General features: G+C 65.1%; 31 protein-coding genes and 1 pseudogene (1 of these 32 running past the window's edge). 26 read left to right on the plus strand and 6 right to left on the minus strand.

Annotated elements, in window-relative coordinates; translation table 11 throughout:
• Positions 1-119 precede the first annotated feature (119 nt).
• Positions 120-1,292: an acyl-CoA dehydrogenase family protein gene (locus tag ACIGGF_RS18890; protein WP_397522695.1), complete on the minus strand. Its 1,173-nt coding sequence runs from the start codon at positions 1,290-1,292 to the stop codon at positions 120-122.
• Between the two features lie 81 nt (positions 1,293-1,373).
• On the opposite strand from ACIGGF_RS18890, the gene ACIGGF_RS18895 reads away from it, so the two are divergent.
• The 9 genes from ACIGGF_RS18895 (at position 1,374) to ACIGGF_RS18935 (ending at position 12,119) form a co-directional block, all read left to right on the plus strand.
• Complete coding sequence (locus tag ACIGGF_RS18895) at positions 1,374-2,546, plus strand: cystathionine gamma-synthase (RefSeq protein ID WP_397522696.1); 1,173 nt, start codon at positions 1,374-1,376, stop codon at positions 2,544-2,546.
• Positions 2,543-3,319 carry a glutamate racemase gene (locus tag ACIGGF_RS18900; RefSeq protein ID WP_397522697.1) on the plus strand — a complete coding sequence of 259 codons (777 nt, stop codon included), beginning with the start codon at positions 2,543-2,545 and terminating at the stop codon, positions 3,317-3,319. The genes ACIGGF_RS18895 and ACIGGF_RS18900 overlap by 4 nt, the downstream gene beginning before the upstream one ends.
• Before the next feature lie 197 nt (positions 3,320-3,516).
• A complete protein-coding gene (locus tag ACIGGF_RS18905; protein WP_397522698.1) occupies positions 3,517-4,614 on the plus strand; it encodes an MFS transporter in 1,098 nt (365 codons plus the stop codon).
• A 198-nt stretch (positions 4,615-4,812) separates the two neighbouring features.
• Positions 4,813-6,084 (plus strand): NDMA-dependent methanol dehydrogenase, encoded by a 1,272-nt coding sequence (mdo, locus tag ACIGGF_RS18910; RefSeq protein WP_397522726.1) that lies wholly within the window; start codon positions 4,813-4,815, stop codon positions 6,082-6,084.
• Between the two features lie 82 nt (positions 6,085-6,166).
• On the plus strand, positions 6,167-7,204 hold the full coding sequence (locus tag ACIGGF_RS18915) for an AAA family ATPase (RefSeq protein ID WP_397522699.1): 1,038 nt from the start codon (positions 6,167-6,169) through the stop codon (positions 7,202-7,204).
• A complete protein-coding gene (locus ACIGGF_RS18920; RefSeq protein WP_397522700.1) occupies positions 7,201-8,718 on the plus strand; it encodes a VWA domain-containing protein in 1,518 nt (505 codons plus the stop codon). Before ACIGGF_RS18915 ends, ACIGGF_RS18920 begins: the two co-directional genes overlap by 4 nt.
• A 253-nt stretch (positions 8,719-8,971) precedes the next feature.
• Positions 8,972-10,090 (plus strand): iron-containing alcohol dehydrogenase, encoded by a 1,119-nt coding sequence (locus ACIGGF_RS18925; RefSeq protein WP_397522727.1) that lies wholly within the window; start codon positions 8,972-8,974, stop codon positions 10,088-10,090.
• A complete protein-coding gene (locus ACIGGF_RS18930; protein ID WP_397522701.1) occupies positions 10,087-11,442 on the plus strand; it encodes a histidine kinase in 1,356 nt (451 codons plus the stop codon). Before ACIGGF_RS18925 ends, ACIGGF_RS18930 begins: the two co-directional genes overlap by 4 nt.
• Entirely contained in the window at positions 11,439-12,119 is a 681-nt protein-coding gene (locus tag ACIGGF_RS18935) for a LuxR C-terminal-related transcriptional regulator (protein ID WP_397522702.1), read from the plus strand. Before ACIGGF_RS18930 ends, ACIGGF_RS18935 begins: the two co-directional genes overlap by 4 nt.
• A gap of 67 nt (positions 12,120-12,186) precedes the next feature.
• Here ACIGGF_RS18935 and mftM read toward each other — a convergent pair whose 3' ends face one another.
• From mftM to ACIGGF_RS18955, 4 genes are all read right to left on the minus strand, one after another.
• Complete coding sequence (mftM, locus tag ACIGGF_RS18940; RefSeq protein ID WP_397522703.1) at positions 12,187-13,014, minus strand: mycofactocin oligosaccharide methyltransferase MftM; 828 nt, start codon at positions 13,012-13,014, stop codon at positions 12,187-12,189.
• 296 nt (positions 13,015-13,310) lie between these two features.
• Positions 13,311-14,042 carry an aspartate/glutamate racemase family protein gene (locus ACIGGF_RS18945; protein ID WP_397522704.1) on the minus strand — a complete coding sequence of 244 codons (732 nt, stop codon included), beginning with the start codon at positions 14,040-14,042 and terminating at the stop codon, positions 13,311-13,313.
• 10 nt (positions 14,043-14,052) lie between these two features.
• Positions 14,053-15,606, minus strand: a complete 1,554-nt coding sequence (locus tag ACIGGF_RS18950) for an NCS1 family nucleobase:cation symporter-1 (RefSeq protein WP_397522705.1) — start codon at positions 15,604-15,606, stop codon at positions 14,053-14,055.
• A 119-nt stretch (positions 15,607-15,725) separates the two neighbouring features.
• Positions 15,726-16,451 (minus strand): GntR family transcriptional regulator, encoded by a 726-nt coding sequence (locus ACIGGF_RS18955; RefSeq protein ID WP_397522706.1) that lies wholly within the window; start codon positions 16,449-16,451, stop codon positions 15,726-15,728.
• A gap of 70 nt (positions 16,452-16,521) precedes the next feature.
• On the opposite strand from ACIGGF_RS18955, the gene mftE reads away from it, so the two are divergent.
• The 13 genes and pseudogenes from mftE to ACIGGF_RS19020 all read left to right on the plus strand — a co-directional run bounded on the left by mftE (position 16,522) and on the right by ACIGGF_RS19020 (position 32,245).
• Entirely contained in the window at positions 16,522-17,208 is a 687-nt protein-coding gene (gene mftE / locus ACIGGF_RS18960) for a mycofactocin biosynthesis peptidyl-dipeptidase MftE (RefSeq protein WP_397522707.1), read from the plus strand.
• A 125-nt stretch (positions 17,209-17,333) separates the two neighbouring features.
• Positions 17,334-18,731, plus strand: coding sequence for a mycofactocin biosynthesis glycosyltransferase MftF (mftF, locus tag ACIGGF_RS18965; RefSeq protein ID WP_397522728.1), 1,398 nt, complete (start codon positions 17,334-17,336; stop codon positions 18,729-18,731).
• A gap of 33 nt (positions 18,732-18,764) precedes the next feature.
• The gene (gene mftG, locus ACIGGF_RS18970) at positions 18,765-20,258 is read left to right on the plus strand and encodes a mycofactocin system GMC family oxidoreductase MftG (RefSeq protein ID WP_397522708.1); all 1,494 of its coding nucleotides are present in this window, start codon (positions 18,765-18,767) and stop codon (positions 20,256-20,258) included.
• 50 nt (positions 20,259-20,308) lie between these two features.
• On the plus strand, positions 20,309-20,446 hold the full coding sequence (locus ACIGGF_RS18975; RefSeq protein WP_165712752.1) for a hypothetical protein: 138 nt from the start codon (positions 20,309-20,311) through the stop codon (positions 20,444-20,446).
• A 108-nt stretch (positions 20,447-20,554) separates the two neighbouring features.
• A complete protein-coding gene (locus tag ACIGGF_RS18980; RefSeq protein ID WP_397522709.1) occupies positions 20,555-21,850 on the plus strand; it encodes a transcriptional regulator in 1,296 nt (431 codons plus the stop codon).
• A 122-nt stretch (positions 21,851-21,972) separates the two neighbouring features.
• Complete coding sequence (gene adh, locus ACIGGF_RS18985; protein ID WP_397522710.1) at positions 21,973-23,496, plus strand: aldehyde dehydrogenase; 1,524 nt, start codon at positions 21,973-21,975, stop codon at positions 23,494-23,496.
• Positions 23,496-24,035 (plus strand): DUF779 domain-containing protein, encoded by a 540-nt coding sequence (locus ACIGGF_RS18990; RefSeq protein WP_397522711.1) that lies wholly within the window; start codon positions 23,496-23,498, stop codon positions 24,033-24,035. Before adh ends, ACIGGF_RS18990 begins: the two co-directional genes overlap by 1 nt.
• Before the next feature lie 25 nt (positions 24,036-24,060).
• A pseudogene (locus ACIGGF_RS18995) lies at positions 24,061-24,798 on the plus strand (cation diffusion facilitator family transporter).
• A 136-nt stretch (positions 24,799-24,934) separates the two neighbouring features.
• The gene (gene eat, locus ACIGGF_RS19000) at positions 24,935-26,389 is read left to right on the plus strand and encodes an ethanolamine permease (RefSeq protein WP_397522712.1); all 1,455 of its coding nucleotides are present in this window, start codon (positions 24,935-24,937) and stop codon (positions 26,387-26,389) included.
• Positions 26,386-27,798, plus strand: a complete 1,413-nt coding sequence (locus ACIGGF_RS19005; protein WP_397522713.1) for an ethanolamine ammonia-lyase subunit EutB — start codon at positions 26,386-26,388, stop codon at positions 27,796-27,798. Before eat ends, ACIGGF_RS19005 begins: the two co-directional genes overlap by 4 nt.
• On the plus strand, positions 27,795-28,592 hold the full coding sequence (eutC, locus tag ACIGGF_RS19010) for an ethanolamine ammonia-lyase subunit EutC (RefSeq protein ID WP_397522714.1): 798 nt from the start codon (positions 27,795-27,797) through the stop codon (positions 28,590-28,592). The genes ACIGGF_RS19005 and eutC overlap by 4 nt, the downstream gene beginning before the upstream one ends.
• A 55-nt stretch (positions 28,593-28,647) precedes the next feature.
• Positions 28,648-30,264: an AMP-binding protein gene (locus ACIGGF_RS19015; RefSeq protein ID WP_397522715.1), complete on the plus strand. Its 1,617-nt coding sequence runs from the start codon at positions 28,648-28,650 to the stop codon at positions 30,262-30,264.
• 31 nt (positions 30,265-30,295) lie between these two features.
• Positions 30,296-32,245, plus strand: coding sequence for an acetoacetate--CoA ligase (locus ACIGGF_RS19020; RefSeq protein ID WP_397522716.1), 1,950 nt, complete (start codon positions 30,296-30,298; stop codon positions 32,243-32,245).
• Here the strand turns inward: ACIGGF_RS19020 and ACIGGF_RS19025 are convergent.
• Positions 32,221-32,655, minus strand: coding sequence for an acyl-CoA thioesterase (locus ACIGGF_RS19025; protein ID WP_397522717.1), 435 nt, complete (start codon positions 32,653-32,655; stop codon positions 32,221-32,223). The genes ACIGGF_RS19020 and ACIGGF_RS19025 overlap by 25 nt on opposite strands.
• 82 nt (positions 32,656-32,737) lie before the next feature.
• Between ACIGGF_RS19025 and ACIGGF_RS19030 the strand changes: the two genes are divergently transcribed.
• The 4 genes from ACIGGF_RS19030 to ACIGGF_RS19045 form a co-directional block, all read left to right on the plus strand.
• Positions 32,738-34,192 carry an amidohydrolase family protein gene (locus ACIGGF_RS19030; RefSeq protein ID WP_397522718.1) on the plus strand — a complete coding sequence of 485 codons (1,455 nt, stop codon included), beginning with the start codon at positions 32,738-32,740 and terminating at the stop codon, positions 34,190-34,192.
• Between the two features lie 82 nt (positions 34,193-34,274).
• Positions 34,275-34,700, plus strand: a complete 426-nt coding sequence (locus ACIGGF_RS19035; protein ID WP_397522719.1) for a PPOX class F420-dependent oxidoreductase — start codon at positions 34,275-34,277, stop codon at positions 34,698-34,700.
• A gap of 285 nt (positions 34,701-34,985) precedes the next feature.
• Positions 34,986-55,898 (plus strand): non-ribosomal peptide synthase/polyketide synthase, encoded by a 20,913-nt coding sequence (locus ACIGGF_RS19040; RefSeq protein WP_397522720.1) that lies wholly within the window; start codon positions 34,986-34,988, stop codon positions 55,896-55,898.
• A 92-nt stretch (positions 55,899-55,990) separates the two neighbouring features.
• Positions 55,991-57,671, plus strand: the 5' end (the start) of a protein-coding gene (locus ACIGGF_RS19045; protein WP_397522721.1) for a non-ribosomal peptide synthase/polyketide synthase. It continues 20,084 nt past the right edge of the window; only the first 1,681 of its 21,765 coding nucleotides appear in the window; its start codon is at positions 55,991-55,993; the stop codon falls past the right edge of the window.

Here is a 57,671-nt window from a genome sequence, read left to right on the forward strand (position 1 = left end):
GCCCCCCCCCCGGGGCCCCCCACCCCCCGCCCCTTTGGTGTGGTTACCCCCCGCGGGCCCTTGGGGGGGGGGGTGTTGCCCCCCCGGGCGCCCCCCAACCCCCCCCACGACCCGGAGCGCTAGCGGAAGGCGCTGCTGCCGGTCAGCGCTTGACCGATCACCAGCTGATGGACCTCGGACGTGCCCTCGTAGGTGAGGACGGATTCGAGGTTGTTGGCGTGACGGAGCACCGGGTACTCGAGCGTGATTCCGTTGGCCGCGAGTATGGTTCGACATTCGCGAGCGATCTTGATGGCCTCGCGCACGTTGTTGAGCTTGCCGAGTGACACCCGCTCGCCGGGCAGTTCGCCCTTGTCCTTGAGTCGCCCCAGGTGCAGGGCGAGCAGCTGGCCTTTGCCGAGCTCGAGGGCCATGTTCGCGAGCTTGGCCTGGGTGAGCTGGTAACCGGCGAGTGGCTTGTCGAACACCGCGCGGGTCGTGGAGTACTCGATCGCGGATTCGATGCAGTCCCGCGCTGCGCCCATTGCGCCGAACACGATGCCGAAGCGGGCTTCGTTGAGGCAGCTCAACGGTCCGCTCAAGCCGCGGGCCTCGGGCAACATTGCATCTGCGGGAAGCCGAACGTCGTCGAACACCAGCTCCCCGGTGATCGAGGCGCGCAGCGACAACTTCTTCTTCACCGTGTTGGCGGTGAATCCCGGGGTGTCGGTGGGAACGACGAAACCGCGGACCTTGTCGTCGGTCTGGGCCCAGACAACGGCAACGTCGGCGACCGGACCATTGGTGATCCACATCTTGCTGCCGTTGAGGATCCAGTCGTCGCCGTCGCGCTTGGCGCGGGTGAGCATCCCGCCGGGGTTGGACCCGAAATCGGCCTCGGTCAGACCGAAACAACCGATCAGCGCACCCTCGGCCATACCCGGGAGCCACTGCTGCTTCTGCTCCTCTGAGCCGTACTTCCAGATGGCGAACATCGCCAGCGAGCCCTGTACCGAGACCAGCGAGCGGATGCCGGAATCGATGGCCTCGAGCTCGAGGCAGGCCAGGCCGTACGCCGTCGCCGAGGTTCCGGCGCAGCCGTAGCCCTCGAGGTGCATCCCCAGCAGGCCGAGTGACCCCAGTCCCTTGGCCAGTTCGCGCACCGGCACAGTGCCCTCGTCGAACCAGTCGGCGATGTGCGGGCGGATCCGCTCGTTACCGAACTTGCGGACGGTGTCCCGGATCTGACGCTCCTCGTCGTCGAGGAGTGAATCGATCGCGAACAGTTCGTCGACGCTCTGGGAGTTGGCCACGGTGCCTCTTTCCGCTGGGGGTTGTCTTCGCAGGTTACCCACGACCCCGCCGGGCGACGCACGCCGATTAGTGTGGAGGGTATGAGTGAGCAGCGCAGCAAGGCAGACAACACGTCCTGGCAGGGCTTTTCCACCAAGGCAGTGCATGCCGGGTACGAGCCCGATCCGTTGACCGGCGCGGTCAATGTGCCGATCTATGCGAGTTCCACCTTCGCCCAGGACGGCGTCGGCGGCATGCGCAGTGGGTTCGAGTACGCGCGCACCGGCAACCCGACGCGTCGGCCGCTCGAGGCGAATCTCGCGGCCATCGAGTCCGGCACCTACGGGCGCGCGTTCTCCTCGGGCATGGCGGCGACCGACTGCCTCCTGCGCTCGGCACTCCGACCCGGTGACCACCTCGTCATCCCCAACGACGCCTACGGCGGCACGTATCGATTGATCGACAAGGTCTTCACCCAGTGGGGCATCGAGTACTCGGTGGCCGCAGTGTCGGACGTCGACGAGGTCCGCGCAGCGATGCGTCCGAACACCAAGCTCGTCTGGGTCGAGACGCCCACCAACCCGTTGCTCAATGTCGGTGACATCGAGGCGCTCTCGGCTGTCGCGCACGAGGGCGGGGCCAAGATCGTCGTCGACAACACGTTCGCGTCGCCCTACCTCCAGCAGCCGCTGAGCCTCGGTGCCGACGTGGTGCTGCACTCGACCACCAAGTACATCGGCGGGCACTCCGATGTGGTCGGCGGTGCGCTGGTGACCGACAGCGAAGAACTCGATGCTGCGTTCGCGTTCCTGCAGAACGGTGCGGGCGGCGTACCCGGACCGTTCGACGCATTCCTCACATTGCGCGGTATCAAGACGCTCGCGTTGCGGATGGAACGACACAGCGACAACGCCGAGAAGATCGTCGAATTCCTCAACGGACACCCCGCCATCTCGCAGGTCATCTATCCCGGACTCGAATCGCACCCGTCTCACGCGGTGGCCGCAAAGCAGATGCGACGCTTCGGCGGGATGGTCTCGGTGCGTCTGGCCGGCGGCAGGCAGGCTGCACTGGACTTCTGCGCGAAGACCGAAATCTTTACTCTCGCAGAGTCCTTGGGCGGAGTGGAGTCATTGATCGAACATCCCGGTGCGATGACGCATGCGTCGACGGCCGGCTCGCTGCTCGAGGTGCCCGACGACCTGGTGCGTCTGTCGGTCGGTATCGAGGACGGTGCCGACTTGGTCGGTGACGTCGAGCACGCGCTGGCATGATCGTCGCACTGATCGACTCGGGGTTGGGAATGCTCCCGACAGCTGCGCGGCTGCGACAAGCGCGCCCCGAGCTCGATCTGGTGCTCATGATGGATCCCGACAACGCGCCGTGGGGACCCAAGCCGGATGGGTGGGTCGTCGACCGGGTGGTCGGCACAGCGCAGCACGCCGTCGAACTCGGGGCCGAGGTGGTGGTGCTGCCCTGCAACACGGCCAGTGTGACGGCATTGAGCCATGTGCGTGCGGCGCTCGGCGACACGATTCCGGTGGTGGGTACGGTTCCGGCGATCAAGCCCGCGGCGGCGGTGAGTGATCGGATTGCGATCTGGGCGACGGCGGCCACTACGGCGAGCGCCTATCAGGGCCGTTTGATCGAACAGTTCGCGTCGCACCGCACAGTGACGAGTGTGGCGTGCCACGGTCTGGCGGACTCGATCGATCGTGGTGACGAACAGAAAATCGGTGCCGCCATAGCCGCGGCCGTCGCGGCCACCCCAACCGATGTCGAGTCGGTCGTGCTGGGCTGCACGCACTACCCGCTGGTGTTGGACGACATCGTCTCGCAGTTGCCGGGCGGCGTCACGATGTTCGACAGCGCCGAGGCGGTGGCCAATCAGACGGTGCGACGCGTCGACGAGGTCGGCTCGAGCGGTTCTGGTAGCGGCCGTGTATCGGTGTGGTTGAGCGGAATCGAGGGCGAGTTGCCCACGAGCGCGCAGCGATATGCCGAGGGGAAGCTGCTGTTCGACGGCGTACGAGCCGAGCAACACTGACCCACCGGGAATGTCGGACGCTCCGCAGCGTTGTCTTTCACTGAAGTAACGGTTACTGCGGTGAAGGGAAACACATGGTCGGCGTGGGCACTCGGAGTCCAGCGGTGCGCATTCCGCACCGATACGCATTCTGGGTTGTCGGCGTCGCCTTCACCGTCCTGATGGCGTCCTCGGCCGCGCCGTCTTAGCTGTACCCGGTGTATCAGCAGGCGTGGGGATTCAGCGCACTGACGCTCACCGTGATCTTCGCGGTCTACGCGGTGGCGCTGTTGGCGACGCTGCTCACCGTCGGAAGCCTGTCGGACCACATCGGCCGTAAGCCGATTCTCCTCGCATCGCTGATGTTGCTCGTCGTAAGTCTGGTCCTGTTCATCGTCGCCGACAGCGTTCCGCTCCTCATCGCGGCACGCGTCGTGCAGGGCATCGCCGCCGGCGCGGCGACGGGTGCCATGAGTGCGGCCGTCATCGACCTGCAGCCCGATGCCTCCACCGGACCGCTGCTCAACAGCGTCGCCCCCTCACTCGGCCTGGCAGGCGGCGCGCTCGGAGCCGGATTGCTGGTTCAACTTGCCCCAGCGCCCGAGATCTTGGTGTTCGCACTCTTGATCGCAGCGGCGCTGGTCCTCGCGGTGGCGCTGATGTTCGTGCCGGAGACCTCGGCATTGCGCGGCTTCGATTCCCGACGCCACCTCGCGTCGACCCTGCTGCCGAGGATGTCGATCCCGACGTCGGTGCGGGCACCCTTCCTCCTCATCGCCCCCGCGCTGTTCGCCACCTGGTCGCTCGGCGGCTTCCACCTCTCGCTCGGGCCGTCGATCGTCGGTGGCGTGTTCGGTATCGACAACCACATCGTCGGCGGGCTGGAGATCTTCGCACTGTTCGCCTCGGGTGCCGCGGCAGCTGCACTGGTACGCAATGGCTTTCCCCGCACCGTCATGACGATCGGGGCAACGGTGCTGGCGTCGGGCGTTGCACTGACGTTGCTGTCGGTGCAGTTGGAGTCGATAGCGATGTACTTCGTCGGGGCCGTCGTCGCCGGATCGGGCTGGGGAGCAACATTTCTCGGGGCGATGCGTACGCTTGGCGCCCTGGTTCCCGCCGCAGAGCGGGGCGGGGTGTTCGCCACGGTGTTCGTCATCAGCTATCTCGCCTTCAGTGTGCCCGCAGTGATCGCCGGACTGGCCGTCCATCGGTTGGGCCTGAGCGCGACGGTGGAGGTGTACGGCGCGTTCGTCATCGCGCTGGCGTTGTTCTCGGTTCTCGGATTCTCGCTGGCACAGCGGCGAGATCGGTAGTGCGGCAGAGTCTGTGAGTCCTCCTCTGCGGAGGGTGAGCGAGTGCTCCTGCCCGATCGGGCAGTTCGGTCGGGTCGTTGGCAGGGTTCGCTCCTCGAGGTGTTCCCATTGCGGCGCCGGGCAGTGGAGTGTGGTCCCCAGTGAGACGCCGATCACAGAAGAAGCGTCTTGTCACTCACACTCACCGAGGAGACACCGATGGTCATCGAGCTCAATCAGATCTGGGAATTCCCCATCAAGGAGTTTCACCCGCTGCCGCGCGCCAAGCTGGGAGTCGGCGCCCACGACATGATCGGCGTCGAGGCCAAGGAACTCGGGTTCACGCGTTCGTTGCTGGTCACTACCGGTCTGCGCGCTTCCGGAATCATCGAGGAAGTGATCGGCAAGATCGAGTACCAGGGCGTCGAGGTGGTCCTCTACGACAAGATCGAGTCCAATCCCAAGGACTACAACGTCATGGACGGTGCCGCGCTGTACCAGAAGGAGAAGTGCGACAGCGTCATCTCCGTCGGTGGTGGCTCGAGCCATGACGCGGCCAAAGGCATCCGTGTCGTCGTCGCCCACGACGGACGCAACATCAACGAGTTCGAGGGCTTCTCCAAGTCCACGAACAAGCAGAACCCACCTCATATCGCCGTATCGACCACTGCTGGAACGGGTTCGGAGACGTCCTGGGCCTACGTCATCACCGACACCTCGGACATGGAGAAGCCGCACAAGTGGCTCGCCTTCGACGAGGCGTCGACACCGACTCTGGCACTGGATGATCCGCTGCTGTACTACACCTGCCCCCAGCAGTGGACCGCGTTCTGTGGTTTCGACGTCCTCGCGCACGGTGCCGAGCCGTACGTCTCGCGTCTGGACTTCGCGCCGTCGCTGGGTAACGCCATCTACTCGATCGGGTTGGTCTCCAAGCACCTCCGTGAAGCCGTGTACGACCCGGGCAACCTGAAGGCCCGCGAGGGCATGATGAACGCCCAGTACATCGCCACTCAGGCGTTCAATTCCGGCGGACTCGGTGTCATCCACTCGATCTCGCACGCGATCAGCGCGTTCTACGACAGCGCGCACGGCCTCAACAACGCCATCGCTCTGCCGCGCGTGTGGGAGTACAACCTGCCCTCCCGCTACGAGCGCTACGCGGAGATCGCCGTGGCTATGGGTGTCGACACGAAGAACATGACCACCGTGCAGGCCGCGGACGCAGCCGTGGAAGCCGCCATCAGGCTCGCCAAGGACGTCGGAATTCCCGACAACTTCGGCTCCATCCGTTCGGCGACGTACGACAAGAACCGGATGAACACCGGCAAGTACGCGGGCAAGGGCGACGTCATCAAAGGCGACGAGAAGTCGGTTCTGAAGATCTCCGAGCACATCCAGGAGGACTGGTGCACCCCGGGCAACCCCCGTGAGGTCACCGTCGAGTCGATGATTCCCGTCGTTTCGCACGCGATCAACGAGTCGTACTGATGCTGCGCAGTGGTGCGGTTATGTGCCCCGGGCGGCGCATAACCGCACCACTGCGGCTCCGCCGCACCACGAAGGGAAACACATGACCTCGCTGTCGACAGTGCATGGCGACGACACCGATACCGTCCGATTCACCGACGCCGCCGATCTGCAGCGCGCGCTCGGCGAGCAGGACTACATCGCCGACGACGAACTCGCCACCGTGGTGCACCTGGCGACAGCGCTCGATCGCCCGCTGCTGCTCGAAGGCCCTGCGGGCGTGGGCAAGACCGAGCTCGCCAAGTCCCTTGCTGCGGCCAGTGGGCGCAAGCTGGTTCGGTTGCAGTGTTACGAGGGCCTGGACGACAACCGAGCCCTCTACGAGTGGGACTACGCCAAGCAACTGCTGCACGTGCAGATGCTGCGCGAGCACATCGGTGCACTCACCCAGCACGTGACCGATATCGACGACGCCTCGAAGATGCTCGCTGTAAAGGACTTCGGTCTCTACTCCGAGCCTTTCCTCGCCGTGCGCCCCCTGCTGGAATCGGTGCTCTCGGAGGAGCCGGTGGTACTCCTGGTCGACGAGGTCGACCGCACCGAGGAATCGATGGAGGCATTACTGCTCGAAGTACTCGCAGAGAAGCAGGTGACGATCCCCGAGGTGGGCACGTTCACCGCGCGCAGCGATCCGTGGGTGATATTGACCTCCAACGACACTCGCGAGCTGTCCTCGGCGCTCAAGCGTCGCTGCCTGCACTTCCACCTCGACTATCCCACTGCGGCGCGCGAACGCGAGATCGTCACCGCTCGTGCACCCGAGGTACCCGCACACATTGCGGCCGACATCGTCGGGATGGCAACGGAATTACGTCAGCTACCACTGCGCAAGAGCCCGTCCATCTCGGAGGTGATCGACGCGGCCCGTATCGCGTCGGTGCTCGGGTACACCGACGAGACCCGCCAGTATCTGCTCGCCGCGCTGGTGAAGTATTCGTCGGACATGAAGATCGCCATGGCCGGACCGGTAGTAGAAACGTCCTCTGCGCCAACGTCACTCGGAACGGTCGTCAACACGACCGCGACGGCGTTCCGGGGACACGGTGGACGCGACAAGGGCGGCATCGGAATCCGACGATGACCGGGCACCGGTCGTTCTCGGCATCGGTGGTGCTCGATGTGTTGGCGGCTGTCTTCGGGCGAACGCTGCGGCGCTTCGGAGTGGCGGCCTCGCCGGCCGAGGTCATCGAGGTACGACGCGTCCTCGGTCTCCTCGGAGGCCGTGACCTCACGATTCTGCGTGCGGCCCTGCGTGCGACGTGTGCCAAGTACGACCACGAACAACATGGTTTCGATCTCGCCTTCGAATCGATGTTCCAGGCCTACGTCGACAGTGCTGTGGACGAGCATCGATCGTCGTTGGGTGCGCAAGTGGCGGGCGGACTTCCGACGGACCTCGATGTGGGAGCGGACCAGGAGGCGGCGAAGTACGCCGAATACAACGAGCGCGCAGTCGAGATCGGGGATCTGCTCGATGCGCCCGAGGCGGACAAGGGCTTCAACCCGCACAAGGACGACGACGACATCAGCCTGTCCTCCGAGGATCATGATCTGTCGATCGACACCGACGGCGACATGGGCCGACGGGGTGTCACCTACACCGTCGATCTGGAACGGTCCGGATCGACGGCGGCAGGGGAGTTGGCGTCTAGCACCAGTGGAGCCGTTGCGGGGCAACTGAACTGGGAGGATCCGGCGAGTATTCTGGCGTGGTTCGACGCCTACGATCCGCGTAGCGTCTACGGCGACGGCGGAGATTCCGGCCCGCTGAGCTCGGCGATGCTGGACCGGATCACCGATGCCGTCGAGGCATTCGTCGCGGCGCTGGGGGATCTGACCGGGACGATGTCCTCCCCGGTGCCGGTCGACGGTGCGGCCCAGGCAATGGACCGGCACGCCGAGATCGAGCGCGCGAGTCACGAAGTGTTGCGGCACATGCGCGGCACCCCACGACCGCGTCCGCGCGAGCACTCGCGAGGGCCGTTGGACATGAGGCGCACCGTGCGGTCGAGTCTGCGGACCGACGGAATCCCGTTTCGTCTGGTGACGAAGACACCGGTTCCGGACAAAGTCCGACTCCTCGTACTCGCGGACGTCTCGCTGTCGGTACGGCCCATCACCGCGTTCACATTGAGGCTCGCCCAGGCCATGCATGCGAGAGCACACCGCTGCACGGTGATGGGGTTCGTCGATGCACCCGTGGACGTGACGAGCACCCTGCTCGGCAGCACCGGCGACGGCGCGCTGGCTGCCGTGCTCGCGGATGCGCGGCTCGACCTCGAAGCCAGTAGCGATTACGGCACCACGTTCACCGATCTGTTGCACTCCCACGGTGAGCTGCTGAACAAGCGCACCGCGGTGATCATCGTCGGCGACGGCCGGTGCAACGGCCGCCCTGCCGGACTCGACGCGTTGGACAGGATTCGGTCGAAAGTGCATCGCATCGCCTGGATCACGCCCGAGGCCCGCCGCTACTGGGCGCAAGCCGCGTGCTCCATGGAGGACTACGAGCAGATCTGTGACCGGGTGGTGGTGGCGCGGGATGGTGAACAGTTGTCGGCGCAGGCGGCCGAACTGGGCCACGCGTTGTCCTGACCCGATCGACGACGCCGCCCTACCTACCCGATCGGGTAGGTAGAACCCTGGCCCGCTGCTGGTGGGGCCGAACCCGTCTCCCTCGTATGGTTGTAACCTGAATCACAGGTCCGGATGGTGCAGGCCGGAGACAGCAAGGGTGTGAACGGTGGACCAGGCAGCTACTGCGAGCGTCGGCAAGGCGCTACACGACCTCGACGAGCAGCGGAGTCGAGCCGAGACGCCACGGGTTCTCAAGTTCCACGCGCCGGAGATCGTGTTCGGTCCGGATTCGCTGGGCGAGGTCGCGCACGCGACGCGTCGCCTCGGCGGCGTCCGGCCGATGCTCGTCACGGACGCAGGATTGATCGAGAGCGGCTGGGCCGGCCAGCTGGTGGACCTCCTGATCGCGCAGGGACTGGACCCACAGATCTGGAGTGCATTGACACCCAATCCCAAAGATGTCGAGATCGAGGCAGGGTACGGCTACTACGCGGACTTCGGCTGCGATGTGCTGGTGGCCATCGGTGGGGGATCGGTGATGGATGCGGCGAAGGGGATTGCGATCCTCGCCGGCAACGGCGGCAGAATCCTCGACTACGAGGGCGTCGATCAGGCCACTCGGCCGATCCCGCCTCTGGTGATGGTGCCCACCACGTCGGGGACCGGTGCCGACGTCTCGCAGTTCTGCATCGTCACCGATACGGCACGGTCGACCAAGATCACCATTCTCGGCCGGGCGCTCGTTCCCGACATCACCGTGATCGATCCGAGATTGCTCACCACGATGCCTGAATGGCTCAATGCTGCAACGGGTTTGGATGCGTTGACACACGGTATCGAAGCATTCGTCTCCCTGGGTCACAATCAGCTCACCGATCATCATGCACTTCGAGCCATCACGATGGTGATGTCGCAGTTGGCCCGCACCATCGACGAGCCCACCGACATGGCTGCACGCGGGTCGATGGCGCAGGCAAGTCTCGAAGCGGGCCTGGCATTCACGAACGCGATTCTCGGTGCCACACACGCCATGAGCCATCAGGTGGGAGGACTGCTGGACCTCCCACACGGGGTGATCAACGGTGTGCTGCTACCGCACGTCATCCGCTTCAATGCCGCAGAGGATCCGTTGCCCTACGTGGCCATCGCGACGAGCCTCGGACTACCGGAGGGCAGGGCCGGAGCACAGGAAGCCGCCATGGCCGTCGCAGACCGCGTCGACCGCCTCGCGCGTCAGGTCGGCGTCCCGTCCGGCCTGGCGCAGATCGGTGTCAGTGAGTCGGATCTGGATGTGTTGGCCACCAATGCTTTACGCGATGCCTGCATGTCCACCAACCCGCGCTCGGCCACCCACCGTGAGATAGTCGATTTGTTTCGGAGTGCGCTGTGACATCCGGACCCGATCTGTCGTTGTTGACCGGACTGCGATCGGGAAAGAACACGTTCTACCCTCAGTATCGCGGCGCGGCCGAACGGCTCGAACGCGTCGTGTATGCGCTGGAGTTGATCTCACGTGCGCTGGTGCGGACAGTCGACGGTCCGGAGACACTGGTGTGCGCGGTCGCGGAAGCCGCTCGTGCCCATCTGAGTGCGCAGTGGGTTGTGTTCGCACTCGCCGACGGTGCGTTCCCCGATGCCGGACCTCGCCGGATGGTCCTCGGGCCCGACGCCACACCGTTTCTGGTGGACAACGTGGAGGGCCCGCCGTTGCCCGACGACGTCATCGACTGCCTCGAGTCGATCAGAACGTCCACCTGTGGCGACGGGCAGACCCCGGTCATCTCGGCCCATCACGCATTCGTGCCGATTGCGTTCGACGGCGACGTTGTCGGAGCATTCGCGGCATGGACCGGGGAACAACGCGTGCTCGACGCCACCGATGCCGCGGTGTTGAGCATTCTGGCGAGCCAAACTGCTGTGGCACTGCAGAATTCGGCCTTGTTCCAGAGTCGGAGGCAGTTGCTCGAGCGCACCGAGAGCGCCTATGCGCGGGCCAACGAGACAGCGGCCGATCTTGCAGCCCGCAACGCCGAACTGGTGCTGACGCAGCGGCAACTGGGTGCTGCACATCGCCATCAGGTACTCGACGACGAACGCCATCGCATCGCTCGCGAACTGCACGACAGTGTGACCCAAGCCGTGTTGTCGGCGGGGATGCAGATCGAAGTGTGTCGCAGTGAAATCTCGGCCGAAGAACGCAGTGACAGACTGGATCTGGCCAAAGACCTGACGCGCCGAGCAGTGGACCAGTTGAGGTCCGCGATCTACGCCCTCAATCACCCGCAGGACGCCGATCGTACGTCGCTGCCCGAGATGCTCGAGCAGCTCTCCGTGGTCCACATGCCCGACGAGCTGCAGGTCTCGCTTCGCGTGGAGGGAACTCCCGTCGAGCTCAGTAGTGAGCGCGAGCATGCCCTGCTGCGCATCGCCGGTGAGGCATTGTTCAACACCGCGGTTCATGCACACGCAACGCGGGCAATTCTGCGATTGACCTACTCTTCCGATCAGGTTCAGCTGTCGATTGCCGACGACGGTGATGGTGACCCCGTCCACCTGCGCACGGTGCTGCACTTGGCCGAGTCCACCGATGTCGACGGTCGGCATCGTGGATTGGCGAACATGGCGGCCCGCACTCGCGAACACGGTGGGGTGTTCGAGATCCGGCGTGCCCGAACCGGGGGAGTGCGGATAACGGTGCGCATCCCACTCCAGGAACAACCCGAGAAGGGCGAAACACAGTGAGCGTTCCGACGGTCCGCGCAGGAGCAGGGCACGTGGCGGCACAGACGGTCCGGATCGTGTTGGTCGACGATCACGCAATTCTGCGCGACGGACTGCGTTCGGTGCTCGAGCGCGAGTCGGATCTGACGATCGTGGGGGAGGCGTCCACCCGAGAGGAAGGCTTGGCCGTCGTCGCACGGGTCGAGCCCGACATCGTGTTGATGGATCTCAAGCTCTCGGCCAGCTCGGACTACGAGGGCCTCGCGCTGTGTGCGCAGCTGGCCAAGGCGCACAACGGAATCGGCCTGCTGATTCTCACGACGTTTCTCGACGACCGGTTGGTGGTGGAGGCCGTGCACGCCGGGGCGAGGGGGTATGTCGTGAAGGACGTCGACACCACCGAGTTGGTTCGAGCGATTCGCGCCGTGTCGCGCGGGGAGAGCGCGTTCGATTCGCGCAGCGCCTCGGCCGTCGTCCGATCGCTCAACGGCACACCGAGCAGTATCGAGCGGTTGACCGAGCGAGAGCTGGAAGTGCTCCGGCTACTGGCGACGGGATTGTCCAACAACATGATCGGGACGAGGCTGTTCATCTCGGCGACGACCGTCAAGTTCCACGTCAGCAACATCATGCGCAAGCTCGCGGTGTCCAGACGCGCCGAGGCCGTGTATGCCGCGAGCAAGCAGGGGTTGATCTGACGCCGATCCAGACCCATCCGGCTTCGAATAGTGCAGCGGATCAGGCAGCCCTGGGTTCGAGACCGGTTCACGCGAACTGTGGTGCGGGTGCCTTGTCGATGACGAGCCATCCGCCGTGGTGCTCCGAGGTTCGGAAGGGCTGTCCCGTCGACCGACCCAGCTCGACCAACGACGACTCGTCGAACGTGCGGACGTGTCCGTGGCAGGCGGTGGTCTCGGTCTCGAAGGGCACGGCGACAACAACGCGAGTGCGGGCGATGCGGAGCGCCTCTTCCACTATGCGGGAGCCGATCTCGACGTCCACGTGTTCGAGCAGATGCAGTGCGGTCACGGTGTCGACGCTGCCGTCTGCAACGGGAACATCCGCTGCGTCGCACACCACCGTGTCGAGCGTGATCCCGAGCTGCGGGGCAACGACGGCGAGCAGCCGCATGGTGCCGGCCGACAGGTCGGTTGCCGTCACCGAGCGGCCCCGCATCGCCAGTCGTAGCGGAAAGAAGCCGAAGCACGAACCCATGTCGAGTACCGATCCGACGACGAGGTTCTCCGCACGTTCGTGGACGGGCGCGAAATCGGCAGTACCCGGAAGCAGTTCGTCCAGCGAATTGCGGTAGTAGGTGGCCCACGCGTCCACCGGATCGGCGATGGTGGTGCGGACGATTCCGACCAACACCAACTCGAACTCCCGCTGAGAAAGACCCACATGACGTGCCTGGGCGGTCACGATAGGGACGAGACTCTCACCGATCTCGGCCGACGTCAGGCCATGGCACACCTGCACGGTCGACCCTTCTCGGACCGCGTCGAGCCCCAGTCCGTGGAGGTGCCGAACCACCACGTTGTCGTGAGCCCACACCCCTTCGGGGCCAGGTGCAAGTGCGTCCAACTCGGTCATCGGGGCCATCCTGTGTCTCGCGGGCCCGCAGTTCGAGGCTGTCCCTCCGGTGCTGTCGATGGTCGCATACGCAGCGGGGGTTCGGGCGGCCGTACCGCAGGTCGGCCCGCTCGGACGTCGTGGACCCACCGTTCGGACGGGACGGCACCTAACCGAACGGACGGTGGACCACGACGGGCCGGGCAGCGCATCTGGAAGGTCCGGGCTCACCGAAGCCGAGTGGGCTCGATACCTGCCCGGCGTGACATTCCGAACGTTGTGTAGCAGCTGACGAGCCAGGTCGGTCCGGCTGTCGCTCAGGGTCGACTGAATCCGTCGAGCATTCCCGTATAGAGCTTGGGCGGCGGCGCAGCGAATTCGCCGCGCTTCCCGGTACCGAGTCCCAGGGCGACCAGTGACTGCACGAACAAAGTCCCCGCGGCCACGCCGTCGACTACCGGCACCCCGATTTCGTCCGAAATGTGTTGGCACAGATCGGCCATACCCGCGCACCCGAGCACGATGGCATCGCTTCGGTCCGTCAGGGCGGCGACGCGGCACGCCTCGGTGACGATCTTGCGGGCATCGGGGTCGGTCTCGAGATCGAGGACCGGTAGGTCGCAGGCGTGGATGCCGAGGCAGTGGCGTGCGAAGCCGTAGTGATGTGCCAGATCCTGCGCGCGGCCGACTGTTCGTCCGAGGGTGGTGACGACGCTGAACCCACGGCCCAGGAAGCTCGCGGCGTGCATCGCAGCCTCGGCGATGCCGATGACCGGCCCGGCCGCCAGCTCCCGGGCGGCGTCGATGCCGGGATCTCCGAAGCAGGCGATGACGTAACCGTCGACCCCGGCGGCCTCACCACGGGCGATCTCGGCGAGAATGCCCGGGACGCTGAGGGCTTCGTCGACATGGCTCTCGATCGAGACAGGCCCCATCGAGGGGCTGACCGCATCGACGAGTGTGCCCGGGCCGACCACGGCCCGGGCACAGTCACCGATCGTTGCGGTCATCGAACTGGTGGTGTTCGGATTGATGACCTTGATGAGCACGGAAGGAATCCTAGGCCTTCGCGGGAACGTCGAAATTGGTGACGGCCAGCTTGGTTCGCGTCGCAAGGACGTAGTACGAGGCGAATCCGATGCCGCAGCCGATGAACCAGCTGTACTTGGATGCGGTGGACATGCCGGCGATCTCGAGTCCGTCGACGGCTCCGTTGAACAGCACGGTGAACATCGCCACTGCCGCGCCCGCGACGGTCGCGTACACCGCCGCCGGGTTGTATCCCTTCGAGTACCAGTACAAGCCCGTCTTGGACATCGAGAACAGTTCGTCGACCACCACCTGCTGCTTGCGGATCAGGTAGTAGTCGGCGATCAGGATGCCGAACAAGGGCCCGATGAACGCGCCCAGTGTCTCGAGCGTCAGGTGGATGACCTCGGGGTTGTTGTACAGGTTCCACGGGGTGATCAGGACCGAACCGACTGCGGCGATCATCCCACCGGCGCGCCAGCTGATGCGCTGAGGGCTGACGTTGGAGAAGTCGAATGCGGGAGCGATGAAGTTGGCGACGATGTTGATGCCGACCGTGGCGATGGCGAAGGTGAGGGCACCGAGAACGATGGCGAACGTGCTGTCGATGCGGGCGACCGTCTCGACGGGGTCGGTGATGAGTTCGCCGAACACGGGCAGAGTCAGAGATGCGGTGACGACGACGAGGATGGAGAACACCAGGAAGTTGATGGGCAGTCCGAGGAAGTTGCCCTTCTTCACCGCGGCGTAGGACTTGCCGTAGCGGGAGAAGTCGCCGAAGTTGAGCATCGGACCGGAGAAGTACGAGACGACGAGCGCAATGGCTCCCAGCATGACGGGAACGGCGCTGAAGCCGGTGTACTCGACGTCACCGAGAGTGAGATCGATTGCGCCCCAACCTGCCTTGTAGATCAGGTACCCGCACAGCATGAACATGACGACGTAGACCGCGGGACCGCAGAAGTCGATGAACTTGCGGATCGACTCCATCCCGCGCCAGAACACCGCAGCCTGGACGACCCAGAGGAACAGGAAGCTCGCCCACCCGAGCAACGAGAGCCCGGCGAAACCGTAGTCGGCAGTGACGGCGTACGGGGCAAGAGACGGGAACAGCTTGATCAGTACGATGTCGAGGGCAGCCGACGCCAGGAACGTCTGAATGCCGTACCAAGCCACCGCGATCAGACCGCGAATGATGGCCGGAATGTTGGCACCGAGCACGCCGAACACACTGCGGCAGATGACCGGGTACGGAACCCCCGATACCTGGCTCGGCTTGGCCACGAGGTTGCAGAAGAAGTACACGATCGTGATGCCGACGAGCAACGCGATCAGCACCTGCCAGCTGGCCAACCCGAGCGCGAACAGGCTGCCCGCGGTCACGTAGCCGCCGACCGAGTGCACGTCGGACATCCAGAACGCGAAGAGGTTGTACGAGGTCCAGGTCTGCTTCTTCAGCGGGGCGAGGTCTTCGTTGGTCAGCCGGGGGTCGTAGGTGTCCTTGATCAGCCCACCGCCGACGGGGTGGCCCGCGGCTTCGACGAGATCTCCCGCTCGAGCGGGACCGTGCGCTGTATCTGTCATCGATGCTCCTGACGGCATGGCATTGAGGTGAACGAAGAAGTCGAACGAGTGAATGAGGAAAAGCTAGTGGCGAAGTGTTGCGCACTCGTGACGCGAGCGATATATCTTTTCGCACTGCCTTACAGCGGGTGATCCGGCGGCGGATCGGCAAACAATCCGCGGTCGTTCGACAGCGTCGAAATGACCGAATTGAGACGGGTGTGATGATGCTGTGCGGCGCTGAGTAGTCGCGCGGAATCGCCGGCCAGGAATGCGCTGAGCATATCGGCGTGATCGCTGTGCAGTGACGCCCTGTCGGTGCCGTCGACATGCACCATGGGTTGTACGGGTTCGGTGATGTTCCAGGCGGATTCGAGCATGTGAAGCAGTCGGTGCATCCGAGACGGGCGCGTCAGGGACAGGTGGAATTCTCTCGAGAGACGGTGGTATTCACGCGAGTCGTCCCGGGTCAGTGACGCTTCGAGTTGCCGATTGATCTCGATGATGTGTTCGCGGTCGGCATCGGTGGCGAGTTCGACGGCGATCGGAAGTGCTGCCGTCTCCAGAACCTCTCGGACGATGTACATTTCGCGTAGTTCGGCCGCTGTCAATTGAGCGACCGTGTAACCCAGATTCGGCCGATGATCGACCAATCCTTCGCCGATCAGCGTCTTGAGCGACTCGCGCACCGGAATTCGGCTGACACCGAAAAGTTCCGCCACTTCGTTCAGTGGAATCGGTGTATTCGGCGGAGCGTCGCCGGCGAGAATTACTCGACGCAATTCGCGCAGAATCGACGGCTGCGGCCCGCCGGGTGCCGATATCGACAATTGCGAGAGCAATATCGACCGGCGGCGAGGTGGCACGAATCGAAGATTAACGGCGCTGTGTTTCGACAACGTGACGTCCTCGTTCCATCCGATAGCATCTGCACGCATGGCCACGGACCCCCTCGGTACGCAGTACTGGCCGGACGTCGACGGGTCGAGGACCCTCGTGGTGCCGGTCGGTTCGATCGAGCAGCACGGACCGCACCTCCCGCTCGACACCGACACGCGTATCGCCGCCGCCGTGGCGCGCACCATTCCGGACGCGGTCGTCGCCCCGTCGATCGCGTATGGGGCCAGTGGCGAGCACGAGGGTTTTGCCGGCACCATCTCGATCGGTGCCGCGGCGCTCGAAACACTCCTGGTGGAATACGGGCGCTCGGCCTGCCGGTGGGCGGAGCGGGTGCTGTTCGTCAACGGGCACGGAGGCAACGGACCCACGGTGCGTTCTGCGGTGCTGCTGCTGCGCTACGAGGGCCGCGACGTCGTCTGGTTCCCGTGTGCGGTACCCGGAGCGGATGCTCACGCCGGACGGACCGAAACGTCGTTACTGCTGCACCTTTCGCCCGAGGTGGTGGACATGAGCAAGGCGGAGGTGGGAAACGTGACCGACATCGCCGCGCTGCTGCCGACGCTTCGCATCGGTGGGTTGGCGCCGATCACTGCCAACGGGGTGCTCGGCGATCCCACCGGGGCCGATTCCGAGGAGGGCAGGCTCCTGTTCGAGGCCCTCAGCGCCCGGGCAGTCGATGCGGTGCGCAAGTGGAGTCCCTCGGAGCACGGTGTGATTGCATGACAAGGTTGGGAGAAATGCCTGCTCAGGGCGCGCCCCTCGACTGCGGAGAAACGGGCGGCAGGTATGTTCCTTTGGATTTCGCGGGTGGCCGACACGCCGGCGGCTTGTCCGCTTACGATCACCTGATGGGTGAAGGTCGGTTGCCTGACGGCTTCGGGGTGCGAGTCGATCCACGCGTACGCACATTCTCCGAGGGTCGCGTCCTGATCGGCGGTTCGCCGACCCGGATGCTGACGCTTGCGCCGACGGCCGCGGCGATGATCGGCGACGGATTCATCGAAGTGACCGACTCGCAGTCCGCTCTCGTCGCACGCAAGCTGCTCGACTCGGGTGTCGGCAACCCGCGCCCGATGTCGATCCCGTCGCCGTCCGATGTCACTGTGGTCGTGCCGCTCAAGAACAACGAGGCCGGGCTCGAGCGTCTGATCACGGCCCTGCACGGTCTGCACGTCATCATCGTCGACGATGGGTCAGATACCCCAGTGGCCGTGCCGCGGGTGGCGTCCAGTGTGGGCAGTGTGACGGTGCTCCGCCACGAGGTCTCGCGCGGACCGGCTGCGGCACGAAATACTGGTTTGCGTTGCTCTACAACCGATTTCGTTGCTTTTCTGGATTCGGATGTAGTACCGCGCAAGGGCTGGCTCGAGGTCATGCTCGGTCATTTCTCGGATCCGGCCGTCGCGCTGGTGGCCCCCCGAATCGTCGCGCTCGAGCCCGAGGGCAGTGCGCTGGCCAGATACGAACACGCTCGCTCGTCGCTCGACCTGGGCCGCAAGGAGGCGGCGGTACGGGCAGGTAGCTCGGTGTCGTACGTCCCCAGTGCTGCGATATTGATGCGCCGGTCGGTAGCGATGGACTGCGACGGATTCGACGAGTCGATGCACGTCGCCGAGGACGTGGACCTGTGCTGGCGGCTGCAGGAAGCGGGGTGGCGGTTGCGCTACGAACCCGTCGCCCACGTGGCACACGAGCATCGCGTCACCTTCGCCGAATGGTTTGCCCGCAAGCTGTTCTACGGCACCGGTGCCACACCGTTGTCGGCCCGTCATCCGGGAATGGTGCCGCCGATCGCGATGTCTCCATGGACGCTCATCGCCTGCCTGCTCGCGGCGAGCCTGACTCGGATCGGACTTGTCGGTGCCGCCGCCACACTCGGCGTGACGATCGTTCGACTCCGCAAGATGTTCGCCGGTCTGGATCAGCCCACTCGGATCGCGGCCATTCTCGCCGCCGAGGGATTCGTCGCGGGGCTGTGGCAATTGGCATCGGCGTTGTGCCGGCACTATTGGCCGATCACTCTTCTCGCCGTTCTGTTGTCCAGTCGAATCCGCAAAATTGCTTTCGGATTGGCTGTGGCAGAGGCTTTCTCGGATTGGTACAAGCATCGCGAACTCGGCGGTCTGGATCCGGTGCGCTACGCCTTCTTCAAACGGGCCGACGATATCGCCTACGGTGCGGGGTTGTGGAAAGGCGCTCTGTCCGCACAGAGCATCGATGCGCTCAAGCCCCGCTTGGACGGCTGACGCGGTGTGCGGTCGACCCGCACCGCCGTCGATGTGAACCGACCCGAACACGCGGACGTCATCGTCGTAGGCGGTGGCTCGTGCGGCAGCGTGCTTGCTTCCCGGTTGAGCGAGAATCCCGATAGATCGGTGCTGTTGCTCGAGGCCGGACCCGCATTCTCTGCCGTCTCCGACATTCCGACCGCGCTGACCGATGCATCGATGCTCCCCATCGGACCGGCCAGCGAATGGGTGGGAACCTACCCGGCCAACCTCACCTCCGGGATCGAGCGGACGGTTGCTCGGGGCAGAGTCCTCGGGGGCTCCGGCGCAGTGAACGGCGGCTACTTCGTCCGGGCCGTTCCCGGTGACTTCGACACCTGGCCGCAATCGTTGTGGTCCTTCGACCAAGTGCTGCCGTTCTACATCGGATCCGAAACCGATCTCGACGCCGGGTCGTCGCGCCGATGGCACGGATCTCGCGGACCCATGCCGGTCTCGCGCATCCCCGCGCAGGACCGCCATCCCGTGACGGCGGACTTCGTGCGGGCCGCAACGAACGCGGGCTTTCGGTATCACGAGGACCTGAACGCACCCGACGCGGCATCGGGGGTAGTGGGGGCGGTGCCGTCGAACATCCGCGATGGAATACGCGTAAGTGCCGCTCTGGCATATCTTTTGCCGGTTCTACACCGAAACAACTTGACGGTGCAGGGCAATTCGACGGCGGCGTCGCTGATGTTTCACAGAGACAGAGTGATTGGGGTGAAGATCATCGTCGGCGGAAAGAGCAGAACAGTGATGTCCGACAACGTGATCCTGTCGGCGGGCGCGGTACACACTCCGGCGCTGTTGCTCAGGTCCGGCATAGGACCATCCGAAGGTTCTGCTGCACTTGGTATTTCGGTGATCGTCGACAGCCCGGGGGTTGGCAACGGTTTCACTGACCATCCCGAGGTCGGCGTTCCCGTCGTCACGACGAAAGAAATCTCGACCGCTTCTCCCGTTCTGGAAGCGGTGCTGCATGCGGGCGACGTGGAGATCAGGCCGTACACGAGAAGGTTCGACCAACTGATCTCCGGTCTTGCACTCGGGCCGCACACGATCGGTGTCGGACTCATGCGTTCGGCGGCGCGGGGGCGTATCGCGTTGCACAGCACGGATCCGTTCGCACCCTTGGACGTGAAATACCACTATCTCGAATCCGAGGGCGACCGGCGGTCGATGCGAGAGGGCGTCCAACTCGCACGTGATCTGTTGGCATCGATGTCCCTGGCCCGCGGTGTCGATGTTCCCGCGATCGGCGATCCTCTCGCTGCACTCGGTACATCGCTGCACTTGTCGGGTAGTGCCAGGATGGGACCCGAATCCGACCCGGGTTCGGTTCTCGACGATCACTGCCGGGTGCGCGGAGTCGACGGACTCTTCGTCGTCGACACCTCGGCGTTCCCGGTAGTGCCCAGCCGCGGTCCGCATGCGACGGCCATCATGTTCGCCGAACGCGCTGCTTCGTTGCTCGCCGGCCAGAACGGGTGCAGGGGAGCGTAGCGTTCGTGGTCTGGGGACCGTTCAGGTTCCCCAATAGATGGGTTACTGCCATGTCGGACAAATCGCCCCGCAATACGATGACCAAGAAGACCGGCAAATCTCTGAAGGACAAGCGCGCAGACAAGCGGGCGAAGTCCAGTGGTGACACCAGCAACGACATCATCACCTCGGCCGTCAAGAAGAAGTAGACAAACGTGGTCGACGCGACCGGGACCCCCGCTTGCGTCGACCACGGCTGTATCCTTGCCTGTGAGCTGGGTTACAGCAATGTGGACAGGCCTCGGAGGAAGTGTCGAATGGCAAGCCGATCGGACAGTGGCGGGAACCCCTGGGTCGCAGTACGCCCCGGCGAGGACGTCGCTGTGCTTGCGCGCCAGATGTCCAGCGCCCATCAGTCTTTCGTCGACGATATCCGTACGCACGGATCGACGGTCCGGTCCGTGGTACTCGATTCGTGGATGCGCAGTCGAACGAAGGGCGTCGATCCCGATGGTGGTAACGACACTCCCACTCTGACCGGCCCCGATCTCGAGCGCTACCGCAACGGGCATCCCATGGCCATCATCCGGCCGGTCATTCGCAAGCTGCTGGTCGAGGACGCGTCGGACACCGGTTTGCTCGTGGCCATCTCCGATGCCGAGGGCCGGCTGCTGTGGGTCGAGGGTGATTCCGCGGCGAAGGACCGGGCGCTCACGATGGATTTCGCCGAAGGCGTGGACTGGAGCGAGGAGAGCAAGGGCACCAATGCTCCCGGTACTGCGCTCGCGGTCGACCACAGCGTGCAGATCTTCGCATCCGAGCACTTCTCTCGGTCGGTGCACGAATGGAGCTGCTCGGCGGCACCGGTGCACCACCCCACCAGTGGCCACATTCTGGGAGCCATCGACATCACCGGTGGCCCGCGGGTGGCGGTGCCCGAGGTGCTCTCGCTGGTGCGTGCCACCGTTGCCGCGGCCGAATCCGAGTTGCGCCTGCACCTGATGAATTCGCCGAAATCGTTGGGCGACACTGCACCTCGTCTGGAAGTTCTCGGATCCGGGCGGCCGGGAGTAGTTCGCGGATCCGGCCGGATTCCGCTCTCGCAGCGGCACGCCGAAATCTTGTTGCTGTTGGGGGAACATCCGGAAGGGCTCAGCTCGGACCATCTTGCGGTGCTCCTCGACGAGCAGGAACTCGACTCCGTCACCATTCGCGCCGAGATGTCGAGACTGCGCAAGACCTTCGGCACTGCAGGTCTGGCATCGCGGCCGTACCGTCTGGTCGGCGAGTTGACCTCCGACGTCGGCGATATCCGACGCGCCTTGGACCGCGGCGACGTAGACGCTGCTCTACGGATCTACTCCGGCCCGGTGCTCCCCGGGTCGGCCGCGCCCGGCATCGAGAGCATCCGGGAGGAACTGCGGTCTCGTATGCAGGCAGCGCTGCTCCGGCTCGGAGATCCGGTGCTGCTTGCGCAGTGGACCTCGTCCATCCACGGCCGAGCGGACGTCATCGCCTGGGAGGCCTACCGGGCCACTCTGAGCAGGGAGTCCGCGCTCTACGGTCAGGTCAGCGCCCGCATCGATCTACTCGATCGCGAACTCGGAATCTGACACATCCACCGCGCCCCGCCTGTACGGAATATCGGCAACCTACTTGCAACGTTGCACTCTCTAGTGTCCTGAGTCACACACCGCATCAACTGTGAAGCACGTGTCGATCAGGAGGATTTTCAATGTCCGTCTACGCCCGCCCAGGTACCGCAGATTCCGTCATGTCGTTCCAGTCGCGCTACGACAACTGGATCGGCGGCGAGTGGGTACCGCCGGTCAAGGGTCAGTACTTCGAGAACCCGACTCCCGTCACCGGTGAGAACTTCTGTGAGGTTGCCCGCTCCACGTCCGAGGACATCGAGCTGGCACTCGACGCCGCTCACGCCGCAGCACCGGCGTGGGGCAAGACCTCGGCCGCCGAGCGCGCCGTGATTCTCAACAAGATCGCCGACCGCATCGCCGAGAACCTCGAGTCCATCGCCCTGGCGGAGTCCTGGGACAACGGCAAGCCGATTCGCGAGACCCTCAACGCTGACATCCCGCTCGCCGTCGATCACTTCCGTTACTTCGCCGGCTGCATCCGGGCACAGGAAGGCTCACTGTCCGAGATCGACAGTGACACAGTCGCTTACCATTTCCACGAGCCGCTCGGCGTCGTCGGGCAGATCATTCCGTGGAACTTCCCGATCCTCATGGCCGTGTGGAAGCTCGCTCCCGCGCTCGCTGCCGGAAATGCCGTGGTGCTCAAGCCTGCCGAGCAGACTCCCGCGTCGATCCTGTATTTGATCTCGATCATCGGCGACTTACTTCCCCCCGGCGTCCTGAACATCGTCAACGGTTTCGGCGTCGAGGCGGGCAAGCCGTTGGCCTCGAGCCCGCGTATCGCCAAGATCGCGTTCACCGGCGAGACCACCACCGGCCGCCTCATCATGCAGTACGCGTCGCAGAACCTCATTCCGGTGACACTGGAACTCGGTGGCAAGAGCCCCAACGTCTTCTTTTCCGACGTGCTGCAGGCCAACGACGACTACCAGGACAAGGCGCTCGAGGGCTTCACGATGTTCGCCCTCAATCAGGGTGAGGTGTGCACCTGCCCGTCCCGTTCGTTGATCCAGGCGGACATCTTCGACGAGTTCCTCGCTCTGGCGGCAATCCGCACCAAGGCTGTGCGACAGGGTGATCCGCTCGACACCGAGACCATGATCGGTGCCCAGGCATCGAACGATCAGCTCGAGAAGATCCTCTCGTACATCGAGATCGGCAAGGGCGAGGGCGCACAGGTGGTCACCGGCGGCGAGCGGGCACAGCTGGGCGGCGACCTCAACGGCGGCTACTACGTGCAGCCCACGATCTTCACCGGCAAGAACAACATGCGTATCTTCCAGGAGGAGATCTTCGGACCGGTCGTTTCGGTGACGTCGTTCAAGGACTACGACGATGCCATCGACATCGCCAACGACACCCTTTACGGGCTGGGCGCAGGAGTCTGGTCGCGTGACGGCGGCGTCGCCTACCGCGCGGGCCGTGACATCAAGGCCGGGCGTGTGTGGACCAACACGTACCACCAGTACCCGGCGCACGCGGCATTCGGCGGCTACAAGCAGTCGGGAATCGGCCGGGAGAACCACAAGATGATGCTCGATCACTACCAGCAGACCAAGAACCTGCTGGTGAGCTACGCGCAGAAGGCACAGGGCTTCTTCTGATGAACGCCCCTCGGCCGCCCGCGCGGCTGAAGACAACCGCCGAGGCGATGGACCTGCTCCGTCGCCTCGGCGGTATCCACGGCGCGTTGATGATGCATCAGTCCGGCGGATGTTGTGACGGCTCGTCGCCGATGTGTTATCCCGCAGGCGAATTCATCGTCGGTGACCGCGACGTTCTGCTGGGGTACATCGACCTTCGGCTGGGAGTGGGCGAGATTGCCCAGGACCTTCCCGAGGGTGTCGACGGCGTGCCGGTGTGGATCTCGGGATCACAGTTCCAGGCTTGGAAGCACACGCAGCTCGTACTCGACGTGGTTCCAGGCCGCGGCGGTGGATTCTCGCTCGAATCGCCCGAGGGCGTTCGATTCCTGAGCCGTGGGCGCGCCTACACCGCGGAGGAGAACGACATTCTCGAGGCGCATCCACCACTGGTCGGTGTCGACTGGGAAGAAGGTCGACGACCGGAGGTTCCCGCAGACCCCTTGGTGGTGGCCGAGGCCGTCGATGCCTGCCCCGTACCCGGGATGCTTCAGGGCTGAGTGCCTGCGGCAGTGGCGCGGTTGAATGCCCCAGGCGGCACATAACCGCACCACTGCGCGCAGCGCATACAGTGCGAACGGTGAAAGCTCAACGAAGTCCGACTCGGCAGCGGGCGGCGACAGCCTCCGTACAGTAGTGATTGCGTTCGTCGCCAATCTCGGTGTCGCGATAGCCAAGACATTCGCGGCGGTGTTCACCGGATCGGCGTCGATGGTCGCCGAGGCCGCGCACTCGTGGGCCGAACCGGCAACGAGATCTTCCTGCTCGTCGCCAATCGTCGGGGGTCGCGCGGACCCGACGATCGTCGGCCGCTCGGCGCCGGCCGCGAGACGTACTTCTGGTCGACCGTCGCGGCCATTGGGCTTTTCGTTGCCGGTGCGGCCGTGTCGGTGTGGCACGGCATCGCTTCGTTGCTCGCCGGTGAATCGAGCAGCGAGCTGATAGACCGAAACCGCCGATTCCTCACCGGCGAGCCGGGTTCGAGAGCATTATGGAGCGCGGTGGTGCAGCGGATCGAGCAACTGCCCGAGGTGGCGTGGGTCAGATTCGTTCGCATCGAGTTCGTCGGTCCCAAACAGATCTATGTGGTGGCGCGTGTCGATCTCGTCGGTGATTTCGCTTCAATCACGCATCGCACACACGCTCCGGCGGCTGGAGCGTGAGTTGGAAACCAACAAAGCTGTGGTGGACGCGGTACTGACAGTCGCCGAACCGGACGAGGGAGACGTCGGTGACATCAACGCGGTAGGGCACCAGTCGTAATTCGCTCGTCATTCATCGATGACGCAGCGCTTACATCTCGGGCCTATCGTGAACCGATTCGCGCGCCACACGTGTTGTGAATCGTCCCCCTCGGGCGTGAATCCGCGCCGAGCGCAACGGCTACGAGAGGCCTGCAATGTCCGTAGTAGATCCCCAGTCGTCCGGTCCGAGAACCGGCACGCACGACAGTACGCAATCGCACGTCGAGGGCGATGACTATCTGGCGAAACGCACTCTGAAGAAGGGGACTGCCGGCTGGGTCCTGCTGGCGGGCCTCGGAGTCAGCTACGTCATCTCCGGCGATTACTCGGGCTGGAATTTCGGTCTCGCCGAGGGTGGCTTCGGTGGTCTGCTGATCGCGGCGATCATCATCGCGGGCATGTACCTCGCGATGGTGCTCGGAATGGCCGAGATGTCCTCGGCACTGCCCGCGGCAGGCGGCGGCTACACCTTCGCCCGCCGGGCCATGGGCCCATGGGGCGGGTTCGCCACCGGGACAGCCATTCTGATCGAGTACGCGATCGCGCCGGCCGCGATTGCGACATTCATCGGTGCGTACGTGGAATCGCTGGGACTGTTCGGGATCACCGACGGGTGGTGGGTCTATCTGGTGGTCTACGCGGTGTTCATCGGAATCCACCTTTCCGGCGCGGGCGAGGCCCTCAAGATCATGTTCGTCATCACCGCCATCGCCCTGGTCGGGCTCATCGTGTTCGCCGTCGCCGCCATCGGCCAGTTCGACGCGAGCAACCTGACCGACATCGCGCCCACCGATGCCGCCGGAGCCTCCGGATTCCTGCCGTTCGGCTACCTCGGCATCTGGGCTGCCGTCCCGTTCGCGATCTGGTTCTTCCTCGCGATCGAGGGCGTGCCGCTGGCCGCGGAGGAAGCCAAGGATCCGACGAAGAACGTCCCGCGAGGCATCATCGCCGCGATGGGTGTTCTGCTGGTCACCGGTGCCGTCGTGCTGTTCCTGGTGACCGGAGCGGGCGGGGCCGACGCCGTCAAGGAATCGGGAAACCCGTTGGTGGAAGCCCTCGGTGACGGAACGGCCAGCAAGATCGTCAACTACATCGGCCTGGCCGGATTGGTCGCGTCGTTCTTCTCGATCATGTACGCGTACTCCCGCCAGCTCTTTGCGCTCTCTCGCGCGGGCTACCTGCCGAAGACACTGTCCATCACCAACTCTCGCAAGGCACCGACGCTGGCACTGATCGTGCCCGGCGTCATCGGGTTCCTGCTCTCCCTGACCGGTCAGGGCGCAATGTTGCTCAACATGGCCGTGTTCGGTGCGGCGCTGAGTTACGTTCTGATGATGGTCAGCCATATCGTGCTTCGTCGCAACGAGCCGAACATGGAACGCCCGTACCGCACTCCCGGTGGCGTCGTGACCACCGGGTTCGCTCTGGTCATCGCGGCACTTGCCGTTGTCGCTACCTTCGTCGTCGATTCCACTGCGGCACTGTGGTGTTTGGCAGTGTTCGTGGCGTTCATGGCCTACTTCGGCATCTACAGCAGGCACCACCTCGTCGCGAATTCGCCGGACGAAGAGTTTGCCGCACTGGCCGAGGCCGAGGCCGAGCTGGAATGACGATCTACACCCAGCAGGTCTCGGGCACCACCTACACTTTCGAGGGGCTGGTGGACTTGATGGCCAAGGCCACGCCGCTGCGGTCGGGTGACGAGCTGGCCGGTTGTGCAGCCGAATCCGATGCCGAGCGGGCCGCGGCGCAGTGGGCGTTGTCGGAGGTGTCGCTCGACGTCTTCCTGCACGATTTGCTCGTCCCGTACGAGAGTGACGAAGTCACCCGCCTCATCATCGATTCTCACGATCGCATCGCGTTCGGGGCGATATCGCACCTGACCGTCGGAGGTCTGCGGGACTGGCTGCTCCAGGTCACCGCAAGCCCGGACGCGGCGGCGACGTTGAAGTCGGTGGCCGCTGGACTGACTCCGGAGATGGTGGCGGCGGTCAGCAAGATAATGCGCAACCAGGACTTGATCGCGGTGTCGCGAGCCGTGCAGGTGACGTCGGCGTTCCGAACCACGGTCGGACTTCCCGGAACGCTCACCACACGACTCCAGCCCAATCACCCGACGGACGACCCCCGCGGAATTGCCGCAGCCACGCTCGACGGATTGCTGCTCGGGGCGGGCGACGCGGTCATCGGAATCAACCCGGCGACCGACTCACCTCAGGCGACGGCCGACCTGCTGCATCTACTCGACGAAATCCGGCAACGCTTCGAGATCCCGACGCAATCCTGCGTGCTCTCGCATGTGACGACGACGATGGAGTTGATCGACAAGGGCGTTCCCGTCGACCTGGTGTTCCAATCGATCGCGGGTACCGAAGGGGCCAATTCGAGCTTCGGAGTGAACATTCCGCTGCTTCGGGAGGCCAACGAGGCCGGGCGTTCGTTGCACCGCGGAACCGTCGGGAACAACGTCATGTATCTCGAGACCGGTCAGGGCTCGGCGTTGTCGGCGGGCGCGCACATCGGTACCGGCGACCGCCCCGTCGATCAGCAGACCCTCGAGACCCGCGCGTACGCCGTGGCTCGCGATCTCGAGCCGCTGCTGATCAACACCGTCGTCGGATTCATCGGGCCCGAGTACCTGTACGACGGCAAGCAGATCATCAGGGCCGGCCTGGAGGATCACTTCTGCGGCAAGCTGCTGGGACTGCCGATGGGGGTCGACGTCTGCTACACCAACCACGCCGAGGCCGATCAGGACGACATGGACACGTTGCTGACGTTGCTGGGTGCGGCCGGGGTGGCGTTCGTCATCGCGGTGCCCGGCGCAGACGACGTCATGCTCGGCTACCAGTCGCTGAGCTTCCACGATGTGCTCTACGTTCGTCAGGTCCTCGGTCTACGGCCCGCACCGGAATTCGAGTCGTGGCTCTCGCGGTTGGGCATGGTGGACGCCGACGGTCGAGTCCTCGACGTGGATGCAGCGGGATCGCCGTTGCGGGCCTTGATGAGTGCTCGATGACAGAGACATCGGGAGCAGTGCCTGCGGAACGAGAAGATTCAGAAACAGACTTCTGGGGCGAGTTGCGGGCGATGACGCAGGCGCGGATAGGCCTGGGGCGCATCGGTGATTCGTTGCCCACCACGCGGGTGCTCGAGTTTCGCTCGGCGCATGCTGCGGCGCGGGACGCGGTGCACATGCCGCTCGAGGTGGACGAGTTCGCGGGCCGGGTCGAGAAGGTGGGTCTCGGTGCACCCTCGGTGGTGACGTCGTTGGCGACGAGTCGTGCGGAGTATCTCCGGCGGCCCGATTTGGGCCGGCAGCCGAAAGATCTGTCGGCGGTGTCGCATTCCGAGGACGAGATCGGCATCGTGTTGGGCGACGGGTTGTCTCCGCGTGCGCTCGCCGATCACGGTGTGGCGATGCTCGAGGCGCTCAAAGCAGAGCTTGCCGATCGATATTCGATCGCGGCTCCGGTGATCGCGACCGAGGCTCGTGTCGCGCTCGGTGATCACATCGCGGCGGCAATGGGTGTGCGGACGGTGCTGGTCCTGATCGGTGAGCGCCCGGGCTTGTCGGTGGCGGACAGTCTCGGCATCTACCTGACGCATCTGCCGATGCCCGGGTGCACCGACGCGGATCGGAATTGCATTTCCAACATCCATCCGCCGGAAGGGCAGGGGTATGCGCAGTCGGCGCGGATCGTGGCCGGTCTGCTGGCCGGGGCCAGAAAGCTCGGGCGGTCGGGTGTGGCGTTGAAGGACACCTCGCGAGCCGATGTGCTCGAGGCAAGCGAGGCCCTCACTCTCGAGTGACGTCCCCCCAATTCGGGGGTGGCTGTGCGTGATCTGGCTCACTACCGTGGGGTTCATGGACAGTTACTCTTCGGGTGCGTCGGACACAGCGGTGCTGGACGACACCATCGGCGCGAATTTGGCTCGCAATGCGGCGCTCTACTCGGATCGTGATGCGTTGATCGATGTTGCGTCCGGGCGGCGATGGACCTACTCGGAGTTCGTCGCAGACGTCGATCTGTTGGCGGCCGGCCTGCTCGTGGCCGGGGTCGAGGTGGGGGACCGCGTCGGAATGTGGGCTCCGAACTGCCCGGAATGGGTTCTGGCGCAATATGCGACGGCCAAGATCGGTGCTGTGTTGGTCAACATCAATCCTGCGTACCGCTCACACGAGCTGCAGTTCGTGCTGAAGCAGGCGGGGGTCTCGGTATTGTTGTCGGCCAAGGAGTTCAAGGGCTCGAACTATGCGGCGATGATCGACGACGTGCGCCCCGAGGTGCCGTCCCTGCGGGAGGTGCTGTTCATCGGCAGCATCCAGTGGGAGGCAATGACCGATCGTGGGCATCGAGCGTTGGCGAAGACTCCGAGCGTGATCGCCGAGGTGTCCGAGCGGCTCGGTGCCGACGATGCCATCAATATTCAATACACCTCGGGGACAACCGGTTTCCCCAAGGGCGCCACGCTCAGTCATCGCAACATTCTCAACAACGGTTTCTTCGTCGGTGAGCTCTGCCATTACACGGCGGAGGACCGCGTGTGCATACCGGTGCCGTTCTACCACTGCTTCGGCATGGTGATGGGCAACCTCGCGTGTACGTCGCACGGCGCAGCAATGGTCATTCCCGGACCCTCGTTCGATCCGGTTGCGACGTTGACGGCCGTCGCTACGGAGAAGTGCACGTCGCTCTACGGAGTCCCGACGATGTTCATCGCCGAACTGGCACTGAAGAACTTCGAGGACTTCGACCTCGGCAGTCTGCGCACCGGCATCATGGCCGGATCGCCGTGTCCCACCGAGGTGATGAAGCAGGTGATCGATCGAATGGGAATGTCAGAGGTATCGATCTGTTACGGCATGACAGAGACGTCGCCGGTGTCTTTGCAAACTCGCAGTGACGATTCGATCGAGCAGCGAGTGTCGACCGTCGGACGCGTCGGCCCGCACCTCGAGGTCAAGATCGTCGACCCCGTCCTCGGCGACCTGCTGCCGCGTGGCGAGGCGGGTGAGCTGTGCACCCGCGGCTATTCGGTGATGCTCGGCTACTGGGAGCAACCGGAGAAGACGGCCGAGGCCATCGACGAAGAGGGGTGGATGCACACCGGCGATATCGGGGTCATGGACGAAAACGGCTACGTCGCGATCACCGGGCGCATCAAGGACATGGTGATTCGCGGCGGCGAGAACATCTATCCACGCGAGGTCGAAGAGTTTCTCTACACCCATCCCGATGTCCTCGACGCGCAGGTGATCGGTGTCCCCGACCCGAAGTACGGCGAGGAGCTGATGGTGTGGATCATGATGAAAGACGGTGCTGCGCCGCTCGATTCGGCTGCGGTGCGCGAGTTCTGTGACGGACGGTTGGCGCACTACAAGATCCCGCGGTACGTGCACGTCGTCGACGAGTTCCCGATGACGGTCACCGGCAAGGTCCGCAAGGTCGAGATGCGTGAGAGGTCGCTCGGATTGATCTGACGGCGGCCGCCCTGCTGACATACTCGGATGTATGGACAGTGCGATGTGGACGCCGACCGACTCCGATCTCGCCGACGCTCGGGTCACCGAGTTCGCGCGGTTCGTCGAGCAACGCCACCAGGTGACGCTGCCGGACTACGCCGCTCTGTGGCGCTGGTCCACGATCGAGTTGGAACTGTTCTGGCGGGCCGTGTGGGACTTCTTCGAGATCCGCTCCTCCAGCGTGCCGACGACTGTGCTCGCAGAGCGCAGTATGCCGGGCGCGCAGTGGTTCCCGGGGACGCAACTCAACTACGTGGACCAGGTGATCCGGCACGCCGTACCCGGCCGCGCCGCTATCGTCCACGCCCGTGAGGACGGTTCGACGCAGACGGTGACATGGAAGGAGATGCTCGCCCGGGCAGGTGCATTGGCGGGCACCCTGTCCGACGCAGGAGTACGCCGCGGCGATCGCGTCGTCGGGTATCTCCCGAACGTGCCGGAAGCAGTGATCGCCTTCTTGGCGACCGCGAGCCTGGGGGCGGTGTGGTCCGCGTGTGGGCAGGACTACTCGGCCTCGGCGGCACTCGACCGCCTGGGTCAGCTCGAGCCCGCGGCCTTGGTCACCGCCGACGGCTACGTCTACGGAGGGAAGTTCCGAGACAAGGCCGCCGATGTCGACGCGCTCATTTCGGGGCTGCCGACGCTGCGAGCCGTGGTGATGACCGGTGAGGCGTCGAGCAAGGCAGTGAGCTGGTCCGACGCCACCGCTGCGAGCCGAGACCTGGTACCGGTAGCCGTGCCGTTCGATCACCCGCTGTGGGTCGTGTTCTCGTCCGGCACCACGGGTCTACCCAAGGGGATCGTGCACGGTCACGGCGGTGTGGTGCTCGAGCATCTCAAATCCGTTGCGCTGCAATCCGATTTGGGACCCGACGATGTCTTCTTCTGGTACACCAGCCCCAGCTGGATGATGTGGAACTTCCAGGTCGCCGGTTTGCTGGTCGGCGCCACGATCGTGTGCGCCGAGGGAAATCCAGCGTTCCCGGCGCCGGATGCATTGTGGGACATCGCTGGCCGGCTGGGGGTGACGTACCTGGGAACCAGCCCCGGGTACGTACTCTCGTGCATCAAGGCCGATGCGAATCCCGGTTCCGATCATCATGATCTTTCGGCGCTGCGGGCCGTCGGGATCACCGGGTCCGCGATGCCTGCATCGTCGTCGATCTGGTTGTCGGAGAAGCTAGGTGCCCATGTGCCGGTCTTCTCTATCTCCGGCGGTACGGACGTTGTATCCGCGTTCGCCGGGGGAGTGCGGACCGCGCCCGTCTGGGCCGGAGAGCTGTCGGTGCCGTTCCTCGGCGTCGCCCTCGACGCCTACGACGAGGATGGCCACCCCGTTCGGGGGACAGTCGGTGAACTGGTCGTCACCGAGCCGATGCCGTCGATGCCACTGTATTTCTGGAACGACGCCGACGGATCTCGTTACCGCGACGCCTACTTCGACACCTATCCGGGTATCTGGCGTCACGGCGACTGGATCACCCGGACCGATCGCGGCAGTGTGGTCGTTCACGGGCGATCGGATTCCACGCTCAATCGCAACGGGATTCGCATGGGGAGCGCCGACATCTACCAGGCCGTCGAATCGGTGGACGAGGTCACCGAGGCGCTCGTTCTGGGCATCGAGCTACCCGACGGCGGATATTGGATGCCCCTGTTCGTGGTGGCTCCGGGCGGCATGACCGACGAGTTGCGTCAACGCATCGAATCCGTTGTCCGAACGCAGGCCTCGCCCAGGCACGTTCCCGACGACGTGATGACCGCCCCCGCGATACCCCACACTCGAACCGGCAAGAAGCTCGAGGTGCCGCTCAAACGACTGTTCCAAGGTGCTACTGCTGCAGGCACTCTCGACGCCAGTGCCGTCGACGACCCGGCTGCGTTGGCGTGGTTCGTCGACCGGGCGACCGAGTTTCAGCGAGTCCAGCGCGCGAGATAGGCCTTCTCCTCCGGCGCGATACGGCGCAGGGTCTCGGCACCGACGTCGACCATCGCCATCCGAGTCGTCGCCACCACAGCGGGCGGCGACTCGGGTGCTGCGCCTGCGGCGCGGACCTCGTAGCCGATGGTGAAGTCGACGGCTCGCACCTTCTCGAACCACAGAGTGACGTCCAGGGGCCCGTCCGAGTGTCGGAGCGGTTTTTTGTATGCAATGGCAACATTGGCGATCAACGCACTCTTGATCAGAGACTCGTTGGCCTCGCCCTCGCTGAGCAGCCACTCGATACGCGCCTCCTCCAGGAGGGTCACCATCCGCGCGTGGTTGATGTGTGCGAAGGCGTCCATGTCGGACCAGCGCACCGTCACGGTCGCGTGGTATCCGACGGGACCGGTGGGCTCTGTCTGCATCGCACCAGGATGTCATGCATGCCTGCGTCGGACGCTCCGGAGTGCCGAGGCTCTGGAGTGCCAAGGCTCTAGAGTGCCAGGAGTGATTATCGCCAATGTCGCACTGGATGGTTCCGGCGTTCTCTTCGACATCGAACTCGTCGGCTCGCTCATCGCGTCGATCGCCCCCGCCGGGGATTCTCGCGGTGCCGGCCTCGAGATACTCGACGGGGGAGGCGGGGTCGCGCTGCCCGGGTTCGTGGACTCGCACGTGCACCTGACTCAATGGGCGGCTGCGCGTCGGCGTATCGATGTCGGCTCGGCGTCGTCGGCCGCAGATGCCGTCGCGCTGGTATTTCCCTATGCGCGAACGGCAGGTGATTCCGTGGTGCGGGCCAACGGCTTCCGTGATGCGCAGTGGCCCGAGGAGCCGCACAAGGATCTGCTGGAGAACGCGCTGCCCGGTGTCCGGGTGGCGATGACGAGCATGGATCTGCACACGCTGTGGCTGAGCCCCGCGCTACTCGCGGACTTGGGAATCGATCACCCCACCGGGGTGCTGCGCGATGTCGACGGCCTCGAGGCCGTCATGGCGCTCGAGGATCAGGAGGATCCGGCCGAACTCGACCGGGCCGTGCTCGATGCCACCGCCGCGCTGGCGGTACGCGGCGTCACCGGCGTCGTGGATTTCGAGTTCGCAGACAACAAGACGGTGTGGGATCGACGCCTGTCGGCGGGATCGCCGGCGGTGCGCGTCGACACGACGGTGTGGCCGCAGTGGCTCGGCGAGGCACTCGAGCGCGGGGAACGTACCGGCGACGTCTCGGCGCTCTCGGAACTGGTCAGGCGCGGCCCGCTGAAAGTGATGCTCGACGGTTCGCTCAACACCAGAACGGCGTGCTGTCACGATCGGTATCCGGGTATCGACGGGGACGACGCGTACGGTCTGTTGCTCGAGACCCAGGAGGGCTTGTTCGAGCTCGTCTCGCGGGCGTCACGCAATGGCATCGTGGCGGCGATCCACGCGATCGGCGACCGGGCCAACAGCATCGCCCTCGATGCGTTCGAGCGCGCCGGCTGTGGCGGTCGGATCGAGCATGCGCAACAAATACTGCCCGAGGACATCGCGCGCTTCGCTGCGTTGGGTGTCGTGGCGTCGGTGCAGCCGCAGCATGCGATGTCCGATCGCGATATCGCCGAGAGCCTGTGGTCCGGTCGGCGCTCGGTGGCCTACGGGTACGGAACGCTCCATCGCAGCGGGGCAGCTTTACTGTTCGGCTCCGATGCTCCGGTCAGTCCGCCCGAACCGTTGGCCGGCGTCGCCGCGGCGGTGTTCCGAACCGATGACGACCGACCGCCGTGGTACCTCGAGGAAGCAGTACCTCTCGACGCCGCCCTGCAGGCTGCGTGCGGTGGTCGTGGGGCCCTGCGAGTGGGGGACGCGGCGGACATCGTCGTTCTCGCCGAACATCCCGAGCATCGCTCGGTGCACGATCTCGCGGAGACGGAGATCAGGGCCACGATCTGCGCAGGCGCGCTCACCCACGCAGCGGTGTAGCCCCGAGCGGGTCGTGCGCGTTTTGCGTACGCAGAGGTACGCACAACGCGCACGAGGGCGAAGCCCGCGTAGCGTGACTTCGATGACGTCTTTCACCGATCCCCGCGTGCGAGAGTTTCTGTCCGCAGGTACCCGCACGGGCAAGCTCGGCTACCTCGCGTCCGATGGTCGGCCCCTGGTCGCCCCGATCTGGTTCGTCGTCGAAGACGATTCGATCGTGTTCAACACCGGAGCGGATACCGCCAAGGGACGCGCGATACGCAGGGACCCTCGCATCGTGTTGACGGTCGATCTGGAAGCGCCGCCGTACGGATTCGTCCAGGTCCAGGGCGTCGCGTCGGTCGACGAGAATCCACAGGAGCTGGTGCGAACGGCCACCGAGATCGGAGCGCGATACATGGGCCGCGACCGAGCCGACGAGTTCGGCAGGCGGAACGGAGTTCCGGGCGAATTGATCGTTCGGCTCATGCCTACCAAGGTAATTGCCGCTTTCGACATGACGGCATGACGACCGCAGAGCTTTGCGTGCCCGGGCCTGTAGATTGACCGGGTGCCGAATCGAGTCGAGAGATTGTGCGCGCCCGAAACGGGGCACTCCGGCGTGTAACGGTCCGGCCCGTCTCGACGGATATGTACTGAAAGGTAACTTCCGAGTTGTTCGTGGTGAGAAAATAGAGAACGACGTAGTCAGTTTGCTCGATGTGTTCGGTGCCCATCGTTGTCCGCCGCTTCGGCGGCCGGTGGGGGCGCGTGTGATTGTGGGAAAGAGAGGAATCGATTGGACCCGCTAGGTGTGGAAGGTGCTGGAGACGGCGACTCGGGAGTCGACAGTCGGCAGCATCCCTCGTTCCCACTGTCACCGGCCCAATTGGGGATGTGGTTCGCGCAGCACGTGGACCCCTCGGTACCCGCCAACATCGCGCAGTACGTCGAACTGCGCGGTGATCTCGACGTCGAACTTCTGCGTCGCGCATCGTCGCGAGCAGCCCTCGAACTGCAGTCCGGTTTCGTGCGTATCACCGAGATCGATGCCGAGCCGCGACAGATCGTCGACCCCTCGCTGGACGACTCGCTCGGACTGGTGGATCTGCGCGGCGAGAACGATCCGCGCGCGGCCGCCCTGGCGTGGATGCATGCCGATTACAGCGCACCCATCGACATTCTTCGCGACCGACTGATCGCGGCCACCGTCCTACGCATCGAGGACGATGTCTGGTTCTGGTACGAGCGCGTGCACCACGTCGTACTCGACGGCTTCGGTGCCGTCACGTTCATGAACCGCGCCGCGGAGCTGTACACAGCCGAGGTCGACGGTACCGAGCCGACGAAGAACCTGGCCTCGGATCTGAGCAAGGTCTACGACATCGAGATGTCCTACCGCGATTCGAGCCGTTTCCAGGCCGATCGCGAGTACTGGGCTTCCCGGATCGACGGAATCGACGGGGTGACGACCCTCGCCGGGCACACCGCGCCGCCGGCCCCGAAGAGTCAGATCGACAGCACCGCTCTCTCGGCCGCCACGATGAGCAGTCTCGATGCCCTGCGCGCCGAGACCGACACGACGATGGCGACCATCGTCATCGCCGCCTTCGCGGCGTACCTGGCCCAGATGACCGGCCGCGAGGATGTCGTGTTGTCGCTGCCGGTGACCGCACGAACCACCGCCGTGCTCCGCCGTTCCGGCGGGATGGTGTCCAACGTGGTGCCGCTCCGGCTCGACGTCTCGGGCGACACCACCGTCGAAACGATGCTGGCGCGCGTCAACGCGGAGGTCTCCGGGGCACTGCGCCACCAGCGCTACCGGCACGAGGACATTCGCCGCGACGCCGGCGGCGCGAGCGGTCAGGCCGCGTTCTTCGGTCCCTGGGTCAACATCATGCTGTTCTTCGGCGAGGTGCGTCTGGGGTCGATGGTCGGCGGAATCAACATTCTCTCGACGGGTCTCATCGAGGATTTCGGTCTCAACCTCTACACGAGCGTGGCCGGGGCCACGACCCATATCGACTTCGAGTCCAACCCCAATCTCTACGGACCCGACCAGTCCGGCCGCAATCACGAGCGGTTCGTCGACTTCCTCGGCCGCTTCGTGGCAGCAGCCCCGACGGACCTCGTCTGGAACCTGGCGCTGACCGACGGATCCGAGCGCGCGCTCGTCGTCTCCGAGTGGAACGACACCGAACACGAGACCACGCCGAGCACTCTGCTCACCGCGTTCGAGGCCGCTGCGGCAGCTCGTCCCGACGCCACCGCTCTGGTCTACGAGGGCGATGTCATCAGCTACGGGGAACTGTCTGCTCGGGTGAACGGACTCGCTCGTCATCTGATCGACATGGGCGTCGGGCCGGAGATTCTCGTCGGACTGTCCATTCGACGTTCGTTCGATCTCGTCGTCGGCATGTACGCCATCGTGGCCGCCGGCGGTGCGTGGGTACCGATCGATCCGGATCACCCCGCCGAACGCACGGCGTACATTCTCGATTCCGCGCAGCCACGCTGCGTGCTCATCTCGTCGCGTGACGACGTGTCGCTGCCCGAGGGCACCGACACGGTCGCCGTCGATCTGGTCGACTTGTCCGCTCGGTCGGCCGATCCGGTCAGCGATGCCGAACGCACTGCGCCGCTTCGGGTCTCGAACACCGCGTACGTGATCTACACCTCCGGCTCCACCGGCCGCCCGAAGGGTGTCGCGGTGGAGCACGCCGCAATCCACAATCAGATGGAGTGGATGCTGGCGGAGTATCCGATGGATACCTCCGATGTCTATCTGCAGAAGACGGCGACGACGTTCGACGTCTCGCTGTGGGGTTTCTTCCTGCCGCTTCGAGTGGGCGCGACGATGGTGCTCGCCACCCCCGACGGGCATCGCGACTCGGTCTACGTGGCGAACAGGATCGCCGAACATCGCGTCACGGTCACCGATTTCGTGCCCTCGATGCTGACGGTGTTCGTCGCCAACGCGCCGGCCAACACCTGTGCGTCGCTGCGTCATGTCTTCGTGATCGGCGAGGCGCTTCCCGTCGAGACGGCGGCAGCATTCCGATCGGTCTGCGCCGCGGGACTGCAAAACCTCTACGGTCCCACCGAGGCGGCGGTCTCGGTGACGTACCACGAGAGCAGCCCACAGGACACGCGAACCGTGCCGATCGGTGTGCCCGAATGGAACACCCGCGCCTTCGTACTGGACAGCCGGCTGCGACCTACTCCGGTGGGAGAAGCGGGCGAGCTCTACCTCGCGGGCGTCCAATTGGCTCGTGGCTACGTGGGCCGACCTGACCTGAGCTCGGATCGGTTCGTGGCCAACCCCTTCGGCGACGCCGGAGAGCGGATGTACCGCACCGGCGACCTCGTTCGGTGGCGCAGCGACGGAGTGCTCGACTACATCGGACGCACCGACTTCCAGGTGAAGTTCCGTGGCCAGCGCATCGAACTGGGCGAGATCGAGACCGTGCTGCTCGCGCACGAATCCATCTCGCAGGCAGTGACATTGGTCGTGCAGACCGTGACCGGCGATCAACTAGTCGCCTACGTCGTCGCCGGACCAGGGCGGTCCATCGACTCCGCCGCGGCCATCGAATTCGCCGGTCATGCACTGCCGTCGTACATGGTCCCCGCAGCAGTGGTCGTTCTCGATGCGCTGCCGCTCAACACCAGCGGAAAGCTCGATCGAAAAGCGTTGCCGGAGCCGGTGTTCAGCAGCGCCAAGAAATACCGAGCACCCCAGTCTCGCGCGGAATACGTCGTCGCCGGAATCTACGAGGACCTGCTCGGCGCATCCAAGGTCGGTCTGGACGAGGACTTCTTCGAGCTCGGTGGCAACTCGCTGATTGCGACCCAATTGGTGACGCGCGTCGGCGGCGCTCTCGGAGTGCGCCTCGGAGTGCGCGAGCTGTTCGAGGCACCCACGGTCGGTGCGCTTGCCGCTCGGGCCCAGTCGGCGGCCGGCCGCGGAGCCGACACCCCGATCCTCGAATCCAGGGAACGCCCCGACCGCATCCCGCTGTCGCCCGCTCAGCAACGTATGTGGTTCCTCAACCGGTTCGATCCGGCCACTGCGGTGTACAACCTGCCGTTCTCGGTCCATCTGAGCGGCCCCCTCGACGTGAGTGCACTCTCCGCAGCGTTCGCGGACGTCGTAGAGCGACACGAGACTCTGCGCACCGTGTATCCCGAGGTGGACGGATCACCCGAGCAGGTCGTGCTCGACGCAGCCAGGACACCGGCGACGATCATCCCGATTCGCATCGAGCGGCACGAGCTCGGTGGCCGATTGCACGAGTTGGTGGCCAAGGGTTTCGACGTCACGATCGACACGCCTTTCCGAATCGCGCTGTTCGAGATGTCGCCCGTCGAGCACGAATTGGCGATGGTCTTGCACCACATCGCTGCCGACGGAGCATCCTTCGGACCGTTGGCGCGCGACGTCCTGCTGGCCTATTCGAGCCGGATACAGGGCCGTGCTCCCGAGTGGACGCCGCTCGAGGTCCAGTACGCCGACTACGCCCTCTGGCAGCGTGCGGTACTCGGCCCCGAAACCGATCCACACTCCCTCGCTGCACGCGAAATCGCCTACTGGAACGCCACTCTCGAGGATCTGCCCGATCAGCTCGCGCTCCCGTCGAGCAGGCCGCGGCCGGCCGTATCCTCGAACGCAGGCAGCAAGCTGCGCATCGAGATTCCGGCCCGGCTACACGCCGCCCTGTCGGATCTCGCCCGCGCGAACAACTCGTCGCTGTTCATGGTGATGCAGTCGGCTTATGCGCTGTTGCTGGCTCGACTGAGCGGCACCACCGACATCGCCATCGGTGCACCGGTGGCCGGTCGCGGTGAGCCTGCACTCGACGACCTCGTCGGAATGTTCGTCAACACGTTGGTGCTGCGCACCGATGTCGATCCGGCGCTGTCGTTCGAGCAGCTTCTCGCTCGCGTCCGTGACACGGACCTGTCGGCGTTCGCGCATGCCGACGTTCCCTTCGAGCGCTTGGTCGAGGTTCTCAATCCGGTCCGCTCGACGTCGCGTCATCCGTTGTTCCAGGTGGCGCTCTCGCTGGAATCGGCCATGTCGCGTGAACTCACCGTCGGCGGGCTCCGCGCCGTGGCTGCCGAATTCGACGTCCCGATAGCGAAATTCGACCTCCAGCTCTGGCTCACCGAGCACCAGGTGGACGGAACTGCCGCGGGTATCGATGCAGTGTTCGAGTACGCCACCGATCTGTTCGACGCCGATCTGGTCGACAGCTTCGCGCGGCGTTTCCTGGGAATTCTGGACGCAGTCACCACCGACGCGTCGGTTCCGGTCGGCGATGTCGTCATCGTCGACGCCGCGGAATACGAGTCCGTCGTGTCCACGTGGAACGTCTCGGGACCGGACGTCTCTCGCGACGTGACGCTGATCGACCTGCTCGACGCCGCGGCCTCGGCGCGGCCGGACGGAGTGGCCGTGCGCTTCGGCGACACGTCGATGACGTACGCGGAGTTCGATGCCCGCACCAACAGCCTTGCCCGCGTACTCATCTCCAACGGAGTCGGCCCCGAAAGTCTCGTCGCGGTCGCCCTTCCGAGGTCGGCGGAACTCGTCGTCGCGTTGGTCGCGGTGGTCAAGGCCGGTGGCGGTTACCTCCCCGTCGATCCGAGCTACCCGCTGGACCGCGTCGAGTACATGCTCGACGACGCGCGCCCCACATCGATCCTGTTCTCGGGAGCAGACCCGGTCGAGCTGCCCGCAGACGTCGAATCTCGCATCGGCGCAACGTTCGTCGATATCGACACGCTCGATCTGTCGGAAATCTCGGACGCGCCGGTGACCGACGTCGATCGCATCCGTCCGCTTCGACCCAGCAATGTCGCGTACGTCATCTACACCTCTGGTTCGACCGGTCGTCCCAAGGGCGTTCTGGTTCCGCACCGCAACGTGGTTCGGCTGCTCGCGAACACCGATGCGGTCTACGGCTTCGGAGCCGACGACGTGTGGACGATGTTCCACTCCTACGCGTTCGACTTCTCGGTGTGGGAACTGTGGGGACCGTTGCTGTACGGCGGAACCCTGGTGGTCGTCGACTACTTCACCTCGCGCTCGCCCGAGGCGTTCCACCAACTGCTCGTGAACGAACGAGTGACGGTGCTCAACCAGACTCCGTCGGCGTTCTATCAACTGTCCGAGGCAGATCGCACCGCGTCCGCGACCAGCGGTGCGCTGTCGCTGCGCTACGTGATCTTCGGCGGCGAGGCACTCGAACAGCGTCGGTTGAGCGGGTGGTTCGACCGGCACGGCGATCGTGCGCCGCAATTGATCAACATGTACGGCATCACCGAGACCACCGTGCACGTGTCGTACCAGGCGCTGGGGTCCGCGTCCGTGGCAACGAGCGCGTCGGTGGTCGGCAAGCCGATCGCCGGACTGCGCGTCTACGTTCTCGACACCCGTCTGCATCCGGTGCCGGTCGGTGTTCCCGGCGAGATGTACGTCGCGGGTGGACAATTGGCGCGCGGGTACCTGGGACGAGCGCCGCTCACCGCAGTGCGGTTCGTGGCCGATCCCTTCGCGTCGGGTTCCGATACCGGGACGCTGCTGTACCGCACCGGCGACCTGGCGCAGTGGAACGCCGACGGCGAACTCGAGTACCTCGGCCGTTCGGACGACCAGGTCAAGGTGCGCGGGTTCCGAATCGAGCTGGGCGAGGTCGAGGCCGCGGTCACTGCTCACCCCGCCGTCACCCAGGCTGCCGTCGTCGTCCGCGAGGATTCGCCGGGCGCGGCTCGACTGGTTGCCTACGTGGTCTCCGCGATGGCGAACGGGCGACCGACCCTCGACCTCGAGGACCTGCGTACCGGCATCGCCGAACTGTTGCCGGAGTACATGGTCCCGTCGGCGTTCGTGGCGTTGGAGACGATTCCGTTGACGGTCAACGGCAAGCTCGACCGGCGTGCACTGCCTGCGCCGGTGTTCGAGGTCCGTGATTTCCGTGCTCCGACCACACCGATCGAGGAGATCGTCGCCGACGTCTTCGCCGAGGTCCTCGGCGTGGAGCGGGTGGGACTGGACGACGACTTCTTCGAGCTCGGCGGCAACTCGCTGATCGCCACTCAGGTGGTGTCACGGCTGGGAGTTGCCCTCGACGCCACCGTGCCGGTACGCATGCTGTTCGAGGCCTCGACGGTCGCACTGCTTGCCGTGCGCGTCGAACAAGCCGCGGGGGAGGGTGGCCGGGTTGCACTGGTCGCGACCGTCCGGCCGGAGCGCATCCCGTTGTCGCTTGCGCAGCAACGCATGTGGTTCCTCAACCGGTTCGACGTCGACTCCGCCGCATACAACATTCCGTTCGCGCTGAAGCTGACCGGCGACTTGGATGTCGCGGCACTGCAGGTCGCCATCATGGATGTGATCGACCGGCACGAGTCCTTGCGCACCGTCTATCCGGACACCGCGAACGGACCGCAGCAGTCCATCCTCGACGCCGCTCAGACGGTGCCGAACCTGATGCCGATTCCGACCTCGGCCGCCGACATTCAGCGGCAGGTGTTCGCGCTCGCGTCGACGGCGTTCGATGTGACCGTCAATGTTCCGATTCAGGCGCGGCTGTTCGAGATCGGTCCACGCGAACACGTGATCGCCATGGTGGTCCACCACATCTCGGCCGACGGTTGGTCCATGGGACCGCTGGCCCGCGACATCATGATCGCCTACGCTTCGCGCACCGCCTGGGAGAACCCGGCCTGGATGCCGCTGGAGGTGCAGTACGCCGACTACAGCCTGTGGCAGCGGTCGGTTCTGGGCTCCGAGGACGATCCGCAGTCACTGATCTCCGGTCAGGTGAACTACTGGGCCGACATCCTCGCGGGCCTACCGGATCAGCTCGATCTGCCGACCGATCGGCCACGCCCGAGCCGCCAGTCCTACCAGGGCTCCTCCATCGGCTTCGACGTGCCTGCCGATGTGCACCAAGGGCTGTCCGCTCTGGCGCACACCCACAACGCGTCGCTGTTCATGGTCGTCCACGCCGCCTTGGCCGTGCTGCTGGCCCGGCTGTCCGGTACCGAGGACATCGCCATCGGCACTCCGGTCGCCGGCCGCGGTGAAGCGGCGCTCGACGACGTGGTCGGCATGTTCGTCAACACACTCGTCCTGCGTACCGACATCGACTCCGGCCGTACGTTCTCCGAGCAGATCGGCCGCGCGCGCGAAGTAGCGCTCGGAGCTTTCGGGCACGCCGATCTACCGTTCGAGCGTCTGGTCGAGGTCCTCAACCCGTCTCGGTCTCAGGCCCGACACCCGCTGTTCCAGGTGATGCTCTCGTTCGAGAACCTCACCCGTACGCATGTCGATCTGCCGGGCCTGTCGGTGGACAGCGTCGCCCTCGACGCCGAGGTCGCCAAGTTCGACCTGCAGCTCACCGTCACCGAGTCCATCGGAGTCGACGGCCGCGGACAGGGCATGGCCGCCGAACTGACCTATGCGACAGACCTGTTCGATGCCGAGACCGTCCGCGGCTTCGCTGATCGATTCGTGCGGATGCTCACGGCCGTGGTAGCCGATTCGTCGGTGGCCGTCGGCGACATCGATCTGCTCGACGACGGCGAGCACGATCGCGTGGTGGCCGAGTGGAACGACACCCACCACGAGGTGCCCGCCGGCGTCACGCTGGTGGATCTGTTCGATCGACAGGTTGCTTCGACCCCGGACGCGCCTGCGTTGGTATTCGAGGGTGAGCGACTGACATACGCCGAGTTCGACGCACGAGTGAACCGTCTTGCACGCCACCTGGTGTCGTTGGGAGTCGGGCCCGACACGTTGGTCGGCCTCGCGATCGCCCGTAGCCTCGACTTGTTCGTCGGCATGTACGCGATCGTCAAGGCCGGGGCCGGATACGTTCCGATCGACCCTGCGCAACCGGCGGATCGCAACGACTACATCGTCGCCACCGCGGCTCCGATCCGGGTGCTGTCCACCGTGCGCGATCACGTGCAGTTCGCCGGCGTCGACACGATCGACATCGACACGCTCGATACCTCGAGTCTGTCTTCGGAACCGTTGCGCGACAACGAGCGACGCGCCCCGCTGCGTGCGCAGAACCTCGCGTACGTCATCTTCACGTCGGGTTCGACCGGTCGCCCCAAGGGCGTAGGAGTGTCTCACGGCTCGATCGTCAACCGACTGCTGTGGATGCAGGGCGAGTACGCCCTGACTTCGCGAGACGTGGTGCTGCAGAAGACGCCGTCGACGTTCGATGTGTCGGTGTGGGAATTCTTCTGGGCGCTCGAGGTGGGTGCCTCGGTGGTGATCGCCGTTCCCGATGGTCACCGAGATCCTACCTACTTGCTCGATGTCATTGCGCGCAAGCGTGTTTCGGTGGTGCACTTCGTGCCGTCCATGATGTCGGTGTTCGTGCCGGAGGTCGAGCGGCGTCGCAGCGCGGGAGCATCGCTTCGGTTGATGTTCGCTTCCGGCGAGGCATTGCCGCCCACCACCGCTCGCGCACTGCGGCGAGCGGTCAATTCGGTGGAACTACACAACCTGTACGGTCCCACCGAGGCGGCCGTGGACGTGACGTACCACGCCGTCACGGACTCGGATTCGGACGTGATGCCCATCGGTGCTCCGGTATGGAACACCGCTGTCCACGTGCTGGATTCGCGACTGCACCCCACCCCGGTCGGTGTTGCAGGTGAGCTGTATCTTGCCGGTGCCCAACTCGCGCGGGGCTACGTGGGACGCCCCGATCTGACTGCGGACCGCTTCGTCGCTCACCCGTTCGCCGCGGGCGGTGCGCGGCTGTACCGCACCGGCGACGTCGTGCGCTGGAATCGCGACGGCGAGCTCGAGTACGTCGGACGCTCCGACTTCCAGGTCAAGTTGCGCGGCCTACGGATCGAACTCGGTGAGATCGAAACCGCGCTGCTCGCACAACGGTCGATCTCTCAAGCCGTCGTCGTGGTCCGTCGCGACCAACTCGTCGGATACGTCGTCCCGTCCGGAGCGTCGGTCGACACCGGAGCCGTGCTGTCGGCGCTGCGGGGACGCCTGGCGGAGTACATGGTGCCGTCGACGCTGATCGTGCTGTCCGAGTTCCCACTCGGCGCCAGCGGAAAGCTCGATCGAAAGGCGCTGCCCGAACCCGCTTTCGAGGTCACCGAGTACCGCGAACCGACAAACGACATCGAACGCACGGTGGCCGAGGTGTATGCCCAGGTGCTGGGCGTCGAACGGGTGGGTCTCGACGACGACTTCTTCGAGCTGGGCGGAAACTCGCTCATCGCCACGCAACTGGTGTCCCGGCTCGGTGTCGCGCTGAATACCAGGATCGCCGTTCGCGAGCTGTTCGACGCGTCCTCGGTGGCCGACCTCGCAGCCAGGCTGGGGACCCTCGTCGCCACCGGAAGCAGGCCGCCGCTGGTACCGCAACAGCGCCCGCGGCACATACCGTTGTCGCTGGCGCAGCAGCGGATGTGGTTTCTCAACAAGTTCGACGTCGAGTCGGCGGCCAACAACATTCCGATCGCGGTGCGGTTGTCCGGTCTGCTCGATCGCCGGGCCATGCAGATCGCGGTCGCAGACGTCGTGGCCAGGCACGAGTCTCTACGGACGGTGTTCCCGGAGACCGACGGTACGGCTCACCAGGTGATCGTGGACGCGCACACGGCCACACCGGAATTGACGCCGATCGAAATCTCTTCGCACCAGGTGGCCGATGCGATGCGCGAGCTGGCGACCACAGGATTCGACCTGTCGAAAGACCTTCCGTTCCGCACCAGGTTGTTCGAGGTGAGCCCCACCGAGCACCTGTTGGTGTTCGTGGTCCACCACATCGCCGCCGATGGTTTCTCGCTGGGCCCGCTCACTCGCGACGTCATGAATGCGTACGCCGCGCGGTCGATGAACCAGGAGCCGTTCTGGACTCCGCTTCCGGTCGACTACGCGGATTACAGCCTGTGGCAGCGCGAGGTGCTGGGCTCCGAGGACGACCCCACGTCCGTGGTCTCGCAGCAGATCGGTTACTGGACGACGACATTGGCCGGTCTGCCCGATCAGCTCGACGTGCCGTCCGACCGTCCCCGGCCGGCGGTGGCGTCGAACAGTGGTGCGCTGGTCCGTTTCTCGATCGACGAGGATCTGCATCGCGCCCTGATCAAGGCGTCCCGACGTGAGAACGCGTCGCTGTTCATGCTGGTGCACACCGGCCTTGCGGTACTGCTGTCGCGGCTGTCCGGCGAGACCGACATCGCCATCGGCACACCTGTCGCCGGCCGTGGTGAGGCCGCACTCGACGATTTGATCGGCATGTTCGTCAACACCCTCGTGCTGCGTACGGAGATCGACTCCTCCCGCCGGTTCGATCAGGTCCTCGCCGATGCTCGCGAGACGGATCTTTCTGCACTGACGAACGTCGACGTTCCGTTCGAGCGATTGGTGGAGATCCTCAATCCCGCACGTTCCACGGCGCGTCATCCCCTCGTACAGGTGGTACTCGCGTTCCAGAACCTGGGGCAGAAGGATCTCGAGCTACCGGGACTGTCGGTCTCGGGCGTGGACTTCGAGACCCTGGTTGCACTGTTCGACCTGCAGTTCACGTTCGTCGAATCGATCGGGCCCAGCGGCGCGGCGCAGGGAATGACGTTCGACGTCACCTACGCCACCGATCTCTTCGACGAGTCGACTGTGATCACCCTGGGCGAGCGGCTGATCAAGGTCCTCGAAGCGATTGCCGAGAACCTCTCGACGGTCGTCGGTGACATCGAACTACTCGACGACACCGAGTCGAGGCGAGTGCTCCGAGACTGGAACGACACCGACCACGAGGTCGATCGCTCGCAGACGTTGGCCTCGTTGCTCGCAGCCCAGGTCGAGAAGACCCCGGCTGCAACGGCTCTGGTGTTCGAGGGTGAGTCGCTGACGTACGCGGAGTTCTCGAGTCGCGTCAACCGACTCGCTCGCGTGCTGATCGCTCGCGGAGTCGGGCCGGAGACATCGGTTGCCGTCGCCGCTCGCCGGTCGTTCGAGCTGTTGGTCGCCATCCATGCCATCGTGACCGCCGGCGGTGCCTACGTCCCCATCGATCCGGATCAGCCTGCCGAACGTACCGGCCACATTCTCGACACTGCGGCACCCGTGTGCATTCTGACGACCGGCCGCGACGGGTTCTCCTTCGACGCGAGTGTTCCCACCCTGGACATCGCCGAGAACTCCGCCGAGAACCTCGACGTGTCGGACGCTCCGATCGGCGACGCGGATCGGAGCGCCCCACTGCTGCCGTCGAATGCGGCTTACGTCATCTTCACCTCGGGCTCCACCGGAGTCCCCAAGGGTGTTGCGGTGACACACATGTCCATCGTCAACCGTCTGTCGTGGATGCGAGAGCACTTCCCTCTGACTGCCGACGACGTCATGCTGCAGAAGACGCCGGTGACGTTCGACGTCTCGGTACCGGAGCTGTTCTTCCCGTTGCAGATCGGGGCAACGTTGGTGATCGCGAAACCGGACGGTCACCGCGACCCGACGTATCTCGTCGACCTCATCGTCGAACGATCCGTCACCGCTGCTCATTTCGTGCCTGCACTGCTCGAAGTGTTCGTCGGCGAGGAGGGTGTTTCGCGCGCCGAGTCGCTGCGGATGGTGTTCGCGTCCGGTGAGGCCCTCTCCGCAGGTGTGGGCGCTCGGCTCCGGGACGTCTTGCCGAACACGACCCTGCACAATCTGTACGGTCCGACCGAGGCTGCGGTCGAGGTGACCTCGTACGACGTGACCGAGGCCGACGTCGACGTGGTTCCGATCGGTGCTCCGGTGTGGAACACCCGGACGTACGTGTTGGATTCGCGCTTGCGGCCGGTGGCTCCCGGAGTCGCAGGCGAGCTCTATCTCGCGGGCGTGCAGTTGGCGCGCGGATATCTGGACCGTGCCGACCTGACCGCCGACCGATTCGTCGCCGACCCGTACGGTGAACGCGGCGAGAGAATGTATCGCACCGGCGACCTGGTGCGTTGGCGTGACGAGCACCGTTCGGGTGCCGCCGGATCGGGTGGGGTGATCGAATACCTCGGCCGCACCGACTTCCAGGTCAAGCTCCGTGGACTTCGTATCGAACTCGGCGAGATCGAAACTGTGTTGCGGCGCCATCCCGGTGTCGGATCGGCCGTGGTGCTCGTTCATTCGAGCGAGGTGACCGGCGACCAGCTCGTCGCTTACGTCGTACCCACTCCGGGGTCGACCCTGGACCCGGCCGAGCTGACCGAGACGGCCGCACGTTCGCTCATCTCGTACATGGTCCCGGCGGCGTTCGTCGTACTCGATTCCCTGCCTCTCACACCGAGCGGCAAGCTCGACCGTCGATCGCTACCGGATCCCGAGATCGTTCAGCGCGAGTTCCGAGCACCGAGCACCGCCACAGAAATGATCGTGTCCGACGTCTTCCGCGAGATTCTCGGCGTCGACCGCGTGGGTGCGGACGACGAGTTCTTCGCACTCGGCGGAAACTCGCTCGTGGCGACGAGGGTTGCGTCGCGTATCGGCGTCGCACTCGACACCAGCGTGTCGGTTCGCGCGATCTTCGAGGCCGCCACGGTGTCTGCGCTCGCGGCCCGACTGGACGAGCAGTCCGGTTCGGGTGGACGAAAGTCTCTGGTGCGCAGCGAGTTGCCCGAGACGGTCCCGCTGTCGCTCGCTCAGCGCCGAATGTGGTTCCTGAACCAGTTCGACGTCGACGCCGCAACGAACAACCTCCCGGTGGCCATCGAGCTGACCGGCACGCTCGACGTCGATGCCCTGGCCGCAGCCGTCGCCGACGTCGTCGAGCGGCACGAGTCCTTGCGCACGGTCTATCCCGAGGTCGACGGCGTTGCGTCGCAGGTCATCGTCGACGCCGCGCAGGTGGTGCCGGAACTTCGCGCCCGTTCGGTCACCGAGGACGAGGTCGTCGGTGCGCTCACCGATCTGTTCATGGGCGGATTCGACGTCGCCACGGCACCGCCGCTGCGTGCAGCGCTGCTGCGGATCGAACAGGACCGTCATGTCCTCGCGTTCGTGACCCACCACATCGCTGCCGACGGCTACTCGATGGGACCGTTGACTCGTGATCTGATGATCGCCTACGGGGCCAGGTCTTCCGGCGTGGCACCGACCTGGGAGCCACTGCCCGTCCGCTACGTGGACTACACCCTGTGGCAGCTCGCCGAACTCGGTTCCGAGGACGATTCGCAGTCGCCGATCTCGACGCAGATTCGGCACTGGTCGCACACGCTGTCCGGACTACCCGACGAAATCACGTTCCCTGGCGATCGGCCTCGCCCGGACACCGCGTCGTATCGCGGTGGAAACGTCGTCCTCACTGTCGGTGCTGCAACCCGTTCGAGCCTGGTGGATCTGGCCCGCGATCATCAGTCGTCCCTGTTCATGGTGCTGCACACCGCACTCGCCGTACTGCTCGCGCGACTGTCGGGTGAACGGGACATTGCGATCGGTACACCGGTCGCAGGTCGAGGCGACGCGGCACTGGACGATGTGATCGGCATGTTCGTCAACACCCTGGTGTTGCGCACGGACGTTGCGTTGGATTCGTCGTTCGTCGGTGCGCTCGAGCATGTCCGGGAAACGGATCTGTCGGCGTTCGGCCACGCAGACGTTCCGTTCGAGCGGCTCGTCGAGGCTCTCGACCCGTCTCGTTCGGCCGCGCGACATCCGTTGATCCAGGTGATGCTGACCGTGCAGAACATGGAGCAGACCGAACTCGAGCTGCCCGGACTGCATGTGCGCGGACTCGATCTCGACATCGTGACGGCCAAGTTCGACCTGCAGTTCACGTTCACCGACAACGCTGACGGCAGCACGCGACTCGATGTCACCTATGCCCGCGACCTCTACGACGAGGACACCGCTCGCAGTTTCGGTACTCGGTTGCTGCGCATCCTCGACACGGTTGCCGAGAACTACGGCGTTCCGGTGGGAACCATCGAGTTGATGGACACTGCCGAGCGGGATCGCGTTCTGGCGCTTGCCCGGACGGCACCCGCCGTCGCGGATACGCCGGATACGCTGGTGGACCTGTTCGCTGCTCGCGTCGCCGAGGCACCCGAATCGATCGCCGTGGTGTTCGGCGATCACAGCTCGACCTACCGGCAGCTCGACGAGGCATCCAATGCGCTGGCCCGTCGCCTGTCGGCGGTCGGAGTGGGGCCGGAAAGCCTTGTTGCCGTGGTTCTTCGGCGGTCCACCGACCTCGTCGTCGGTTTGCTCGCGGTGCTCAAAGCAGGTGGCGGCTACGTGCCGATCGATCCGTCCTACCCGACCGATCGCATCGAGTTCGTGCTGACCGACTCGCGTCCTGCCGCGCTGTTGACCTGGTCCGGAGTCGAGGTCGATCTTCCGACGACGTTGCCGCGCGTCGAGATCGATTCGTCGAACGACGCGGTCGACACTGCGCCGCTGGAGCCGACCGAACTGCGTTCACCGCACTCCGATGCCCACGTCGCCTACGTGATCTACACGTCGGGATCCACCGGCAAGCCCAAGGGTGTGGTGATTCCGCATCGCAATGTCGTACGCCTGCTCGCGAACACACAGAGCCAGTTCGACTTCGGTCCCGGCGACGTGTGGACCCTGTTTCACTCGTACGCGTTCGACTTCTCCGTCTGGGAGCTGTGGGGCCCGCTGACCACCGGCGGGGCCGTGGTCGTCGTGGACTACTACACGTCACGGTCGCCGGAGGCTCTGCGGGAGTTGCTGGTCTCGGAACGGGTCACCGTGCTCAACCAGACACCGTCGGCGTTCTACCAGTTGGACGAGGCCGATCGAACATCAGCCACCACAGCCGATTTCGCGCTGCGGTTCGTGATCTTCGGCGGCGAGGCACTCGAGCTGCGCAGGCTGTCTGGCTGGTTCGCCAGGCACGGAGACAACCGTCCTCGACTGGTGAACATGTACGGAATCACCGAGACCACGGTGCACGTGTCGCACCGCGAGCTCGATGTGACATCGGCCGCGTCCGCCTCGGGTTCTCTCGTGGGACGGGCAATTTCAGGACTCGCGGTGTACGTGCTCGACTCCCGGCTCGGTCTTCTTCCGGTCGGAGTTCCCGGCGAGATGTACGTCTCGGGTGGGCAGGTCGCACGCGGATATCTCGGACGAGCAGGATTGAGCGCCACCCGGTTCGTGGCCGATCCGTTCGCTGCGGACGGATCGGTGCTGTACCGCACCGGCGATGTCGCGCGCTGGTCCGCTTCGGGTGAACTCGAGTTCGTCGGTCGTGCCGACGATCAGGTCAAGATTCGAGGATTCCGGATCGAGCTGGGCGAGGTCGAATCCGCTGTTGCCGTGGCGGCAGCCGTGGGTCAGGCAGCCGTGATCGCGCGCGAGGACACTCCGGGCGCGGCTCGACTGGTTGCCTATGTGGTGCCCGCGGCGGGTGCGGTCGTGGACGTCGACACCCTGCGCTCGTCGGTCGCCGAGAACCTCCCCGACTACATGGTCCCGTCCGCGTTCGTCGTACTCGACAGCATTCCGTTGACGGTCAACGGAAAGCTCGACCGGCGCGCGCTTCCCGCGCCCGCAGCTCAGCTCAGACAGTTCCGTTCGCCGTCCACTCCGATCGAGGAGATCGTTGCCGGTGTCTACGCCGGTGTGCTGGGAGTGGATCGCGTCGGACTCGACGACGACTTCTTCGAGCGCGGTGGAAACTCGCTCGTCGCAACCCAGGTGGTTTCTCGGATCGGTGCCGCCCTCGGCCGAAACGTGCCGGTGCGGATGCTGTTCGAGGCATCGACGGTCGAGTCGCTGGCGCACCGTGTCGAACGCAGCTCCGGGCCCGAGCGCCCAGCGCTGGTGGCGCGGCCGCGACCGGACTTCGTCCCGTTGTCGCTGGCGCAGCAGCGCATGTGGTTCCTCAACCGGTTCGACAACTCGTCGACGGCGTACAACATCCCGTTCGCGATGCGGTTGAGCGGCAGCCTCGACGTCGACGCGCTGGAGCAGTCCGTCCTCGACGTGATCGAACGTCACGAGACATTGCGTTCGGTGTACCCGGACTCGCCGGACGGGCCATATCAGGTGATCGTGCCGATGTCCGAGGTGCGCACAACACTGACCGTCGTGGACACCGATGCCGAATCCGTCGCTGACCGCGTCGGTGAACTGTTGGCGACGACGTTCGACGTCACCGCGTCGATCCCGTTGAAGGCGGTGCTCTTTCGGGTGTCGGACACCGAGTTCGTGCTCGGAATGGTCATCCACCACATCAGTGCCGACGGGTTGTCCACCGTTCCCCTCTCGACCGACGTGATGACGGCGTACGCCGCGCGCTCACGCCGGTCCGATCCGCAGTGGTCTCCGTTGGCCGTTCAGTACGCCGACTACGCACTGTGGCAGCGGGAGGTACTGGGCGACGACAGCGACGCCGACTCGATCGCAGCGCAGCAGATTCGGTACTGGACGGACGCGTTGGCCGACCTTCCCGAGCAACTGGATCTGCCGTTGGATCACCCACGGCCTGCCGAGCAGACCTTCCGTGGCAGCCGCATCGACTTCCACATCGATGCCGAGATCCGGGACGCACTGGTCGCACTTGCGCGTACCCACAACGCCACGGTGTTCATGGCCGTGCACGCAGCATTCGCGACACTGCTGGCCCGCATCTCCGGATCGCAGGACATCGTGGTCGGCACCCCGATCGCCGGTCGCGGCGAAGCGGAGATCGAGAACCTCGTCGGCATGTTCGTCAATACGCTGGTGTTGCGTCTCGACGCACGCGGCGATGCCAGCTTCGAGGACCTTCTGGTAGCGGCTCGCGAGACGGACCTGCAGGCGTTCGCACACGCGGACATTCCGTTCGAGCGTCTGGTCGAGGTGGTGAATCCGACCCGTTCGACGGCCCGGCATCCGCTGTTCCAGGTGGGCTTCTCCTTCCAGAACTTCGTGCGCCGCAGCTTCGAGTTGGACGGGCTCGACATCTCGGCACTCGACACCGACTCGACGACGTCTCAGTTCGATCTGCACCTGATCGTCACCGATACGTCCGGATCGAACGACCCGCAGAGCGGCGAGAACGGCGGGTTCGGGGCCATGTTGACCTACGCCACCGATCTGTTCGACGAGCGAACCGCCCGGACTCTGGTCGATCGGTTCCAACAACTGCTGGCCGCGATAGTCGCATCGCCTGCGACGGCCATCGGCGATCTGGATCTCTTGCTCGGCGACGAGCGCGAGACCATCGTCTCGCGCTGGAACGACACGGATCGCAGCATCTCCGAGAGCACGCTGACCGACCTCTTCGCTGCATCGGCGGCGCGAGATCGCAACGCCGTGGCTCTTGTCCACGACGAGGGAACACTCACCTACGGTGAGTTCTCCGATCGCGTCGCACGGCTGGCGCGTCATCTGATCTCTGTGGGGGTCGGACCCGAAGTGCGTGTGGGTCTTGCAATTCGACGTTCCGTCGATCTGCTCGTCGGCATGTACGCGATCTCGGCCGCGGGCGGTGCGTACGTTCCGCTCGACCCGGATCAGCCTTTCGAGCGCAACGCGTTCGTCCTCGAGACGGCCGAACCCCTGTGTGTGCTCGTCGCCGCGAACGGTGCAGACGAGGACGGGATTGCCTCGGTCGCGACGGCCGTCGACATCACACAGCTCGACCTGTCCGGCTATTCCGCCGAGCCGGTGACTTCGCTCGAGCGGTCGTCCGTGCTGCGCCCCGAGAACACCGCGTACGTCATCTTCACCTCGGGTTCGACCGGGCGACCCAAGGGCGTCGCGGTGAGCCATGGTGCCATCGTCAACCAACTCGGGTGGATGCGTGAGGAGTACGGCCTCGACAGTCAGGACACGTCGCTGCTGAAGACGGCGGCAACGTTCGACCTCTCGGTGTGGGAGTTCTGGTCTCAGCCGACGTCGGGCGGACGTGTAGTCATCGCGGCTCCCGACGGTCATCGCGATCCGGATTATCTCCTGGCGGCGATGCGCGAGCACGAGGTGACGACGTTGCATCTGGTGCCGTCGACGTTGACGATGCTCACAACTGTCGCCGGCGGTTCCCTTGCACCCTCCTTGCGTCGTGTGCTGGCCATCGGCGAAGCACTTCCGGCTGCGGTAGCGCAGGATTTCCGGCGTCGGAACACCGCCGAGCTGTACAACCTGTACGGGCCTACCGAAGCCGCTGTGTCGGTGACGGCTCACCCGGTGACCGATGCCGACACGGTCGTCGTTCCCATCGGTGTGCCGGAAGCGAACACTGCTGTCCACGTGCTCGATTCGCGACTGCACCCGGTTCCGGCGGGAATCACGGGCGAGCTGTACCTCGCCGGTGATCAGCTCGCACGCGGATACTTCGGCCGCGAGGATCTCACCGCGGAACGGTTCGTTGCGAACCCGTTCTCGGTGGACGGCGGGCGGATGTACCGCACCGGAGACCTGGTGCGGTGGCGTCTGGCGGGCGGCGATTCCGAGGGTGTCGAAAGTGCACGACTCGAGTACGTCGAGCGAGTCGACTTCCAGGTCAAGATCCGGGGATTCCGGATCGAGCTCGGCGAGATCGAAGCCGCAGTGCGTGCACTGCCTCAGATCGCCGAAACCGCCGTCGTGGTCCACCGGGACTCGGTGGTCGGTCAGCAGTTGGTTGCGTACCTGGTGGGTATCGACGGATCGGCTCCCGATACGGCGGCAGCCGAGAAGGATCTCGCGCGCGTCCTGCCGTCGTACATGATCCCGGCCGCGTTCGTTGTGCTCGAACGGCTTCCGCTCAACGCCAACGGAAAGCTCGATCGCGCGGCACTTCCGAACCCGGAGTTCGCGACAGCCGAGTTCCGGGCACCGGTGGGACCCGTCGAGGAGATCGTCGCGCAGACCGTCGTCGACCTGCTCGGGCTGGACCGCGTCGGACGAGACGACGATTTCTTCGCGCTCGGCGGCAACTCGCTGATTGCAACGCAGTTGGTGTCCCGTCTCGGACAGGCGCTCGATGCGCAGGTGCCGGTGCGCGCAGTGTTCACGGCCTCGACGGTCGAGGGCCTCGCAGCTCACATCGCGCCCCTCGTCGGCGGGGGAGCCCGCCGGGAGCTGACCTCGGGCGCGCGGCCCGAAATTCTGCCGCTCTCGGTGGCCCAGGACCGGATGTGGACGATCAACCGAGTCGATCCGGCGTCCGCCGCGTACAACATTCCGGTGGCGGTCCGACTGACCGGCGAGCTCGACGCAGCTGCTCTCGCGGCGGCATTCGACGACGTGGTGGCCCGACACGAGGTTCTGCGGACCCGGTATCCGGAGGGCGCGGACGGTCCGATGCAACTCATCGGATCGGTCGCCGACGTCGGGGTCGACCTCACCCCGGAGAAGGTCGCCCGAGACGCATTGCCCGCCCGCCTGATGGAGGTACTCGGGACCGGTTTCGACGTCACGACCGCAGTGCCGGTACGTGCAGCTCTGCTCGAGGTCGGTGCGGACGAGCACATTCTGGCCGTGGTCGCGCACCATATCTCCGCCGACGGATTCTCCATGGGCCCGCTCATCCGTGACGTGATGGTGGCATACACGGCACGCGTCGACGAAGGCATGCCCACGTGGGAGCCGCTCGACGTCCAGTACGCCGACTTCGCGATCTGGCAGCGGGAAGTACTCGGCAGCGAGGCCGATCCGGATAGTGCGCTCGCCCGACAGCTGTCCTACTGGACCGAACGACTGTCCGGAGCTCCGGAAGTGCTGGAACTACCGACCGATTCACCGCGTCCGGCCCGGCCGTCGATGCACGGCGCTGCCTATCGGTTCACCATCGGTCGGGATGTCGCCGGTCGCATCGAGGAGATCGCGCGGGAGCACGCGGCCACCACGTTCATGGTGGTCCACAGCGCGTTCGCCGTCCTGCTCTCGCGGCTGAGCAACTCCGCCGACATCAGCATCGGCACGCCGAGCGCCGGTCGCGGTGAGCAGAAACTGGACGACCTGGTCGGCATGTTCGTCAACACTCTGGTTCTGCGTACCCGCGTGCAGCGCGCCGATTCGTTCCTGGATCTGTTGCAGCAGGCCAAGGAGACCGATCTCGCCGCGTTCGGCAACGCGGACGTGCCGTTCGAGCGTCTCGTCGATGCGCTCGGTCGGGCCAGGTCTACTGCATACACGCCGTTGTTCCAGGTGATGCTGACGTTCCAGAACCACACCACCGGAACGTTCGAGCTGCCAGGACTGCGCATCGAGGCGCTCGACGCCGGCGACGACCAGGCGAAGTTCGACCTGCAGTTGACCGCGGTCGAGTCGTTCGACGAGGCGGGATCACTCGCTGCGATCGAGGCGACGTTCACCTATGCGACGGAGCTGTTCACCGAGACGAGTGTTGCGATCTTCGCCGAGCGCTTCGGAAAGATCCTCGAGGCGGTCACGGCCGATCCGACGGTGGCCGTGGGCTCCATCGACGTTCTCACCGACGACGAGAAGGCCGAGTTCGCACCCAAGGCCACTCCGAAGACGATCGACGACCTGCCCGAGTTGGTGGCGCAGGCCGCGGCCGTGGCACCGGACGAGATTGCGTTCGAGCACGAGTCGACACGGGTGACGTTCGCCGCCATGAACGACAAGGTGACGCAGACGTCGGCGACGATGGGCGGTGCCATGAAGCCGCAGGCACTCATGACGGTGACATTGTCCGCTCTGGTGCCCGGCATACTTCCGGCCCTCGGTGCACAAGGGCTCACCATGGCTTTGGCATCGTTGATCGAACGTGCGGAGTCGGTGATCGCGTCATCGTGAGCGGTGCCGATCCCGGCAGCACGTATCCCCGCCGACCGGGCGGGGCCAACGAGAACGACACGGCACGGTTTTCGATCAGGAGGAATGGATAGATGGCGTCAGGCGGCCTCGGCGGTAGCTCTTCGACTATCGAGGAACTGCCTCGGCTGGTTCGGAGCGTCGGTGCGCTCGAACCGGATCGGGTGGCGCTGACGCACCTCGGTGTGGAGCTGACCTACGTCGGTCTGGATGCGGAGATCACCGCCCTCGATACGGCGATGGGCGGCGCCCTCGGACCCGACGCACTGGTCCCCGTCGTGTTGTCCACGGCCGTCCCCGGTCTGATCGAGGCGACCGAGGGTGGCCTCGACGCAGTCGTTGCCGGCCTCCTCATCGATGCGGTGTCGGTGCTGGGGCACGACACGGCGGCCGTGTCGACCGCAGCGGCCGGGCCACAGATTTCGGCCGAGGCCGACACTCTCTATCGGCGTTTCGTCGAGCAGGTCGAGCGGACCCCGGAGGCTCCGGCCCTGACGTTCGCAGGCGAGACGCTGACGTACTCGCAGTTCGCGGATTCGGTGAACCGGTTGGCCCGACACCTGATCGAGCGCGGTGTCGGCCCCGACGCGCGAGTGGGCCTGTCGATTCGACGGTCGATGGACCTGTTGATCGGCATGTACGCGATCACCGCGGCCGGCGGCGCGTACGTTCCTCTGGACCCGGATCATCCGTCCGATCGGTTGGGGTACGTCCTCGATATCGCCGAGCCGGTGGTGGTGGTCACGACCTCCACCGATCACCCCGACGTGCCGGCGTCCACCGCGACCGTGTCGCTGGATACGGTCGATCTGTCCGGCTACCCCGCCGGCCCGGTGACCGACGAAGACCGCCGCGCCCCCTTGTCGTCCAGCGATCTCGCGTACGTCATCTTCACCTCCGGTTCGACCGGTCGGCCCAAGGGCGTCGCGGTGGGGCACAGCGCGATCGTGGCCAACATCGCGTGGCGACAGCGTGAATACGTCATGACTGCTGCGGACGTCGTGCTGCAGAAGACACCGTTCACCTTCGACGTGTCGGTGTGGGAGTTCTTCTGGCCGTTGCAGGTCGGTGCCCGCCTGGTGATCGCGGAGCCCGACGGCCATCGAGATCCCGCGTACCTTGCACAGATCATCGGCGAGCAGAGCGTCACGATTACCCACTTCGTGCCGTCGATGCTCTCGGTGTACGTCGCCGAACCCGCTGCAGCACAGGTGACGTCGCTGACGACCGTGTTCGCATCGGGCGAAGCACTACCGGCGCGCACCGTCAACGCGTTCCACCGGATCTCTGCCGCGGCGCTGCACAACCTCTACGGCCCCACCGAGGCCGCGGTCGACGTCACGTACTACCGCACGCAGGATGTCGAGGACGGTGCTGTCCCGATCGGTGCCGCGGTGGCCGACACCGAGCTCTACGTGCTCGACGAGTCACTGCACCGGGTGCCCAGAGGCGTCGAGGGTGAGCTGTATCTTGCGGGCGTGCAGCTCGCGCGCGGTTACCTGCAACGAGGCGACCTCACCGCGGATCGTTTCGTCGCCGACCCCTTCGGCGCACCAGGCGATCGGATGTACCGCACCGGAGACCTGGTGCGCAGGCGCTCCGACGGGCTGATCGACTACATCGGCCGCACCGACTTCCAGGTGAAGCTGCGTGGACTGCGCATCGAACTCGGCGAGATCGAATCTGCTCTGCTCGCCGAGCCGAACGTGAGTCAGGCTGCGGTGCTGGTGCATTCCGACGAGGCCCACACAGAGC

Source organism: Rhodococcus sp. NPDC078407 (assembly GCF_044542515.1).
Taxonomy (GTDB): Bacteria; Actinomycetota; Actinomycetes; order Mycobacteriales; family Mycobacteriaceae; genus Rhodococcoides.

Coding starts and splice junctions, on each gene's coding strand:
- ACIGGF_RS18895 (WP_397522696.1), top strand. CDS start 1,374: ATGAGTGAGCAGCGCAGCAAGGCAGACAACACGTCCTGGCAGGGCTTT.
- ACIGGF_RS18900 (WP_397522697.1), top strand. CDS start 2,543: ATGATCGTCGCACTGATCGACTCGGGGTTGGGAATGCTCCCGACAGCT.
- mdo (WP_397522726.1), top strand. CDS start 4,813: ATGGTCATCGAGCTCAATCAGATCTGGGAATTCCCCATCAAGGAGTTT.
- ACIGGF_RS18915 (WP_397522699.1), top strand. CDS start 6,167: ATGACCTCGCTGTCGACAGTGCATGGCGACGACACCGATACCGTCCGA.
- ACIGGF_RS18920 (WP_397522700.1), top strand. CDS start 7,201: ATGACCGGGCACCGGTCGTTCTCGGCATCGGTGGTGCTCGATGTGTTG.
- mftM (WP_397522703.1), bottom strand. CDS start 13,014: ATGACCGAGTTGGACGCACTTGCACCTGGCCCCGAAGGGGTGTGGGCT.
- ACIGGF_RS18950 (WP_397522705.1), bottom strand. CDS start 15,606: ATGACAGATACAGCGCACGGTCCCGCTCGAGCGGGAGATCTCGTCGAA.
- mftE (WP_397522707.1), top strand. CDS start 16,522: ATGGCCACGGACCCCCTCGGTACGCAGTACTGGCCGGACGTCGACGGG.
- mftF (WP_397522728.1), top strand. CDS start 17,334: ATGGGTGAAGGTCGGTTGCCTGACGGCTTCGGGGTGCGAGTCGATCCA.
- ACIGGF_RS18975 (WP_165712752.1), top strand. CDS start 20,309: ATGTCGGACAAATCGCCCCGCAATACGATGACCAAGAAGACCGGCAAA.
- ACIGGF_RS18980 (WP_397522709.1), top strand. CDS start 20,555: ATGGCAAGCCGATCGGACAGTGGCGGGAACCCCTGGGTCGCAGTACGC.
- adh (WP_397522710.1), top strand. CDS start 21,973: ATGTCCGTCTACGCCCGCCCAGGTACCGCAGATTCCGTCATGTCGTTC.
- ACIGGF_RS18990 (WP_397522711.1), top strand. CDS start 23,496: ATGAACGCCCCTCGGCCGCCCGCGCGGCTGAAGACAACCGCCGAGGCG.
- eat (WP_397522712.1), top strand. CDS start 24,935: ATGTCCGTAGTAGATCCCCAGTCGTCCGGTCCGAGAACCGGCACGCAC.
- ACIGGF_RS19005 (WP_397522713.1), top strand. CDS start 26,386: ATGACGATCTACACCCAGCAGGTCTCGGGCACCACCTACACTTTCGAG.
- eutC (WP_397522714.1), top strand. CDS start 27,795: ATGACAGAGACATCGGGAGCAGTGCCTGCGGAACGAGAAGATTCAGAA.
- ACIGGF_RS19015 (WP_397522715.1), top strand. CDS start 28,648: ATGGACAGTTACTCTTCGGGTGCGTCGGACACAGCGGTGCTGGACGAC.
- ACIGGF_RS19020 (WP_397522716.1), top strand. CDS start 30,296: ATGGACAGTGCGATGTGGACGCCGACCGACTCCGATCTCGCCGACGCT.
- ACIGGF_RS19025 (WP_397522717.1), bottom strand. CDS start 32,655: ATGCAGACAGAGCCCACCGGTCCCGTCGGATACCACGCGACCGTGACG.
- ACIGGF_RS19035 (WP_397522719.1), top strand. CDS start 34,275: ATGACGTCTTTCACCGATCCCCGCGTGCGAGAGTTTCTGTCCGCAGGT.